Origin of the sequence: Labilibacter marinus (assembly GCF_001659685.2) — a bacterium.
GTDB classification, from domain to species: Bacteria; Bacteroidota; Bacteroidia; order Bacteroidales; family Marinilabiliaceae; genus Saccharicrinis; species Saccharicrinis marinus.
Map to the genome: position 1 here is coordinate 1 of NZ_LXYE02000009.1, position 57,671 is coordinate 57,671.

41 protein-coding genes (1 of these 41 running past the window's edge) are annotated in these 57,671 nt (G+C 35.5%); 28 read left to right on the forward strand and 13 right to left on the reverse strand.

The window, feature by feature from the left end; translation table 11 throughout:
• The first annotated feature begins 69 nt into the window (after positions 1-69).
• From A8L32_RS03585 to A8L32_RS03665, 17 genes are all read left to right on the forward strand, one after another.
• Positions 70-1,107 (forward strand): hypothetical protein, encoded by a 1,038-nt coding sequence (locus A8L32_RS03585; RefSeq protein WP_075590046.1) that lies wholly within the window; start codon positions 70-72, stop codon positions 1,105-1,107.
• Positions 1,108-1,293: 186 nt separating this feature from the next.
• The gene (locus tag A8L32_RS03590; RefSeq protein ID WP_075590047.1) at positions 1,294-1,836 is read left to right on the forward strand and encodes an NADPH-dependent FMN reductase; all 543 of its coding nucleotides are present in this window, start codon (positions 1,294-1,296) and stop codon (positions 1,834-1,836) included.
• A 2-nt stretch (positions 1,837-1,838) separates the two neighbouring features.
• Positions 1,839-2,363 carry a lipocalin family protein gene (locus A8L32_RS03595; RefSeq protein WP_083631163.1) on the forward strand — a complete coding sequence of 175 codons (525 nt, stop codon included), beginning with the start codon at positions 1,839-1,841 and terminating at the stop codon, positions 2,361-2,363.
• Between the two features lie 427 nt (positions 2,364-2,790).
• A complete protein-coding gene (locus A8L32_RS03600; RefSeq protein WP_075590048.1) occupies positions 2,791-5,304 on the forward strand; it encodes a glycoside hydrolase family 2 in 2,514 nt (837 codons plus the stop codon).
• Positions 5,305-5,446: 142 nt separating this feature from the next.
• Positions 5,447-6,862, forward strand: coding sequence for a T9SS type A sorting domain-containing protein (locus A8L32_RS23485; protein WP_075590049.1), 1,416 nt, complete (start codon positions 5,447-5,449; stop codon positions 6,860-6,862).
• Positions 6,863-6,960: 98 nt separating this feature from the next.
• A complete protein-coding gene (locus A8L32_RS03610) occupies positions 6,961-8,337 on the forward strand; it encodes an SGNH/GDSL hydrolase family protein (protein ID WP_083631164.1) in 1,377 nt (458 codons plus the stop codon).
• 103 nt (positions 8,338-8,440) lie between these two features.
• Complete coding sequence (locus A8L32_RS03615; protein WP_075590051.1) at positions 8,441-9,910, forward strand: sulfatase-like hydrolase/transferase; 1,470 nt, start codon at positions 8,441-8,443, stop codon at positions 9,908-9,910.
• 242 nt (positions 9,911-10,152) lie between these two features.
• Positions 10,153-14,307: a hybrid sensor histidine kinase/response regulator transcription factor gene (locus A8L32_RS03620; protein WP_075590052.1), complete on the forward strand. Its 4,155-nt coding sequence runs from the start codon at positions 10,153-10,155 to the stop codon at positions 14,305-14,307.
• 264 nt (positions 14,308-14,571) lie between these two features.
• Positions 14,572-17,661: a SusC/RagA family TonB-linked outer membrane protein gene (locus A8L32_RS03625; RefSeq protein WP_075590053.1), complete on the forward strand. Its 3,090-nt coding sequence runs from the start codon at positions 14,572-14,574 to the stop codon at positions 17,659-17,661.
• A 126-nt stretch (positions 17,662-17,787) separates the two neighbouring features.
• On the forward strand, positions 17,788-19,383 hold the full coding sequence (locus A8L32_RS03630; protein ID WP_075590054.1) for a RagB/SusD family nutrient uptake outer membrane protein: 1,596 nt from the start codon (positions 17,788-17,790) through the stop codon (positions 19,381-19,383).
• Positions 19,384-19,651: 268 nt separating this feature from the next.
• Positions 19,652-21,166, forward strand: a complete 1,515-nt coding sequence (locus A8L32_RS03635; protein WP_075590055.1) for an alpha-L-fucosidase — start codon at positions 19,652-19,654, stop codon at positions 21,164-21,166.
• A gap of 19 nt (positions 21,167-21,185) precedes the next feature.
• Complete coding sequence (locus A8L32_RS03640; RefSeq protein ID WP_083631165.1) at positions 21,186-22,205, forward strand: family 43 glycosylhydrolase; 1,020 nt, start codon at positions 21,186-21,188, stop codon at positions 22,203-22,205.
• Between the two features lie 248 nt (positions 22,206-22,453).
• Positions 22,454-24,253: an alkaline phosphatase D family protein gene (locus tag A8L32_RS03645; protein ID WP_075590057.1), complete on the forward strand. Its 1,800-nt coding sequence runs from the start codon at positions 22,454-22,456 to the stop codon at positions 24,251-24,253.
• A 34-nt stretch (positions 24,254-24,287) separates the two neighbouring features.
• On the forward strand, positions 24,288-25,529 hold the full coding sequence (locus tag A8L32_RS03650; RefSeq protein ID WP_083631166.1) for a LamG domain-containing protein: 1,242 nt from the start codon (positions 24,288-24,290) through the stop codon (positions 25,527-25,529).
• 137 nt (positions 25,530-25,666) lie between these two features.
• A complete protein-coding gene (locus tag A8L32_RS03655; protein WP_075590059.1) occupies positions 25,667-27,175 on the forward strand; it encodes a sulfatase family protein in 1,509 nt (502 codons plus the stop codon).
• A gap of 282 nt (positions 27,176-27,457) precedes the next feature.
• Positions 27,458-28,957, forward strand: a complete 1,500-nt coding sequence (locus tag A8L32_RS03660; protein WP_075590060.1) for a sulfatase family protein — start codon at positions 27,458-27,460, stop codon at positions 28,955-28,957.
• Between the two features lie 104 nt (positions 28,958-29,061).
• Positions 29,062-31,416 (forward strand): glycoside hydrolase family 3 N-terminal domain-containing protein, encoded by a 2,355-nt coding sequence (locus tag A8L32_RS03665; protein WP_075590061.1) that lies wholly within the window; start codon positions 29,062-29,064, stop codon positions 31,414-31,416.
• 254 nt (positions 31,417-31,670) lie between these two features.
• Here the strand turns inward: A8L32_RS03665 and A8L32_RS03670 are convergent, their stop codons facing one another.
• The 3 genes from A8L32_RS03670 to A8L32_RS03680 form a co-directional block, all read right to left on the reverse strand.
• On the reverse strand, positions 31,671-33,329 hold the full coding sequence (locus A8L32_RS03670; protein ID WP_075590062.1) for an ATP-binding protein: 1,659 nt from the start codon (positions 33,327-33,329) through the stop codon (positions 31,671-31,673).
• 86 nt (positions 33,330-33,415) lie between these two features.
• A complete protein-coding gene (locus A8L32_RS03675; protein ID WP_075590063.1) occupies positions 33,416-33,805 on the reverse strand; it encodes an FKBP-type peptidyl-prolyl cis-trans isomerase in 390 nt (129 codons plus the stop codon).
• Positions 33,806-33,901: 96 nt separating this feature from the next.
• Entirely contained in the window at positions 33,902-34,705 is an 804-nt protein-coding gene (locus A8L32_RS03680) for a metal-dependent hydrolase (protein ID WP_075590064.1), read from the reverse strand.
• Between the two features lie 271 nt (positions 34,706-34,976).
• Here A8L32_RS03680 and A8L32_RS03685 point away from each other — a divergent pair, with 271 nt between their 5' ends.
• The 9 genes from A8L32_RS03685 (at position 34,977) to uvrA (ending at position 45,700) form a co-directional block, all read left to right on the forward strand.
• The gene (locus A8L32_RS03685) at positions 34,977-35,492 is read left to right on the forward strand and encodes a tetratricopeptide repeat protein (RefSeq protein WP_075590065.1); all 516 of its coding nucleotides are present in this window, start codon (positions 34,977-34,979) and stop codon (positions 35,490-35,492) included.
• Positions 35,493-35,638: 146 nt separating this feature from the next.
• The gene (locus A8L32_RS03690; protein WP_083631168.1) at positions 35,639-36,232 is read left to right on the forward strand and encodes a DUF4202 domain-containing protein; all 594 of its coding nucleotides are present in this window, start codon (positions 35,639-35,641) and stop codon (positions 36,230-36,232) included.
• Positions 36,233-36,457: 225 nt separating this feature from the next.
• Positions 36,458-37,024, forward strand: a complete 567-nt coding sequence (locus A8L32_RS03695) for a pentapeptide repeat-containing protein (RefSeq protein ID WP_075590067.1) — start codon at positions 36,458-36,460, stop codon at positions 37,022-37,024.
• A gap of 187 nt (positions 37,025-37,211) precedes the next feature.
• Positions 37,212-38,855 (forward strand): ArnT family glycosyltransferase, encoded by a 1,644-nt coding sequence (locus A8L32_RS03700; protein ID WP_075590068.1) that lies wholly within the window; start codon positions 37,212-37,214, stop codon positions 38,853-38,855.
• Positions 38,856-38,876: 21 nt separating this feature from the next.
• Entirely contained in the window at positions 38,877-39,812 is a 936-nt protein-coding gene (locus A8L32_RS03705) for a glycosyltransferase family 2 protein (RefSeq protein ID WP_075590069.1), read from the forward strand.
• 346 nt (positions 39,813-40,158) lie between these two features.
• Positions 40,159-40,491, forward strand: a complete 333-nt coding sequence (locus A8L32_RS03710) for an ArsR/SmtB family transcription factor (RefSeq protein WP_075590070.1) — start codon at positions 40,159-40,161, stop codon at positions 40,489-40,491.
• A gap of 340 nt (positions 40,492-40,831) precedes the next feature.
• Positions 40,832-41,257, forward strand: coding sequence for an arsenate reductase ArsC (locus A8L32_RS03715; RefSeq protein WP_075590071.1), 426 nt, complete (start codon positions 40,832-40,834; stop codon positions 41,255-41,257).
• 469 nt (positions 41,258-41,726) lie between these two features.
• A complete protein-coding gene (gene arsB / locus A8L32_RS03720) occupies positions 41,727-42,758 on the forward strand; it encodes an ACR3 family arsenite efflux transporter (protein WP_075590072.1) in 1,032 nt (343 codons plus the stop codon).
• Positions 42,759-42,901: 143 nt separating this feature from the next.
• Entirely contained in the window at positions 42,902-45,700 is a 2,799-nt protein-coding gene (gene uvrA, locus A8L32_RS03725) for an excinuclease ABC subunit UvrA (RefSeq protein ID WP_075590073.1), read from the forward strand.
• A 73-nt stretch (positions 45,701-45,773) separates the two neighbouring features.
• Here the strand turns inward: uvrA and A8L32_RS03730 are convergent, their stop codons facing one another.
• From A8L32_RS03730 to gcvT, 8 genes are all read right to left on the reverse strand, one after another.
• Positions 45,774-46,244 (reverse strand): hypothetical protein, encoded by a 471-nt coding sequence (locus A8L32_RS03730; RefSeq protein WP_075590074.1) that lies wholly within the window; start codon positions 46,242-46,244, stop codon positions 45,774-45,776.
• A 19-nt stretch (positions 46,245-46,263) separates the two neighbouring features.
• Positions 46,264-47,196: a hypothetical protein gene (locus A8L32_RS03735; protein ID WP_075590075.1), complete on the reverse strand. Its 933-nt coding sequence runs from the start codon at positions 47,194-47,196 to the stop codon at positions 46,264-46,266.
• Positions 47,197-47,441: 245 nt separating this feature from the next.
• Positions 47,442-48,428: a dihydroorotate dehydrogenase-like protein gene (locus tag A8L32_RS03740; protein WP_075590076.1), complete on the reverse strand. Its 987-nt coding sequence runs from the start codon at positions 48,426-48,428 to the stop codon at positions 47,442-47,444.
• Positions 48,429-48,503: 75 nt separating this feature from the next.
• Positions 48,504-49,175: a YggS family pyridoxal phosphate-dependent enzyme gene (locus A8L32_RS03745; protein WP_075590077.1), complete on the reverse strand. Its 672-nt coding sequence runs from the start codon at positions 49,173-49,175 to the stop codon at positions 48,504-48,506.
• 117 nt (positions 49,176-49,292) lie between these two features.
• The gene (locus A8L32_RS03750) at positions 49,293-50,543 is read right to left on the reverse strand and encodes a DUF1015 domain-containing protein (RefSeq protein ID WP_075590078.1); all 1,251 of its coding nucleotides are present in this window, start codon (positions 50,541-50,543) and stop codon (positions 49,293-49,295) included.
• 161 nt (positions 50,544-50,704) lie between these two features.
• Positions 50,705-51,625, reverse strand: a complete 921-nt coding sequence (locus tag A8L32_RS03755) for a 3-phosphoglycerate dehydrogenase (RefSeq protein WP_075590079.1) — start codon at positions 51,623-51,625, stop codon at positions 50,705-50,707.
• A 90-nt stretch (positions 51,626-51,715) separates the two neighbouring features.
• On the reverse strand, positions 51,716-52,786 hold the full coding sequence (gene serC / locus A8L32_RS03760; RefSeq protein WP_075590080.1) for a 3-phosphoserine/phosphohydroxythreonine transaminase: 1,071 nt from the start codon (positions 52,784-52,786) through the stop codon (positions 51,716-51,718).
• Between the two features lie 471 nt (positions 52,787-53,257).
• Entirely contained in the window at positions 53,258-54,340 is a 1,083-nt protein-coding gene (gene gcvT, locus A8L32_RS03765) for a glycine cleavage system aminomethyltransferase GcvT (RefSeq protein WP_075590081.1), read from the reverse strand.
• Positions 54,341-54,654: 314 nt separating this feature from the next.
• Between gcvT and A8L32_RS03770 the strand changes: the two genes are divergently transcribed.
• On the forward strand, positions 54,655-55,146 hold the full coding sequence (locus tag A8L32_RS03770) for an Hpt domain-containing protein (protein WP_233145452.1): 492 nt from the start codon (positions 54,655-54,657) through the stop codon (positions 55,144-55,146).
• Between the two features lie 15 nt (positions 55,147-55,161).
• The gene (locus tag A8L32_RS03775; RefSeq protein ID WP_075590082.1) at positions 55,162-55,485 is read left to right on the forward strand and encodes an STAS domain-containing protein; all 324 of its coding nucleotides are present in this window, start codon (positions 55,162-55,164) and stop codon (positions 55,483-55,485) included.
• 226 nt (positions 55,486-55,711) lie between these two features.
• Here the strand turns inward: A8L32_RS03775 and A8L32_RS03780 are convergent, their stop codons facing one another.
• Positions 55,712-56,461 (reverse strand): tetratricopeptide repeat protein, encoded by a 750-nt coding sequence (locus A8L32_RS03780; RefSeq protein ID WP_075590083.1) that lies wholly within the window; start codon positions 56,459-56,461, stop codon positions 55,712-55,714.
• Positions 56,462-56,467: 6 nt separating this feature from the next.
• Positions 56,468-57,671 carry the 3' portion of a BatD family protein gene (locus A8L32_RS03785; RefSeq protein ID WP_143525008.1) on the reverse strand. Its footprint extends 659 nt past the window's final position, so only the last 1,204 of its 1,863 coding nucleotides appear in the window; the start codon falls outside the window, past its right edge; its stop codon occupies positions 56,468-56,470.

The window sequence follows — 57,671 nt, forward strand, 5'->3', positions numbered from 1 at the left end:
CATTGATTTGAAATCAATTACAAATTTACTTGAATTAATAAATAAACAACTTAAACAAAACAACTAACCATGAAATTGAGAATTACATTATTAATGATGGCTTTTTTTGTTTCGTTTTCTGCAATTTATGCAGGTAACGAAGAAGAAAGTGAATTGTTAAACTTACCAGGAGATAACTTAGATTTATATGCGGTATTGGATTTATTTCAAAAATCTAAAACCATTGAGGAGTTCGAAGCTGATTTAAACAAGGAAGAAACAGGGATTAACAACCTAGATTTAGACTTGGATGATGAAGTTGACTTTATAAAAGTAGAAACGCAACAAGATAAAGACGATTTTGCGTTTGTTTTACAGGTAGATATTTCGGAAAAAGAAACGCAAGATGTAGCTGTAATTTTGGTTTCAAAGGATAAGGAAGATAAGGTATCCATTCAAATGGTAGGAGATAAGGATTTGTATGGTAAAGATTACGTAATCGAGCCTAAAGCAGAAGCTCCTTCCGTTACTGCTAATCCTGCTTATTCTGGAGCTGATACTATTGTGGTTAAAAGTGAGCCAGCTACAGTAGTTATAGTAGAGCAAGAGCCTATTGTTCAATACGTATATTCACCGGTTTATGTGCCTTATTATCCGCCGTATTATTATGGGTATTATCCACCTTACTATCACCCGTACCCCGTTATTTCTATTAATATTTATTTTGGACGCAATCGTTACCATCATAATCGCTACCACGGAGGTCATCGTGGAGGAAATAATACTATTGTAATAAATAACAATAACACGTATAATAATTATAACAGAACAAGAAATACATCCAATACTTTTAATAATAATAAAAGTCAAGGTAAGTATAAGCAAAGTAATAAGGCAACGCGACCTGCTAATAAAGATGTTAAGCCTAGTGCCAAACCAGCTAGCAAACCAGCTAGCAAACCATCAACAAAACCGGCTAACAAACCAACTACCAGGCCTGCTACTAAACCATCAACACAGCCTGCCGCGAAACCAGCCACTAGGCCGGCAACTGCACCAGCAGCCAGACCAGCAACTATGCCAGCGGCTAAGCCTGCAGCTAAACCAGCAAAAAGGCGGAATAGATAATTCTGAATAAAACTGAATATAAAGACCGTATGAGAGAAATGTAAGTTTCTTGGCATACGGTCTTTTTTGCGTTATACTGTTTTGTTGGCTAATAAAAGTGTCGGTTTGTTTTATGATTAAGCTTATTTTCTTGAACAAAATCAGGGATATATGGTTTCATCATAAACACATTGAAAACATTATATCATGAAGAAAATATTAGCATTTGGAGCCAGTAATAGTAAACAATCCATCAATAAAATATTAACAGAATATACGGCGAAGCAAGTATCTGAAGCGTCTTACGAGCTACTTGATTTAAACGATTTTGAAATGCCCATTTTTAGCGTGGATCGTGAAGAAAAATCAGGTATACATAGTTTAGCAGTTAAGTTTAAAGCAGCCATTAAAGAAGCAGATGGTATCATCATTTCCTTTGCAGAACATAATGGTGCCTATTCGGCTGCTTTTAAAAATATTTACGATTGGGTTTCTCGTTTAGGACGTGATGTGTGGGAAAGTAAACCATTGTTTCTACTAGCTACATCGCCCGGAGAAAGAGGAGCACAAGGCGTGCTAGAATTAGCACACTCTCGTTATAAACATTCACATAAGAATACTATTGCTACCTTCTCTTTACCATCGTTTAATCAGAATTTTTCTGCAGATAAGGGTATTACGGATGAAGCTTTAAAGAGTGCCTTTAATGAGCAGCTAAGTGTTTTTGTTGAAGCATTGAAAAATAATTAGGTATGTATAGAATTGTAATAGCAATAAGCCTGATGTTTTTAGTTTTTAGTAGCTGTAAAGCCAAAGGTAAGCCCATCGATAATAGTGTTGTGGATACACTGGATTTAGATAGATACTTGGGCAAATGGTATGAAATTGCACGCTTTGATCATTCCTTTGAGAGAGGATTAGTTGGTGTAACGGCTACTTACTCCATGCGTGAGGATGGAAAAATAAAAGTAGTTAATGCAGGCTTTGAAGGTACCTTGCAAGGAAAAGAATCAGTTGCCATAGGCAAAGCCAAAATTCCGAACCCCGACTTTCCTTCTAAACTTAAGGTGAGTTTCTTTCTGTTTTTTTATGGAGATTATTTTGTGATGGAGCTAGATGATGATTACCAATGGGCAATTATTGGTAGTAGTTCCGATAAATATTTGTGGATATTATCTCGCACTCCACAAATTAAAGATGAAGTTTATAGCGAATTACTGCTGCGTTTAAAAAAGAGAGGCTATGATACCCAAAAGCTTATAAAAGTGGAGCAGTAGTGTGGAGGGCTGTGTTTTTTTTATGATGATAATCAATAAGGTAAATATTCTATTAGCTTTAGTCGTAGTAAATTATTCATTGATTTGGCAAGTGTAGTTTATAGGATTCTATGTGCACCTATCTTTTTCAAATATCAAAGTCTTAATTACTAAAAGTTAGAAAGACTTTTCATGTTAATTATTCATCATTGACATAATTCTTGTAAATACCCCCTTTAAAATATTTTTTTCTACCCTTTCTTCAAATTTTGTATCCTACAGTGTAGATAACAGGCACTATATTGTATACTAAATATGTAGCTTGTATAGTTTTTTAGTAGAAGAAAAAAAAGTGTCGCTATTTCTTTTAATTAATTTTAGATGATGGCATGGGTTAAGTGCCTTGCTACAATTAAAAATCTAAAAAAAATCACTTAAAAGTAATACAATGAAGAGGACACTGGTTTTAATAGCACTATCTGCTATCATGTTCAATACTTGGCATGCCAATGCGCAACAGCGTATAAAAGATTTTAATTTTAATTGGAAGTTTTCCTTGGTTGAAGGAACCGAAATCCCAAAGCAAATACCAGTTGATGATAAGGAATGGAGAGATGTTCGCTTGCCACATGATTGGAGTATAGAATTTTCTTTCGACGAAAAGATGGAAGGTTGTACAGGATATTTAGCTGGTGGTGTCGGTATCTATCAAAAACACTTTAAAACGCCAGCCAGCCCATCTGCTAAAAACACCTTTGTGCTGTTTGACGGGGTATACAACAATGCTACATTCTGGTTAAATGGTGAAAAGTTAGGAGAGAATCCTTACGGTTATTCTCCTGCGTATTTCGACCTAACACCACATTTAAAAACCAATGGAGAGGATAATATCATCACGGTTCATGTTGATCACTCGCGTTATGCCGATAGTCGTTGGTACACAGGAAGTGGAATTTATCGTCATGTAAAGTTGGTGACGGTAGATAAGTTGCATATTCCTATTTGGGGGACTTTTGTAACCACACCACAAGTTTCTGCCGAAGAAGCTGCGGTTAATGTGGAAACTAAAGTAGTAAATACCAATAAAAAGGGAGCCAAGTTTGTGCTTTCAACGCAAGTGATTGATGCTGCGGGTAGTGTTATCGCGACAGCTAAAGAAGAAATGAAGATTTCTGGAGGAAAAGAAATCGTTATTAATCAAGCCATACCAGTAGCAGATCCTCAATTATGGGATTGCGAAAATCCAAATATGTACAAGGCGGTTTCTACGGTTTTAGTTAACGGAAAAGCCATCGATACTTACACTACGCCATTTGGTATTCGAAGTCTTCGTTTCGATAAAGACCATGGTTTCTTTTTAAATGGAAAGTCAACTTACGTAAAAGGAGTGTGTTTGCACCATGATGGAGGTTTGGTTGGAGCCGCTGTTCCTAAAGGTGTTTGGCGTCGTCGTTTAGCTGAGTTAAAAGCAGCAGGTTGTAATGCCATTCGTACTTCGCACAATCCGTTTTCAGAGGAATTTCTGGATCTATGTGATGAGATGGGCTTATTGGTTCAAAACGAGATTTTTGATGAGATGGATAACCCAAAGGATAAGCAGTTTAATCTGAATGAACGTTCCGTAAAGTATATTACCCGCGGTTATACAGAGCATTTTCAGGAGTGGGGAGAGAGCGATTTAAAAAGAACCATACTTAGAGATAGAAATCACCCTTCGGTATTTCAGTGGAGTATTGGTAATGAGATAGAATGGACCTACGAGCATTACAAACATGTAAGTGGATTGTGGGATCCGGAATCAAAAGGTGGTTATTGGAATAAGATTCCACACCTAACGGCAGAGGAAATGCAGGAACGTTACAATAACCTACCTGATAGAAAGTACAAATTGGCAGAAACGGCTGAGCGCCTTGCTAAATGGGTAAAAGAGATGGATACAACCCGTGTAGTTACATCTAACTTGATTATTCCTGTGGCTAGCTGTGCATCTGGTTATGCAGGCGCCCTTGATGTGGTTGGCTTTAGTTACCAAATAGCGCAATACGATTGGTGTAAAAAGTATTATCCTGATATGTTGTTTACAGGTTCAGAAAACACTGGTTTGTTAGAAGAATGGTTATCAATCATTGAAAAGCCAATGGTGTTTAGTATGTATATGTGGACAGGTATAGATTATCTAGGTGAGTCGAACCAAAAATGGCCGCAGAAAGGTTGGGATGGTGATATGTTGGATTTTGCTGGGTTCAAAAAGCAAAAATGGAATTACTTCAAAGGTATTTGGGTTAACAAACCGCACATCTCTATGGGGACATTTCCTGTGGAAGGTTCTAACTTTAAGATAGACGAACTGAGTGGAAAGCCTGTGGCTAAAAGTGATAAAGCATATAAGTGGAGAAATTCTAATTTCCATTGGAATTATACAGAGGGTGAATTGATTATGGTGGAGGTTACTTCAAACCTACCTGTGGTAGAGCTTTTCTTAGACGGTGTTTCCTTGGGTTCAAGAAGTATATCGCAATGTCCCGATCGTATTTTTCGTTGGGCTGTGCCATACACTGCTGGTACACTAACGGCTAAAGCTGGTTTTGATGGAGCTAAGGTGAGTGCTGAAATAAAAACAGCTACAGCTCCGGCTAAACTATCATTTACTACCGATAAAACATCGCTTAATGCGGATGCTTACGATGTAGCGCATTTAGTGGTACAAATGGTAGATAAAGATGGAACACCGATCATCACTAAAGACAATGAAGTTGTTTTTGAGGTGGAAGGTGATGTTCGTTTACTAGGTGTGGATAACGGATCGAACAAGAGCACGCAAGATTATCAAAGTCACAAAGTAACTACAAGTCAAGGTAGATGTTTGGCTATCATACAAGCTAATCAATCTGCAGGAATGGTTAAAGTAACTGCAAAAGCAGAGGGACTTCAACCTCAATCGGTGATTTTATACCTTAAATAACTACTTATTTCTCCTCCTTTTTTAAGGGGGAGAAATTCTATATTACCAAAGCTAAATCAGCATTTAATTCATATTCGTGAAATGAGCATGTAGTTTCTTTTGGAAAATTGCATGCGAGGACAGAAAGATAAAACATAAGCATATGAAAAACATATTTACAATAATTCTCCTGTTAACAGGAATACATATTTTTGCCCAGCCAGCATTGCCCGAACTAGGGTATCGATGGGTATTAGAAAATAACTTATCTGACGAGTTTGATGGCTCTTCTATAAACACTTCGTTGTGGATGAATACCGATTCCAGATGGATTGGTCGTGAACCGGGTTTGTTTATGGCAGAGGCTGTTACCGTTGATGAAGGAAATCTTAGAATGACCACAGATATATTCGATGAGCCTAAAGTGGTCAATGGTAAAACATGGACACATCAAGGCTCTCATGTTCGATCAATTAACAAAGTAAAGCTAGGTAGTTTTATTGAGTGTAGAATGAAAGCCAACAAAACCTTTATGTCGTCTACATTTTGGCTAATTAATTATTCCAATGAAAGTGCCGATTGTCAACGACGAACTACCGAGTTAGATGTACAGGAATGTATTGGGTATCCTTCAACGCATGCTAAAACAACGCAGATGGGTTCTAACACGCACAGTCGAGGGATTCCAGAAAGCTGCACACATATTCCTGCGGGGTCTGTAGGTAACCATGCAGAAACAAACGGCAAAGTCTACGATAATTATTTTAATTATGGCGTGTGGTGGAAGAGTCCTACAGAAATACTTTTTTATTTAGATGGTGAGTATAAATATACCATTAAGCCAGCAGCCGATTTTGATATTGACATGTACATTAAATTGGTTTGCGAAACTTATAATTGGAGCCCGCCGCCAGCAGATGGAGGTATGACTGGTACATGGGAAGAGCGAACTACTTTTTACGAGTGGGTACGAACTTATTCTTATGTTCCTGTTGAGCAAAGCGATGATAACACCACTGATATTTTTACAGAAGAGATTTTATTTACAGAGAAGCCTGCTGAACTTGATTTAAGTGAGCTAAATTTTAAGTTTAACTACAAGGCTAATTCTGATAAAAAAATAGTGCTTGAATTAAAAGATGGTGCAGGAGCTGTAGTAGCCAGTGCTGAAAAGGATTCGTATGCGGGATATGCTCATACAGAGTTAGGTTTAACGGGCGTTACACAATGGGGCGATTATACCATAGAGGTTTCTATGTATAACAAAAACGATAACACCATAGTCGATAGCGAATCGTACAGTATTAAAGTAAAGGACAAGGATAGTGCTGTTGTGAATCAGGAAGCATTAAATAAAATTAGGCTAAGCCCAAACCCTTCAAGCAATGTAGTTGTATTAGATGGTTTAATTTCTCCATCTGATTATGAAATTTATACGATATCGGGTAGTCTGCTAAAATCAGGCAATGTGCTTGAGGCAGATTCTGTGATTGATATCTCTGACTTGTCCCCTGCAACTTATCTAGTAAAGGTGATTACTAACTATGGTATTAAATCGCTTAAATTTATAAAAGTATAATAAAGTCTATTCCTTATATTTCTGTCTGGATTGAGTATGAAATGAACTTTGTGCTCAGTCCGGATAGATACCTATCTCGTTAATTATTCCTGAATCTTATGAAGTCTATGAAAATCCTTGTTGCCCTATTTTTGCTTGTTACAACAATATCTAGTAACGCACAAAAGCCGCCTTACTTTAAGGATGGACAAACGGTTTGTTTTGTGGGTAACAGCATTACGCAGGACGGAAGATATCATATGTTATTACAATCTTATTACGCTACCCGTTTTCCAGGTAATAAGGTAAGGTTTATCAGTTGTGGTATTGGTGGTGATAATGCTTCTCATATGATTGGTCGTTTTGAAAAGGATGTTTTAATTCATCAGCCTGATTATGCTTTTTTAATGACAGGCATGAACGATATGTGGTCGCATTTATTTGCTCCAGGAATTAAGATTGACTCCACATTAGAGCTTAAGCGAGATGAAGCTTTAGAAACCTATATAAAGCAAACCAATAAGTTGGCCGATATGATTGTTTCAAATGGTATCAAACCCATTTTTATGACACCTACTATTTACGATCAAACGGCAAAGATTAATCAAGCTAATCAGTTTGGTAAAAACGATGCACTAGTTAAATGTGCTGCACATATTCGAGGGCTCGCTCAAAAACATAATGCCCCAGTAGTTGATTTCACCCCATTTATGTTAGCCATCAATAAAAGGGAACAAGCTAAAGATTCTGCATTTACAATTGTAGGGGCGGATAGAGTGCATCCTCAAGAAACAGGACATTACGCTATGGCCTACAAAATTATTAGTACGCTTTACCAAGCAAATGAGATTTATGAAGTTTCTATCAATGTAAAGAAAAAGAGTGTTTTAAAAGCAACGCAATGTAAGGTGAGCTTTTCTAATAATGATGAAAATATTCAGTTCAAAATCAAGGCTAATGCTTTACCTTTTGTTGTAAATCAAGATTATAAAGAAGGGAAATTAATGGTTCCTTTGGATAAAGAGTATAACCAAGAATTATTACGTATTAAGGGAATAAAGAAAGGTGGGTACACTTTACAGATTGATGACCAAGTGGTGGATACCTTAAGCAGTAAAACGCTAAAAAAGGGAATCAATTTAGCATTGATTTCAGAAACGCCACAGAATATACAAGCACTAAATATATTTGACTTGTGTTTGCAATATCACGATATTCAAGCTAAACTGAGAGCGATTGCTAATGTGGATCATAAAAAGCTAAAGGAATATAAAGGAGCAGATAATATGGTGGATAAGAAGATTTACTTAGATGCCTTAGTGGAGAAAAGTAAAGGAAAGCCATGGTATCAGAGTGGTGTTAATGTTTGTAATACTTACTATGAATTTAAACCACAAGAAAAAGAGTTGTGGAGCGATTTGGAAGACTTACGAACTAAAATTTATAGTGAGAATATTCCTATTCAACATACTTATCAGCTGAATAGAGTTAACTAATTAAACTTTATCTAAGATGAATAAAATAATATATTTTTTAATTGCTGTATTTCTATTGTCATTGAGTAAGGATTAAAATCAAGAATGTAAGTATCTATCTATTATGAAAAAAAACAAAATTGTTCTCTGTTTAGCGTTTGCCTTATGCTTAAGTGCCTTTTCGCAGCTAATGGCAAAAGGTAAGTCCAAGCAGCCCAATATTATCTTTGTCATGGTGGACGACTGTAGCGCTGTGGAATTTTCGAGTTATGCTACTAGTAAGCATCCTGCAGGAAATCGAACGCCAGTTATTGATGGTTTGGCCAAGGAGGGATTGCGTTTTACCACCTGCTGGGCTACACCTTTATGCATGCCAACACGGGCTTTGTTAATGTCGGGTAAGTATGGATGTAAAACAGGAGTGTTTGGAAATAAATTAAATAAGCACGATGATAACTTTGCCAAACAACATATTCCCATTTCAAAGAAGTTGCAGGAGAATGGTTACGAAACAGCTATTTCCGGTAAATGGCATATTCCTGGTTATGCCGAAGAAGAGCATTCTGGATGGGATGAATATTCCTTACTTGGTGGATATATGAAACCTTATAAAAAGGATGTGGTTTGGGATGGACGTTGGTTTTCGTGGAAAAAAGCCGCCGATACATTTTTAGATACGGCTGTTATTGGTAAAAACAAACAATTATATCCTGCACTATATTGGCATGGAGCAGTTTATCAGAATGGTCAATTATTACCAAGCAATAAAGATACCTATGCACCTGATTTAAACCAGCAGTTCGCACTTGAATTTATTAAAAAGGATAGAGACAAACCTTTCTTTTTATATTATCCAATGGTATTGCCGCACGATCCATGGTTACCTACTCCTGCTAATAATGATGCCAATAAAAAATCGAAACCAGGTTTCAATAGTTTGGTTGATCGTTTAGAGTTTTATATGGATGAATTAATCCATACTGTAAAGGAGCAAGGACTTTATGAAAATACCATTATCTTTTTTACCGCGGACAATGCTACGTTGGCGAACGGCAAAGGTAGTTGTTCTGAACTAGGTGTTCGCGTTCCTTTGGTAGTAGCAGGTGGTCCGCTTAAGAAACATGGTACATCAGATGTTCTGATAGATTTTTCTGATATGTATCCAACCATCTTAGATTTGGCAGGAATAAGTGAAGTAAAGGATAATGCATTGGATGGATTAAGTTTTGAACCACTTTTAAAAGGCAAGAAACACGTCGGAAAAGAATATATTTTCAGTTACCTGGATATGGAAAGAACAGTTCGTTCAAAAGAGTATATGATGGATGGTAGTGGTGGAATATGGAAATGTGCCAGTGATGGAAATATTCTGGATTATATAAAAATGCCAGAGGATAAAAAAACAAAAGAAATACGCGCTAACTTTCTAAAGCAAATAGAAGCATATACTATTCCAACCACTGAACTTTTTAGCAAAGAAAGAATAGAGAAAGCTTCTAGAAATTACCCATGGCCAAGTTATCATCCTTCCATGGTAAATGCCATTAAGCAACAAGATAATTGGATGAATAATAAACGAAGAATGAAAGAATAATGCTACTGGAGGCTGAAAAAGTCAGTCTTCTATGGGGGACATTTATTCACGAAACAAGGGGGCGGAAATTCAAGACTAGTATAAAGTATAAACTGAAATTTTTATAGGGTAATACAAATGATATATTTGTGTTACCCTTTTTTTATCATCAATAAAATATTAGCCTAAGCCAAGGTTATTCTGATTTTTGTAAGTGTTAACTGTGCAAAATTGGAATAAACCAGCAATGAAAAGTGAATCGAATGAAAAAAATAACCCTCCTCATATTTCTGTTCTTTGTATTAAAAATATCATTTTCTCAAGAATATATTTTTGAGAAAATAACATCCCAACAAGGACTCTCCCAAAATGATGTAAATTGTATTTATCAAGATAATAATGGCTTTTTATGGATAGGTACTAATGATGGGCTCAACCGATATGATGGTTATGTTTTTCGTACTTTCAGAATTGATGAAGCGAATAAAAAAGGAGAGGGACTTTCAAGTAACTTAATTTATAAAGTTAGTCAAGATACCAAAGGGCGAATTTGGGTAGCTACCTCTAATGAAGGAGTATGCGTTTTTAACCTCGAAACAGAACAATTTACTCAGATCAGGAACACCTCAGAAAATCCAATATTATTGGCTGATAATCGTGTGTTAGATTTAGAATGCATGAGCGATGGTAGTATTTGGGTGGCAACTGAAAAAGGAATTACCATTGTTAAAGAAGAAAATGGAGCTTTTGAAACCACCAATTTAATAAGTATTGCACGTACGCCTATAGTTTCTAAGGGATGTAATTTTGTAGGAGAAGATCAGCAAGGTAGAAAATGGTTAGGTTTTTACTCAGGCTTGGTTATTTGCGAATATGTAGGTAATAGAATCAAGAGCTCCATGATTAAAGGTTGCGAAAAGATGAATGTTCGTAGCGTTCAAGCTGTTCCTAATGGATTTATAATTGGATCTGGCGATGGATTATTTTTTTTGGGAGAGAAAGATATCTATGCAACAGAAAATAAGCTTGTTGAATTAAATGATTATCCCACCACCGATGTGTGTATAGATAGCCAGAATAACTTATATACTTCAGCTAAGCTTCAATTGATGATATATGAATATAATAAGTCCACCCAAAGCTTTAATCTCAAAACAAAGGTTTCTCAAGGCTCCTCTAAAACAGATTTAAATAGCAATTTGGTGATGAGTATATATGAGGATTCATCAGGTATTATATGGATAGGTACAAATGGTGGAGGCTTAAATAAATATAATCCTAACAGAAAAAAGATAAACCACTATAATAAAACAGAACGTAGCGGAAGTATTGCTAGTAATAAGATTAGGGCAGTATTTGAAGATAGTAATAGTAATATTTGGATAGGTACAGAAGGTGGAGGTGTTGATTTTTTGGATGTTTCGGAGAATAGGAATTTTACCAGTGGCTTTAAGAATTATGCCAGTACTGATCCTAAAACAGAAAATAGATTTTATACCATTTTAGAAACTAAAAACTCGAAAGGAGAGAGTGAGGTTTGGACAGGTGCTGGTTTTCCTCAGGTACTAGAACGTTTCACTACGGATGGCCAATTGGCAAGCCAAGATTTATCCGACTCTATAAAAAGTGTGCATGCCTCCATATTTAGCATGCTAAAGGATACTAAAGGAAATATATGGTTGGGTACCTACGGAACGCAAGGCTTGTTTAAGTTTGAATTAAATAAGAGTGAATACAGTATAGTTAACCACAAATATAAATTCGGAAAAGGACATTTATCTTCGAATATAATAAGGAGTTTATTAGAAGATAGCTACGGTAATATTTGGATTGGAACCGATGCAGGTCTTAATTTACTTACTGCGGAAGAAGTGCAAAAGAAACATCCTGTTTTTAAGGTTTTTAAAAATGTTGCTGATGACAAAACCTCACTAAGTAATGATTATATTCTTCCTTTATTTGAGTCCTCCGAAGGAGATGTTTGGGTTGGAACCATGGGAGGTGGATTAAATAAAGTGAATTATCACTCTAATCCTGACTCCATTACATTTACTCGATATACAACTCAGGAAGGTTTTCCTAACAATGTAATTAAAGGAATTTTAGAGGATAACAATGGTAGTTTATGGGTTTCGTCAAATATGGGTATAACTCAATTTAATCCAAAGACACATCATATTATGAATTTTGATATGAGTGATGGTTTGCAGGATAACGAATTTAGTGAGTTGGCATGTTGCAAGTTAAAAGATGGCATGATGATTTTTGGAGGTGTAAATGGTTTTAACTCTTTTTATCCTGAACAGATTATAATCGACAAAACACCTCCGCAAGTTGCATTTACCGAACTGCAAGTGCTCAATAGTGCTATTAAGGCTGGGCAAGAGGTAAATAAAAGAGTGATACTGGATAAAGTGATTAACGAAACGGAATCCATTGAATTAAAGTATTCTGAAAATAGCTTTGCCATTTACTTTTCTGCATTACATTTTTCTGCACCGCTTAAAAATAAGTATAAATATATGCTCGAAGGTTTTGATAAATCGTGGATTACAAAAGGTTCTAACGAACGCTTTGCCAAGTATACCAGTTTAAAACCAGGTAAGTATGTGTTTAAAATATTGGCATCTAATAATGATGGAGTTTGGTCTATACAACCACGAAAAATAGAAATAATTGTGGTTGCACCTTGGTGGCTTTCTAATATAACTTTGTTTTTATATTTAATTGTTATTGTGGCTTTATTATGGTTTTTTAGGCGCTTTTCTTTTATCCGTAGTGGTTATAAAAACCAACTATTGATGGAACATTTCGAAAAGGAAAAACTGGAGGAGCTTACACAAATGAAGTTCCGTTTTTTCACAAATATATCTCACGAGTTTAGAACCCCTTTAGCTTTAATAATAGGATCGGTTCAAAAATTAAATGTGAGTAAGTATAATTTACCAGAAGATGCCAAGGAAAAGTGTTTGAGTATCGAGCGAAATTCATCTATCATGCTGAGGTTGATCAATCAATTAATGGATTTTAGAAAAATGGAGCAGGATAAGATGGAACTGTTTGTTAGCAAGTGTAACATCGTTCCTTTTTTACAGGAGATATTTGCATCATTTAAAGCGAGTGCCATTAACAAAAATATTACTTTTCAATTAAACATACCCAATGATTCAATAGAGTTATGGATTGATGAAGATAAAATAGAAAAGATTATTTACAACCTTTTATCTAACGCCATTAAATTTACCAAAGAAAAAGGAAAGGTGGAGTTATTGGTAAAACTGAATGATGATGATATTGCCATTCAGGTAAAGGATAATGGTGTTGGAATTCCTAAAGCGATGCAGGCTAATATCTTTGAGCGTTTTTACCAAGGAGCTAAAGGAAGTCAATCTATATATGGAGGAACGGGTATTGGTTTATCTTATTCAAAAGGTTTAGCTGAATTACATAAAGGTAGAATTCAGTTTGAAAGTATTGAAGGCGTCGGATCTTGTTTTGAGTTAATTCTTAAAAAGGGAAAACGTCATTATCAATCATCTCAATTGCAAAAGAATGTAGTTTCTGATGTGAATAAAACAATGAACCATAATTCAGTTGAAGAAGTCCCATTTATAAAAGATGATGATGATGAAGTAAAAAAGGATAAGACCTCACGAGAATATTCGCTCTTGGTTGTAGAGGATAACCAGGAATTATTAAAGTTTTTATCTGACTCATTTATCGATTATTACCATGTATATCGCGCCGAGAATGGTGTGGAGGCAATGACAGTGCTAATGAATAAAGATGTTGATTTAGTTATTAGTGATGTGGCTATGCCCTTAAAAGACGGTTTTGAATTATGTGCAGATATAAAATCAAATGAACGTATTAGTCACATTCCTGTAATTTTACTAACCGCAAAAACAACCTTAGAAGATTCTGTAAAAGGGTATGAGTTAGGTGCCGATGCATACGTAACTAAGCCTTTTGATTGGCCTATATTAGAGGCTCAGGTGGCGGCGGTATTAAAAAATAAGGTAGGGTTAAAAGAAAAAGCTTCTCAGGCCATTGAAATTATTCCATCAGAAGTAACTACAACTGAGGCTGACCAGCGTTTTTTAGAAAAATTATTACAGATAATAGAAGAAAATATTTCAAATACTGCTTTTACGGTAGAAGAAATGGCAGAAGTATATGGTATGCCTCAAATCAATATCAATAAAAAATTAAAGTCATTAACAGGACAAACAGCCAACGGGTTTATCAGAAGTATTCGTTTAAAACGAGCCAGTCAATTACTTAAAACTGGAAGGTATACCGTGGCAGATGTAACGTATGAGGTTGGATTTTCTGATTTAAAATATTTTAGAAAATGCTTTAAAAATATGTTTCATGTAAATCCTTCTGAATATTCAAAATCATCACCTGTTCCTTAATGTAGGTAAGAATTATTAATAGAATTTAAGGGAGTTGTGTCATGGTGCATAACTCCTTTTTTAATTTAAATGACCCTGTAGTTACTAAAGTTTTAGCACCCATCAATAGCGCGCTTTTTACTGCTTAAGCTATGGGGGGTAAATTTTAACCTGCTAGTTATTACAAGTATATTTCTCAATTTCCGAACTTTCTTAAAAAATGCAACCCTTCATGAATTCATCGGGCCATTAATTTTAGCCTGACTTAATTAAAATTTAAATTTCATGAAAAGAAAAAGAGAAAATTTCTACAAAAAGTTACTCATTACAATGATGGCTTTTTTATCGTTTACGCTTGTTGCTACGGCACAAAATGTAACGATTAAAGGTACGGTTGTAGACAATTATGGAGAGCCTATACCAGGTGCCAATATTGTGGAAAAAGGAACCAGCAATGGCACTATAACTCAGATTAGCGGAGAGTATCAGATTGCTGTTCCTTCTGATGCAACACTTATTTTTACTTTTATTGGCTACGAATCGCAGGAAATTGCTTTAACTGGTCAAACTACATTAGATGTTAAATTAATGCCTAGTACCATTGGTCTCGACGAGGTGGTAGCTGTTGGTTATGGTTACAAAAAACGTAGTGTAGTTACCGGTTCTATTAGTAGCTTGAATTCCAAAGAGCTATTACAATCCAGACCTGCGGATATTAATCAGGCTTTTCAAGGTCGCGCTGCTGGGGTCGTGGTTTCACAAGCTTCAGGTCAACCGGGTTCAAGCCCTAAGGTTACCATTAGGGGAGTTGGAACCAACGGAAATTCAAATCCACTTTATGTGATTGATGGATTACCAATGAATGATATGAATTCTGTAAACCCAAATGATATTGAATCATTAGAGGTGCTTAAGGATGCAACATCTGCTGCTATTTATGGAGCAAGAGCCGCCAATGGAGTAATTTTAATTACTACCAAAAAAGGTAAAAAAGGAGAAACTACTTTAAGTTATGATGGATTCTATGGTGTTCAGTCTGCTTTTAATCAGCCAGATTTATTAAACACAGATGAATATCTTACTTTAATGAAAGAGTTTTACGCCAATGACGGAGCTGAATATCCAGGTTCAATGCCAACTGCCAATAATGGTATTGATACAAATTGGTTAGATGCTATTACCTCAAATGCACCCGTTCAGGAACATAATGTAACGGCTACAATGGGTAGCGAAAAAGGTAGTGTGCTTTTGTCCTTAGGTTATCGCGATCAAGAAGGTATTATCGGAAGCGAACAGGGTAAATCATTTTTTACGCGTTATAATGCCAGGATGAATGCATCAATGGATGTAAATGAGTTTATTACGGTAGGAGCCAACATGAACTTTACGCATATTGATAAAAGTGGTATCTCTACAGGTACTAATGGATACAATGCGGTGTATTACGGTTTATTGATGGATCCTACAACACCAGTATATGGTGATGGTTTAGCACCTGCCGATGAAATGGGATTTGGTGTTACTACAGTTCCTTTTGGTAGAATGTGGAACCCAATGTCGTTTATGGAAGTGAGTTCCAATGGTTTTAATCGTACCGAAAGATTTTATGGTAATACCTACGCTAAAATCAATTTCCTGAAGGATTTTGTTTTTAGAACTGATTTTGCTGTTAATTTTAATAACGGACGTAGCAGAAGTTTTACGCCAATATACTTCCATAATGCATCTAATTTCTCCGATGAAAATAGAGTTAATCAAAACTCCGATCGTGCTGCCATGTGGCAATGGGAGAATACTTTAACTTACACTAAAGATTTTGGAGATCATCATGTAACAGGTTTATTAGGTACTTCGGCTTCTCAAAATACTTACGAAAGGTTAGGTGGTTCCAGAGTAGGATATCCTGTTGAAGCGAATGGTAACGATAATTTTTGGTGGTTAAATTCGGGTAGTGTTGAAGGTGCTACAAATTATGGTGATGCCAATGCGGTACACACAATTGCTTCTGTTTTTGGTAGATTAAGTTATAACTATCAGGAAAAGTATATGGCAGAGGTAGTAGTACGTAGAGATGGAAGTTCAAATTTTGGTCCGTCTAACAAATATGGGGTTTTCCCAGGTATGAGTTTGGGTTGGAATATTTCTAATGAGGAATTCTGGAATGTAAACAACTTTGATTTATTAAAAATGCGTTTCAGTTGGGGACAAAATGGTAACGAAGCCATTGACCCATTTTCGTATACCTCAACCATTGCCAATGATAGGTTTTATACTTTAGGTAATGGATCTGTTATTGCAGGATCTTCTCCTACTAACCTGGTTAATCCTGATGTAAGATGGGAAACTAGTGAGCAGTTAAATATTGGTACGGATATGTCTTTTTACGGAGGTAAACTAAGAGTAAACATGGACTATTATACCAAAACAACCAAGGACCTGTTGTTTAAGCGAACGGTAGAAGCTGTTAGAGGTAATGAAGCTCCTTTTTATAATGCAGGAGAAATTAAAAACTCAGGTTTTGAATTCCAGCTTGGTTATAACTTTAACGTTGGCGAAGTTGATTTTGCCGTTAATGCCAATGCTTCATATCTTAAAAATGAAGTGGTTGAGGTAGGTAACGATAATGGTTATGAAGAAGGTGGAAGATGGAAAACTTCGACCAATGTAACTAGAATGGAAGAAGGTAAGCCAATTGGTTATTTCTATGGCTATAAAATTGATGGTATTTTCCAAACACAAACAGAAATCAACTCTTATACCAATACTGCAGGAGAGTTAACTTACCCGAATGCAAAGCCAGGTGATTTTATGTGGCATGACTCCAACTTAGATGGAAATATTACGCCTGAAGATAGAACCGATATCGGTAATCCTTGGCCTAAGTGGACTTATGGTATGAATATAAGTGCCAACTACAAAGGTGTTGATTTTAGTATGATGATGCATGGAAAAGCCGATGTTGATGTTTGGATGGCACAATATAGAGATGAAGCATATGGCCGTTCTAACTTGCCTACTTTTTGGTTGGATAGATGGCAAAAGCAAGGTGACAACAATGGTGTGCCGCGTTTAAGTTTAGCAGACTCTAATGATAATATTAGAAAAGCATCTGAATTTCATGTAGAGGACGCTTCATTCTTTAAAATAGGAACCATCGAGTTAGGATATACACTACCTAAAAAATGGGTAAATGCAGCTAAATTATCAAGGGTTAGAATTTATACTGCTGCCGACAATGTGGCTGTATTTACCAAGTACCCAATGTTCGATCCTGAAGTAGGAGCCATGGAAGGAAACATCCTAAACACAGGTTTAGATTATTCGATGTACCCACAGGCCAGAACAATCCGATTTGGTGTTAATGTAGGATTCTAAGAAACAAATCAGATAAGAATAATTTTTTATAGAAAATGAAACGAGTCATTTGTTAAGCTTTACTATTTAAAGGAAATGACAGAATGACTAAGTGGATTTTTACAAATAAAAGTAACATATAATCGAATGAAACAAATACAATATATATTCATTTTTGTGGTCTTGATTCTAGCGGCATCGTGTTCCGATTCTTTTCTAGAAACTGATCCTGTAAATCGTTCTACCGAAGATAAGTTTTATCAAACGGATGCGCAGATGTTTGCCGCTTTAATAGCTGCATATGATCCCTTACAATGGGGAGGTATGCCAGCTTCCTTTGTGCCATTTGGAGAAATACGATCAGATAATATGAAAACCGGTGGCGGTGGAGAAGGTGATCAGCCGGATATGCAAGCTATCGAGTCGTTCACCAATAACTCAGTAAACGAAGCTTCTGATAAAATTTGGTCTAAAAACTATACCGGTATTTACCGAACTAATTTGGTCATTAATTCGCCATACGAAAGCGAAGTTACTGCGGTTTATAAAGCTGAAGCGCAGTTTTTAAGAGCTTGGTATCATTTTGATTTATTAAGAACTTATGGTCCTTGTCCAGTTGTTACAGAAACCATTTTTGCTGAAGATCATAAATTTGTTCGTGAAGATAGAGCTACTGTAAATGCTTTAATCATTAGCGATTTAAAAGAGGCTATTGAAAAGTTAGAAGACAAACATGGTGATGCTAATGTGGGGCGTGCAACCATTGCTTCTGCGCAAGCTTTATTGGGTAAAGTATTAATTTATAAGGCAGACTGGGACAATGATAATGCACAAACCTTTGACGAGGCGGCTACTTATTTGCGAAAAGTAGTAGATAACGACAACTATAGCCTTGTAACGGATTATAGTGAATTATTTGCGCCTAAAGCAGAAAACAACTCAGAGTCTATTTTTGAGATTCAGCGTACAACTAAAGGTGGAAAAAGTAACTGGAGTAATGTTGATCAAACCACTGAAGGTAACTTTTGGGCTCAGTTTTCTGGTCCGCGTGGATATCCAGGCAACGAGTTTATTGATGGTGGATGGGGATTCTTACTTCCACAAAATGAGTTAATGGATGCTTTTTTACCTGATGATGTTGATCGTAAAGCAGCTGTTTCATGGACTTATGATGATTTGGTAACGGATTATAACGAAGGTAGACCGGAAGAAGAGCATGTAATATGGCAAATTGATCAGTATAATCAGGTTGATTTTGTTGGATATGCGCAAAGAAAATACTCTTTATGGAAGGAATATGATTATGTAGGAGGATTAGCCCTTAACCGTCCGGGTAGCGAGCGTGTTATTCGTTTGGCCGATGTTTACTTGATGCTAGCTGAGTGTAAACTAAGAGGAACGGCGGATGTTGGAACAGCGAAGGACTTGATTAATGAGGTTCGTAAGAATCATGTTTATAAAGGCGCTGATGTTTATGATGGAGTAGACGAGTTATTGACAAAATATCCTGAAAGATTTAACTCGGTTTTGGATGTGCTTTGGTACGAACGAAGAGTAGAGCTTGCAGGAGAAGGCGATAGATGGTACGATTTGGTGCGAAGTGGAAGAGCGCCAAGTGTAATGGGTGCCATCTATCCTGGAGTTGATTGGAGTAAGCATATTTATATTCCTATTGGTCTTACAGAGCAAGGTAATTCGGGTAATTCTTTAACCGAATACCCAAGCGAACCATTACCACATTAATATTTTGCATTAGTAATTTCGTTTTCTAAAACAATTATTAATTAAGTTGAAGCCAAACCAAAATATTGGTTTGGCTTCTTTTTAAGCATTGACTAGTGAATTATTAAACACTTCTACATATTGAGAAATTTAATTACTTAAATCCTCTTGAGTAAATATGTAAACCTATGAAACCTACATGTAATATAGGCGCTCAAATATGTGCCAAGTAGAATGAGTAGATTTTACCTGAGTGTTCCATCTGACCAAAAAAGTTAAATTTAATTAGATGAATAAAACAATATTATACTTTGCCTTATCGCTCTTGCTATTTGTGAGTTGCACACAAATAAAAAAAGAGGAAGCTAAAAAGAAATATGATGCCAATTGGGAATCGTTAAAGCAATACGAAATTCCAACATGGTTTCAAGATGCTAAATTTGGAATTTTTATTCATTGGGGGCCATATGCTGTACCGGCATTTGATAACGAATGGTATCCGCGTCATATGTACCAAGATTCTATATTATGGCACCAAACGGATTCTACATTATCAAAAGTGGGTAAGCACCCAGTCTTTACACATCACGAAAGTACTTACGGTCACCCATCCATATTCGGATATAAAGATTTTATCCCCATGTTTAAAGCCGAAAAGTTTGATGCTGATGCATGGTTAAATCTGTTTAAAAAGGCTGGAGCAAAATATGTTGTTCCTGTGGCCGAGCATCATGATGGTTTTGCCATGTATGCTTCTAAATATACACGTTGGAATGCAAAAGATATGGGGCCTAAAACAGATATTATTAAAGAAATTAAAGAAGCTTCTGAACGTGCTGGTTTAAGGTTTGGGGTTTCTTCTCACTTTGCTTTTAATTGGGATTATTATAATCATGAAGACCGCTTTGATACAGGGAATCCAGAGTTTTCTGATCTTTATGGGCCAGCACATTCAAGGTATGCAAAGGTCAATAATGAATTCTTACAACTATGGTGGAATCGTACCACAGACATTATTGATCAATACAATCCTGAAATCTTATGGTTCGATTTTTACTGGGATAGACCAGAGTTTAATGAATATCATAAAAAACTGGCAGCCTATTATTATAACATGGGCGAGGAAACAGGTAATGAGGTAGTATTACAGAGTAAGAATATGGGTATGGAATCTTTTCCTGAAGGAACCAATGTGTTGGATATAGAAAGGGGGAAATTATCTGATATTAGAAAAGATACTTGGCAAACCGATACTTCAGTAGGTAAAAATTCCTGGTGTCATATTAATAATTGGGACAGTAAAACAGCCAATGAGCTCATTGACGATTTAATTGATATTGTGAGTAAAAACGGAACCATGTTACTAAATGTGGGACCTAAAGCGGATGGTATCATTCCACAAGATCAAGCAGATGTTCTGCTTAATATGGGTAAATGGCTAAATATAAATGGTGAAGCCATATACAATACGCGTCCGTGGAAAATATATGGAGAAGGCCCAACAAAAAGTGAAGAAGGTCATCATTCCGAAGCCAATAATGAATCCTCTACATCTAAAGATATCAGGTATACTACAAAAGATGATATTCTTTATGCATCCGTGCTTGATTATCCTGAAAATGGGGTCTTTATCCTTAAATCTTTAGCTCAGGATAATGTTTATGAATCTAGAGTACCTCAGTCAATCGATTTTATAAGTGGTAATAATAAAATAGAATGGGAGCAAAATAGGGAAGGACTTAAAATAGAGGTGCTTGGAGATAAGCCGGGTGAAGCTGCTTTTGTTTTTAAAATTTATTTTTAATCAACCTTAAATATTTCTGATGAAAATCAATCAATTAATACTATTTGTGTTGTGTTTTATGTTGGTGCAATGCAAAACAAAACCAGAGAGTACAGTGCTAATTCCCAAACAGGCAAACGAATTTGTTTGGATATATAAACCTGCTGGAGACAGTTTTTTTGGTCCCGATACTAAATACCTAAAGGAAGGGGTGTGGTATGAGGAATGGGTGGCCAATGATCATACATTTATCCAGGATGAAGAAGGTAAATGGCATATGTTTGGTATCACTCATCCATTGGTGAAGTCAGAGCCTTTAAGCGCAGGAATTCATGATGGAGAATATGCTTCCTTTCACGCAGTATCATCGGTGAGTAATTTTAAAGAGTCCTTATCGAAACATCATTATAAAGACTTGGCCAAAGTGTTACCTCCTCACGAGAGACCTGGCGAAGTGCTGGCTAACCATGCACCTTATATTATTAAAAAAGATGGTTTGTACCAAATGGTTTATGGCCATAGTCCCATCCGTTTAGCGGTATCAAAAGACTTAATGCAATGGGAGGTCAAAGGAAATTTATTTTCAGAAGGCGATGGTGTTGGAGATGAAGAAAAACTGTTTGGCGATGCTCGCGATCCTAACTTATTATATCACAATGGTACTTATTACATTGTATATTGCTCTACCAGATGCGTAAATATGAGAGAATCTAAAGATATGATTCACTGGAGTGAGGAGAAAACCATTTTTAAAACCAAAACCTTCGACCCAGAATCTCCCACCTTATTATTTCATAACAATACTTTTTACCTTTTTGTGTGTTCGTGGGATGGCGTTTGGGATGAGAAGGACATAGTAGGTGCGTATCAGCACAAAACATACGTTTTGCAGTCAGATGATTTGTTAAACTTTGGAACCGATTTTGAAAAGCATATCTCTACCTTAAATGGCCATGCACCAGAAATATTTCAAGATGAAAACGGACAATGGTATATATCCAGTGTAGAATGGCCCAATAGAGGGGTGAGTGTGGATCAATTAAACTGGGTAAAGAAGTAAGTATCTATCACTTTACTTTTTTTAGATTAAATTATTGAACATTAGGCAATAAAGAATTTGAGATGAATCTAAGGAATATGTTCTGAGTCCACCTTGTGTATTTGCTAGTGTTGTTTTGATTTACAAGGATTTGATGTAAATTTATTAATACTATACAAGAACTGTACAAATCTTAAATGATTATTTACGCACTGTATGGTTTAATAGTTATAATATAAATTGGCATTTAAATTAAATCAAAAACTATCATGAAAATTCTACTCAAGCTATTTTTTATTGCCTTTTGCTTATTGTCGAGCTCGGTAATTGCTCAGCAAAAAGATGTACTGGCATTGCCTAAAAAACAGGATGTAAAAGATCGTATTTGTTTTGCCTTATATACGGTTCATGAAAACACCCTGAAACTAACGGCTCAGTTTTATCCAATTAAAAATTACGATCCCTTTACTGCAGAACTTCAAATTAAAAAAAGTGGGAAATGGGAGTCGGTTCAAGAATCGAGAATAAAATATCCTGGTTATACTGCACATTTTAGAATTGAAGATTGGGATGATTCCAAGAAATATGAATATCGTGTGGCTTATCACAATAAGGCTTTTTACGACGGAGTTATTCAGCAAAACCCTAAAAATAAAGATGTAGTTAGCATGGCTGCATTTTCGTGCTGGTCTATTTACGATCGTCACGGAGGGCAGGAGCCTGTAAAAGATATCATCGATAATCTAACTCAGCTAAAACCAGATGTGTTGTTTTTTGCTGGCGATCAGGTATATGATCATAGCGAGCATTATAAATACTGGATTAAGTTTGGAGAGGCTTTTGGCGAAATTATTAGAAATACGCCTACCATCTGTATTCCTGATGATCATGATATAGGACAAGGAAACCTGTGGGGAGATGGTGGACGAAAATCGGATACTCGTGACGGAAATAAAGGCGGTTATTATATGCCTGTTGAGTATATTCAAGAAGTGGAAAGAGCACAAACAAGTCATTTGCCCGATCCTTATGATCCAACACCTATAGAACAAGGTATTGGTGTTTATTATACAGGCTATACTTGGGGCGGAATCAGTTTTGCCATTATTGAAGATCGCAAGTTTAAGTCAGGTCCTAAACGTGTTTTGCCGAAAAAACGATTTAATAATACTTTAGAGATGGATGTTCCTGAAGCTACTCTGTTAGGGGAGCGACAATTGGATTTTTTGGAAGATTGGACTACTGATTGGAAGGATGCCGAGATGAAAGCTGTACTATCGCAAACCATCTTTGCTAACGTAGCTACACATTCACCAACTATTGATAAAAAACAACGTTATAGCGTAGATTCTAATGGATGGCCTCAAACAGGTAGAAATAGAGCCTTAAGTGTTATTCGAAAGAGTTATGCTTGTATGATTGCTGGTGATCAGCACCTAGGTTCTGTGGTACATCATGGAATTGAAGACTGGAATAATGCAGGTTATTCATTTGCAGTTCCTGCTGCAGCTAATTATTGGATGCGTTGGTGGAAACCCGATCACCCGGGTAAAAACCACGTAAAAGGTATGCCTGACTATACAGGCGAATATGAAGATGCTTTCCACAATAAAATGACAGTTCATGCTGTCATGAATCCTTCGCATGAAGATAATTCTCCAAAAGAAAACTTATTGCATGGAAGAGCGGCTGGATATGGAATTATTAAATTTAATAAATCCAAACGCGAAATTACTTACGAATGCTGGGAGCGTAATGTGGATATGTTTAACGGAGGGCAACCTTTTGAAGGCTGGCCTGTGACTTTTAAGCAGAGTGATAATTTTGCAATTAAAGATGGCTACCAACTGCCTACGCTTAAATTGACTAAAAAAGAGCAAGTGGTAACGGTGTACAATACATATACAAGTGAGGTGATTTCTTCCATACGTACTAATATGAACACTTATCAACCTAAAGTACAGTTGCCAGGCAAATACAAAATAGCGGTTGGCGAAGGAGAAAGTATCAAATACTATTATGCTAAAGAGGCTAAAAAGAAAAATAAAGAAATAATTACCGTTCAATAAATTAGCGAATACATATTACGTTTAATATAATATAATGATGAAAAAATATATTCTTGCAGCACTCTTAATCAGTTTTGTGAATGCTTTACAAGCAGACCCTCCCAAACCACCCATGGGTAAAAGATGGGTGATGAATACCGATTTTTCCGATGAATTTAATGGTACGTCTTTAGATACCGAAAAATGGCTTGATCATCATCCTAGTTGGAAGGGTAGAGTTCCTGGTTTGTTTTTGCCTTCCCAGGTTTCTGTAGCCGATGGTTATTTGCAGATTAGAGGCGAAAAGATGGATAAGGATACCGTGATTCATGCTTATGGTAAGGATTTAACATACAATATAAAAGGTGGAGCTGTAGTTTCTAAGAAGTCCGTATTTCTAGGTTATTACGAGTGCAGAGCAAAAGCTGCAGCAACTACTATGTCTACTACATTTTGGTTTTCTTCAGGAAAAGGATTCGATGGGCCAAATGATTGTGATAAGTATGGTTTAGAGTGGGATATACAGGAGTGTATTGGTAGAAATGGTGATTTCGACGGAAGTTATTTTGCCAACGGCATGCATTCAAACTCGCACTATTGGTATACCGATTGTGATAAAAAGAGGCATGACCATAGAGCTTCGCAAGTAAAGTTTAACGATAAAGAACTCGCTTCCGCAGATTTTCATGTGTATGGCGGTTGGTGGCACGATGAAACCAGGGCTAGTTATTACTACGATAATGGTGAGCCAAAATATCAGAAGTTCTACAATAAAGTCAGTGATAAGCCTTTTGATCAGCCTATGTTTATGCGTTTGGTTTGCGAAACATATCCATTTCCATGGATTTCGTTACCTACGGATGAGGAGTTGGCAGATACTACAAAAAATGTGGTTCGATACGATTGGGTAAGAGGATATGAGTTAGTGAATGCGGATAAAGAAATAAATCAACCAACAGCTCCAGAAGCTGATATTCACCTTTATTACGAAGATGTGATGTTCGAATCTACCGAGCTTCAGCTTACACAAGGAAAAACTATTTCTATTCCTATGAGCTATAAAGCCAACGATAAGCGAACAATTCAATTTACTTTAAAAGATGCGGAAGGTAAAAAAGTTATGAGTACTACATTTAATGCCTTTGCAGGATATGCCAATAAATCGTTTCAGCTACAATTAGATAAGAAACTTAATATTGGCTCAGAATATAAATTAACTGCAGCTATCAAACCTATTGGTGGAGATAATAAGAGTGTGATCAATGAAAGCACATTAATTGTTACTTTTAAAAAGTAATCTACAAACTATTTAATTTAACCCCATTATTTACTATTAGAATTTCCCCTTGCGATGGCTAGGGGATTGTATATTGCAAATGATAATCAAGTAACCATACCGAGTTGTTATTACGTATTTATATAATATCTATTCTCGTGAAAAATAAGTTTCTTTTTATACTGCTTTTTATTTCCTTAGCCGTTTTTGCTAAGGATAAACCTAATGTTATTGTTGTATTAGCAGATGATGTTGGTCTGGGAGATGTTTCTCATTATAGGCGATTACATTCGGATAATATTATTGTAGAAACACCCAATATTGATAAGTTAGCTAATGCTGGGGTGGTATTTACACAGGCGCATGCGCCAGCGGCTTTATGTGCTCCTTCCAGATATGGAATGATGACTGGAAATTCATGTTATCGTTCTCCTTCGCCACATGGTGTTTGGGGTTCGTATGAGCTTTCTCCAATAAAAGATAAGGACTTAACGCTAGGCAGACTAATGCAGTCGGTAGGTTATCAAACGGCATTTTTTGGCAAGTGGCACTTGGGTGGCGATTACAAGAGATTAAGTGATCCATCGAAAATTTATCGCGCTCCACGTACTAATCATGAAAGGGATGTGGATATCACCAAGATTATTGATGGACCGCAACAAAAAGGTTTTGATTATAGTTTTACCATGCCTGCTGGAATTCAGGATATGCCTTATGCGGTTTACGAAAATGGTGAGATGGTTCCTATAAAAGATGATTCTGAAGTTACCTTTATCACTCAGTTAATGATGGATAAGCTGGATGTGAAATTGGATAAGGAAGAAGGATTAGGCGATAGTAATTGGGATCCGCATATCATGGGACCAATGTTGGTTCATAAAGCAGTGGATTATATCAAAGCTCAATCCAATAAGAAAAAACCTTTCTTTATGTATTACTGCTCTCAAGCAGTGCATCTTCCGCATACACCATCCGATTCATTAGATGGGATAAAAATAAAAGGAACAACGCCTTCTGCTCATTTAGATATGGTAAAAGAGTTGGATGTGCAGATGGGTATGATGATTAAAGAGCTTAAAGCACAAGGTGTTTACGACAATACTATTTTTGTTTTCACCTCGGATAATGGAGGTTTGCAAAGACGTGAAACTATAAAAAGTGGACATAAATCAAGTTCTATATATAGAGGTGGTAAAAATACTCGTTTCGAAGGGGGACATCGTGTTCCTTTTATCGTGAGTTGGCCTAAAGAAATCAAACATCATCAGACTAATGCTCCTATATTGGCGCTTGATGTAATGGCTACTTTAGCTGCTGTAACTAAAGGTGAAATTAATGCAGGACAAGCAATGGATTCATATAATCTATTACCTATCCTTAAGGAAAAAAAGAATGCCAAGAGTCATGCTTTTTTAATGGTGCAAAGTGGTACAGGTAAAGAGTTAATCATTATTGAAGAAGGGTGGAAGTTAATCCTAAAATCCAATAAAGAAGGAACGTTAAGAGAGCCTATGGCATTGTATGATTTAAACACCAATCCAGAAGAGAAGGAAGATTTGAATTACATCGATAGCCCTGAGCATAAAAGCAAAATTGATGCCTTATTAAAAAAGTATAATCAAACTCGAGATAGCAAAATAAAAACAAGCAATATGGCTTCTAAGTAGGTATCGCTAGAAAATAGTCTGAAAGGGGATATTTTTACTGTAGTTTTCATATTCCCCTTTTATTGTAACATTTTCACCCCTATGTAAATCTGAATAAATCCATATCTACCAATGTTTATAGAATAAGTGATGTGGTTTTAAAGGTGTGAATAGTGTTTGAATAGTGAATGGGTAATGATGCTTAGTAGGCTTATTGTACTTTTATTTCGCAGTATTCTATAAGGAAAAAAATATTATTAAATACTAAATATAAATACCAAGATGAGATTAAGAAGTGTCTTTATGCTCCTATTAGTAGGGAGTTTTATGATGATTAACTTAAATGCAGCAAAGCCTGTAAAACCAAATATTATTGTGGTTTATTTGGATGATTTAGGTTATGGAGATTTAAGTGCTTACGGAGCAACAGAGTTAAAAACGCCAAACATGGATGTGTTGGCAAATGATGGTATTAAGTTTACCCAAGGTTATGCTACATCTGCAACTTGTACACCTAGTAGATATGGTATGTTAACAGGAGTTTATCCATGGAGAAACGAAAAAGCTAGAATTCTTCCAGGTTCTGCACCCTTAATTATTTCTACTGAGCAAGAGACATTGCCGAAAATGTTAAAACGAGCAGGGTATCAAACAGCCGTTATTGGTAAATGGCATTTAGGTTTAGGTGATGGAAACTTAGATTGGAACAAACATGTGGCTCCAGGTCCTAACGAAGTAGGTTTTGATGAAGCTTATATTTTGGCTGCTACACAAGATCGTGTACCAACGGTATATATCGATAATGGAAAAATTGATGGTTTAGATCCGAAGGACCCTATTTTTGTGGATTATAAAAAGAACTTTGAAGGACAACCAACAGGAAAGGATAACCCTGAACTAACTACTATGAAGTGGCATCACGGACACAATTGTAGTATCGTAAATGGAATTCCTCGTATGGGTTATATGAAAGGTGGAGAGGCCGCTATTTGGACAGATATTGATATGGCTGACCACTTTTTAGCTAAAGTAAAAGACTACGTTGGTTCGCACAAAGAGAAGCCTTTCTTTTTGTATTATGCACTTCAACAACCTCACGTACCGCGTACTCCACACCCTCGATTTGTAGGAAAGTCTGGAATGGGACCACGTGGAGATGTAATTTTAGAGGCCGATTGGTGTATTGGTGAATTTATGAAAACGCTAGAGAAAGAAGGTATTTTAGAGAATACTTTAATTGTTTTTTCAAGTGATAACGGACCTGTATTAAATGATGGCTATTATGATGATGCAATAGAAAAATTAGGAGATCATACTCCTGCAGGAGCTTTAAGAGGTGGAAAGTACAGTATGTTTGAAGCTGGTCCACGTGTGCCATTTATGACTTATTGGAAAGGAACTATTAAACCAGGTGTTTCTGATGCTATGGTTTGTCAGGTAGATCTTTTAGCTTCTTTAGCAAAAATGGTTGGTGCTGAAGCTGAAAATAATGACAGTGAGGATGTTTTATCCGCTCTTTTAGGAAAGAGTAAAAAAGGTAGAACAAACCTAATTATTGAAGCGAACGGTAAAACGGCTTATCGAAAAGGAGATTGGGCAATGATTCCTCCATATAAAGGAAGTCCAATGAGTTGGAAATCGGGTAACGAAACGGCTATTGCTCCTGAATTTCAACTGTATAATTTAAAAGAAGATATTGGACAGAAGGATAATTTAGCGGAAAGCAACCCTAAGAAATTGAAAGAAATGACTGAGGAGTTTGAAGCGATTCGTGGTAAAGGATATTCAACTTTAGTGAAGTAAGACTAATTTTTAAGAAGTCTAGTTGAAATAAAATTAGATAGTATAAAAGCAGCCCCAGTAGTTTATTGCTGGGGTTGCTTGTTTTATAATCAATTGTTTAAATAATGAAAAATCATTTACTAATATTAATGGTGGTTTTTGCGTGTAACTTAGTGATACATGCGCAAAAAACTGTGAATAAACCCTATTCGAGTCCAGAGATAGACGCAAAGGTAGAAGCCTTAATGGCTGATATGACTTTGGATGAAAAGCTTGCTCAGATAATGGGCACGCGTATCCGCGATATTATGGAGGATGGCAAAATATCCATCGAAAAATGTCGTGAGCATATCCCTCATGGAATCGGTCATTTTTGTCAGTTTTCATCAGGACAAGAACTAGAGCCAGAAGATTTAAGAGATTTGGTGAGAGAGATTCAGCATTATTTAATGACGGATACAAGGTTAAAGATACCCGCTATTTTTCATGAAGAAGCGATTACTGGATTTGCGACCTTAGGCGCCACTACTTTTCCGCAACAAATTGGTGTAGGTTGTACCTGGAATCCTGAATTAGTAGAGAAAAACACCAACTCGTCGGCTCAAAATATGAGAGCTGCAGGAGCTACATTTGCACTTTCACCTATGTTAGATTTAAGCCGTACCGCCCACTTTAACCGTCATCAAGAAAGTTATGGAGAAGATGCTTATTTAACTTCTCGTATGGGAGTGGCTTTTGTTAAAGGATTACAAGGTGATGATTTTAGAACAGGTGTGGCTGCTACCGTAAAACACTTTGCGGGTTATGGTACCAAAAACAACAATTCAAAAATGTTGTACGAGGAATACTTGATGCCTCACGAGGCTTGTTTTAAAATAGCAGGTGCTAAAAGTGTTATGCCGTCCTATGGTGTTTACAAAGCATTACCTGTGGCAGCTAGTCCAACTATGCTCGACCAAGTGTTGCGCAGAGATGCAGGTTTCGATGGCTTAGTAGTGAGCGATTATGGTGCCATTAGTATGATTTATAAAAAATACAAAGTTGCTAAAGATAGTACCATGGCAGCAGCATTGGCTTTAAATGCAGGAATGGATGTTGAGCTATCTTCGCCAACTATGTTTCCTAAATTAAAAGAGGCTTTAAAACAAGGTGTGGTAACTGAAGAGCTTATAGATGGAGCTGTCAAACGTTCGTTAATAATGAAAGCTAAATTAGGTTTGCTAGATGAAACTCCAGTTATTGGAAAAGATGGAGATTTAGATTTTGACCCTCCTGCTTTTAGAAAACTAGCTTATGAAACCGCCTGTCAGTCTATTGTTTTGTTAGAAAACGATGGAATCCTTCCGCTTAAGGATGATGTGAAGAGAATTGCCATAGTCGGACCTAATGCCGCAACTGTTCATGGTTTACTGGGAGATTACACTTACCAAGGGATGCGTGCCTTTTGGAAACAAACGGAATTTGATAAAAATAACCCTAAGTTGGTTACAGTATTAGAAGGCTTAAAAAACAGGGTGAGCAAAGATGTAGAGATATTACACGAAAGAGGATGTGACTGGAGTGCTCCATTGGAAGCGCAAATAGATAAAAGCGGATTTGGTGATAGTCGTATAGAAAAGCTTAAGCTGATGACTATTCAAGGTCTTCCTCAGCCAAATTTAGAAACCGCCTTGAAAATATCTAAAGAAAGTGATGTGATTATTGCGGTAATGGGAGAAAACCTATCGCTAAACGGAGAAGGAAGGTGGCGAAAAGGAATACGTTTGCCAGGAGAACAAGAGGCTTTTGTTGAAAAATTAATTGAAACGGGCAAACCTGTTGTTTTGATAATGTTAAGTGGCCGCCAGCAAGTAATTAGTGATTTTTCGGATAAGTGTGCAGCTGTTGTTCAGGCATGGTTTCCAGGTGAGGAAGGAGGAAATGCAGTGGCTGATGTGCTATTAGGAAATGTAAATCCATCAGGTAAGCTTTGTGTTTCTTATCCGCGTACAGAAGAAAAAGTGGAGATTAACTATCAGGATGGTTCAAATGAGGAGCTGGTTCAATATCCTTTTGGTTATGGAATGTCGTATACCAATTATATTTATAGTGATATAAAAATGCCTGCTAAAGTTAAGATTGGTGCGGATAGGTTTACGATTTCTTGCAAAATAAGCAATTCGGGTACAATGGATGGTACTGAGGTAGTTCAATTATATGTATCTCCCAAAAATGCTAACACAAGCATGAAACCGATTTTATTAAAAGGTTTTCAACGTGTTCAGTTAAAGGCAGGAGAATCAAAAAATATCAAATTTAACGTTTCGCCTCAGCAATTAGTTGAATATAAAAATGGACAATGGCTGATTGAAGCAGGAGATTATGCTTTTAAAATTGGAGCATCGTGTACCGATATCAGATTAACTGGTGATGTTATTTTGAAAGGAGATAATTTAATATTAGAAAATGGGCGAGAGGTATTCTTCTCCCAAAATGAATAAGCGATAGCTTAATATACTAGAATGATGCCCGATGTTACTTGATGTGATATCGGGCATTTTGTTTATTATGCGATTTAAAAGGTTGATTGAAGATATATATCAAATGGAACCTCATTATGGTCATGAGTTTCTTTTCGTTGTTTCTTTTTTCAAGAATAGAAAGTCAGGATTTTAGGGATGAAATCCCTGATGATTAGAAATGTGTAAAATGATACTTTTATCCCTCGATTGGAATTTATAACAAGTAGCCTCCCTTAAAATGGAATAGTAAAATAAAACTTAGCACCTTGATTAATTTCTGATTCAACCCATATTTCTCCGCCCATAAGTTCTACGTGAGCTTTAGATATGGCTAAACCTAAACCAGTACCTCCTTCGTTGGCTCCGCTTTTAACTTTCCAAAAACGATTGAATATATTTTTATGATTCTCAGGTTTTATACCCAATCCGCTATCTTCTACTGTAAACTTTAGTTTTTTATCCGCTAGCTCACAAACTCCAAATCTCACATACCCATTTTCGGTGTTCTTAATAGCATTACTTATTAAGTTAGTTAATACCTGTTTTAGCTTTACTTCATCTAAAAATATTTCCTTGTTGGCATCTAAACCGTTAGCGTATGAAAGCTCAATGTTAGTACCTTTTACCCTTAAGTTAAACACCGATTGTAAACCCTCAAACATCTTAGATATATCTATTTTAGACTTAACTACCTCCACAAGCTTTGCTTCGAGTTTTGATATGTTGACTAAATCATTAATGATAGAAAGTAGCTGCTTCGAATTATTTAAAACCAGTTCATGATATTTGTTTTGCTCTTCAAGGGTAAAACTACCCACCAGTAGTAATTCCGAAAAGCCTACAATACCATTCATGGGTGTTCTAATTTCGTGACTAATATTGGCTAGAAAAGCTGATTTTAAACGATCGCTTTCCTCGGCTTTCTCTTTGGCTTCAATAAGTAGTTTTTCGGTTTCTTTGCGTCTTTGTAATTCTTTTTTAAGTTCATTGGTACGTTTGTTTACCATTGTTTTTAATGCCCAAGTCCATAAACTAATTAGTAATACAAAGGATATTAGAATTGCAATGGCCAAGTAAAATACTTTATAGTCGCGCTCGGGTGTGAAACTAAGCCATTTATTTTGAATGAGTATACGCTCTTCTGAAGTGATACTCTCAATGGCTTTGTTTAAAATGGACAGTAAAATTGGAGCATTATTTCTAATAGCAATGCGCGCACCATTCTCACTCGGTTCAATAAAGGCAATTTTAAGATGACTGTAGCCCTCTGAAGAAAGAATATGATACAGTGGTGCTAAATCATCATAAATACCATCAATCTGTTTGGAAGATAATAGTTGAATACCTTCGTTGAGTGTTTTAATGGGGATAGTAAGGTGCTTAGGTATCTTGCTTTCAAGAACTTTAAGGTGTTGACTTCCTTGTTTGGCAGCTATCCTTTGAAATTGTACATTTTCAAAATCTTGAATGTCATTATCCTTGTACGTTACAAGTGCCAGGGGATCTTTAAAAAAAGAATTACTGAAGTTGAGCTTGGCTTTTCTTTCGGCAAGAGGAGAAGCATTTATTAAACCATCTACTTCATGGTTCATAGCTTTTTGTAGAGCCTCATTCCAATTTGAACCTTCTAAACGTATTTTTACGCCAATACGTTTTTCAATTAAGCGGACTAATTCAATATTTAAGCCTGTAAGTTTTCCTTCTTTATCCAGATAGTTTAAGGGAGCATATGAATTATCTACAGCCAATACTATTTGTTGGTGTTCATTAATCCATAATTGCTCTTCTTCTGTAAATGAAATTTGTTTGTCAGATAAGCCGCAGGAATAAGTGAATCCTACAAGAATAAAGCACCATAAAACATACTTGTATTTCATTAACCCATCTCTCATAAAGTTGCATTCCTATTATTTAAGTATACAACATACCAATAAAAAAGCAATTATAAAAGGCTAATGAGTAATGCTTTACTTTTATTTTATGAATGAACCTTTATTAATTGTATATCAAAAATAAGGACAGAACCTCCCGGTATAGAACCGTAATCGGTATCTCCATAGGCCAAATGAGCAGGAACAAATAGTATGCCTTCGCTTCCTTCATTAAAATGTTGAATGCCTTCTGTCCATCCAGGAATTACATCTTGCAAATTAATTTCAAGCTTTGTGTTTTGGTCAAAAATATCACCATTACACAGGTAGCCAATATAAGCTATCGATATATTTGATTTTTCGTTGGGTTGTTTTCCTTCTCCAATTGCACTGAGGTGGTAATATAAACCAGTATCAGTACATTCGGCGGATAAGTTGTGTTGGGCTAAATATGCTTTTATTTCCTCTTCGTTTTGATGTTTAAATTTTGGTTTCATTGATTACGCTGGTTTTTAGTCTTGAGTCAATAGCTTTATTGCTAGGTTTTTAAATTGAATTTTTTGAAAGATGTATTTTGTTGGATGTCTGCAAAGTTAAAACGCTACTGGAATCTTTTTATCCAACCAACGCATGGCTTTGTATAATTTGTCACCTAAAATTTCCTGTTGAATTTCCTTTGATTTCTCTTCGCATAAAGGATATGGGGTTCCGTTTTTATAATATGAAAAATCAAAACCTCGCTTATTAAATTGTGATATACTGATGCTAATGGCAAACACAAAAATTAGTATGCTGCTTATACGAGCAATATTTCTATGTTTAGATTTAAGAAAAAGAAGAGCTATGTTGATACAAACTGTTGAGAAAATAATTAAAAATACATCATAATTATTCCACCACCAGGTACTTCCAGTTCCTCCAGAATAATTGGCCGAAGGCCACCAAAAAGCCACACCTCCCCAACTACCTCCTGGAGTGGGCATATCTTGAAATATATGAATAAGAAAACCTCCCATAAAAACGAGCATATACGGTAGTGTATAATATATCTTTTCTCTAGTAGTTGTTGCAGTTATTTTTAAATAATTTTTAAAATAGATGCCAAGACCTATGAGCGTAGAAAATAATAGAGCTGCCAATAGAGAATGAAAGAAAGCATGATGCGAATACCATAACTGGGCACTGAATATTTCTCGGCCAGGTATAACTAAGTTAAACCATTTACCAAACGTACCATCGAAACCCGACCACATAGAAATGGCATCAACATCAGGGAATGCTCCAGCTATACCTCCCAATGCTATTAGACCGGCTTTTTTGGAAAAGGAACCATTAACTTGATTTGCTATAAGTGCACCTACTGCTACTCCTGATAGCGTATGAGAGAGAATATCCATGTTAAAACCTGATCTTATTATCGTAAATTAAATTGTAAAAATAAGCTGCTATGATTAAAAACAACAATTTGCTAAAAAGAGTTTAGGTTTTAACGGCATATAGTTGGAATGAATTATTGTATTCAAGTGTTTGTAAAAGCGAGAGTTAGGTCCATTGTAAATAAAGACCAATTTTTTTGTTGGTAAGTAAATGGCAAAACAGGACTATTTAATGCTCGAATTCTACTAAAAAATGCTTTTTTTGTGCTTCAGAATATTTAATAATATAATTATGATTGGAAAATATATACGATTGATTATTGCCGTTGTTATATGTGCAGGATCCGTATTTCTTTTTATGGAAGGCTTTATTGGATGGGGCGTGACTGCTTCTATTATTTCAGCCTTATTTGTTTTATTTCATTTTAAAAATGAAGCCAACCTTATGGCCTTCTTTTTTGTACGAAAAAATAAGTTTGCAAAAGCAGAGGCTATTTTGGCAACAGTAAAAAAGCCTGAGAATTTGATTAAAAGTCAGGAAGCATACTATTATTTCTTAACTGGATTGATAGAAGGGCAAAAGCACCAAAATTCTAAAGCAGAAAAAAGTTTAAAGAAAGCCTTAAAAACTGGTTTAAGAACAAATAGTGATCAAGCAATGGCTAAACTAAATTTGTCGGGTATATATTTATCTCAGCGAAATAAAAAGTTAGCCACGTATTATCTAAAAGAAACCAAGAAGTTAGATAAACGAAAAATGATGACTGCTCAAATCAAGGAAATAGAAGGTATGATGAAACGTATATAAGCACGTTTCAAATATTATAAAACATAACAAGCCTCTTTGATTTAATCATGGAGGCTTTTTTGTTTCAGGTTGTTGCATGTTTTGAAAAGTTTAATTTCATATTAAACAAATAATGGCATCAAGCTGTATCATTAATAAAAGACAAAATGATGTTTACGAAACAATACGAACAAGCTATAGCGTTAATAGATAAGGCATATCAAGAAAATACTGAGTTAGTCTCGGTTGATGGAGTAGAATATCCTAAGGAGTTTCTATATGCTAAACGAATGATTGCAGCACTCGAAGCATTTCAAAAAGATGCATCCGAAGAGGTTTATTTAGCAGCAAGGTGTCAGCATTTATTCAGGTGGGAAATTCCTAGAAACACTTACCCAATGGATAGAAAAGGATACCATCAATGGCGAACTTACCTATATACTTATCAAGCCAATAAAACGGAAGATATTTTAAACGAAGTAGCTTACAACGCAGATTCAATAGGTATCATTAAGGATATGATTGAAAAGAAGAATCTTAAAAGTAGTACAGATAGTCAATTGTTGGAAGATGTGGTATGCGTGGTGTTTTTAGAGTTTTATTTAGATGATTTTATAGCGAAGCATAAAGAGGATAAGGAGAAGTTAAAAAGAATTATTAAAAATACTTGGCTTAAAATGTCGGATCAGGGGCACCAAGCTGCATTGAAAATAAGCTTTAAGGAAGATGTTAAAAGCTTGGTTTTAGAAGCGGTTAGTTAGTTGATATCTTAGTAGCTATAAGAACCATCTAGAAATTAATTGGCAAGGTAATTTAGAGCTAGCTAATGAAGCTAACCCTATTGGAGCATTGTCATGGATAATGGGGCATTGGGGTTTTGTAGCAATGTTACTTTGTATTATCTAATGCCACTTTATATTTTGTGTTTGAGCAGTGCATTTTAACACCAATAACTAAAACCTAATTACAAATAATCAATTTTATATATGTCCAATAATTATCAAGTCAGTCAATCATTTCAAGATATCACTATAGAAGATCTGCCTAAAGGCGAATATGAAGATTGCAGCTTTAAAAACTGCAATTTTTCAGAAGGAAATTTATCTTCCTATACATTTGTAGAGTGCGAATTTATAGATTGCGACCTGAGTAATGTAAAACTGAATGATTGCGCTTTTAGAGAAGTCGCCTTTAAAAACTGCAAGATGATGGGCTTACAATTTGATGAATGTAATTCCTTTTCTTTAGATTTTAACTTTCAGGATTGTGTGTTGGATTATGCTACATTTTATAAGCTCAATATCAAAAAAACAAGATTTATTAATTGCCGTATGATTGAGGTTGATTTTACAGAAACACAATTGACCGAGTCCGTATTTTCCGACTGTGATTTAAGCGGTTCGGTATTCGATAGAACCCATCTTGAAAAAGCCGATTTTAGAACAGCCTTCAACTTCAATATTAATCCTGAAAGTAATTCAATCCGAAAAGCTAAGTTTTCCACCAACGGATTAGCTGGTTTATTACATAAATACAATATCATTATTGATTAAATATTATTCTTTCCAGAACAATACAAAAGCATGAAGAACTATGGCAGGTTTTGATTCTAGTTAACTAACATGCTTATCGTATTGTGTTTAAATCTTAATGCTTTTGTCTTTTTACTTTATACTCAATAGTAACGATTAAAGTAATATATTTGCGCTTAGTTATAACGCAAAAAAGTTAACATCACGTATGGACAATAAAAAGCTAGGGTTGGGCTTAATAATAGCTGCCCTTATTGTTTATGTAATAGGTTTATTTCCAGAGGTTGGAATTGATTCAGCCAAGTATGCAGCAGTTAGTCGTGCCATGTTCGAAAGTGGCGATTGGATGACTCCTACCATTCATGGCGATCCATATCTACACAAACCACATCTTATATTTTGGTTGAGCAGTATTTCTTTCCATATTTTTGGGATGTCGCTTTTTGCCTTTAAGCTGCCCACCTTGTTATTTAGCATTGCCAGTGTTTATGCACTGTTTAAAACAACCAAGTTGTTCTATGGCTGTCAGGTAGGCAAATTGGCAGCTCTCATGTATGCTACTTCCGAAATGATGTTTTTGTATCACGATGATTTACATACTGATGCCTTGCTAACGGCCAATGTGGTTATTGGAGTTTCGTTTATAGTTCACTTCTTGCAAAATAAAAAAGTCATCAATTTTATTTTAGGTTTTGTATTTATTGGTTTAGCCATGATTACTAAAGGACCTATTGGATTGGCAGTAGCTGTATTTGCAGTGGGGGGGCATTTAGTGCTGAAAAAAGATTGGAAAAATGTATTTAACCCTGTTTGGTTATTGGCCTTTCCAATACTTGGCTTGGTGTTATTTCCAACTTTGTTAAGCAACTATAATAATTTTGGATGGCAAGGAATAGAGTTTTTCTTTTGGTCGAATAATGTAGGGCGTATTAATGGAGCCTACAATGGTGGAGGCGGTGTAGATGGTGATATGAGTTTTTATCTGCACACCTTAATCTATATTTATCTGCCTTGGTCTTTGTTTGCTTTCATCACATTCGGAAATCATATCAAAGGTTTCTTTACAAAAAAAGGTGCTGATCGCTTTATTCGTCCAGAGTATTTTACCTATTCAGTTACGATAGTATATACTTTAATACTTTCTATAGCTGGCCAAAAAGCACCACATTATCTATATCCTGTTATACCATTTTTATCTATTATAGTGGCTCAGTTTGTGTATAAGGGCGTGGTAGAAAATAACCATGCCAAACTAGGAAAATGGTTGATGGGAGCGCGAAACCTGATGTTATTTATTGCTTGGTTTGTACTGGCTTTTATATTAGGATTTGTTTTTAAAACAGCTAATCTACTGGTTTGGATTCCTGTAATAATTGGTTTAGGGTTTACTATTTACTTTGCATTGCCCAAGGGGAGTTTACTGAATAAGTTAATTATTCCCTTAGTGGTTTCATCTATAAGTCTTAATTTTGTGCTTAATGCGCATTTTATTCCTGAGGCCTTTAAGTATCATGGTGGAATAGCTGCCAGTAGAGCATATTCAGCATTGGCAGCGGATAATGAAGATTTATATACCTATAAATATAAGGACTTTGAGACTTACTATTATCCATCTAAAATTTCGTTGTGGAGTAAAGATAAAGAAGAATTAACCGCAGCGATGGATAATAAGAACTTTTGGTTGATAACCGACCAAAAAGGAATTGAAGATGTGCGTAGTTTGGCTGGCGATAGAATAGCTGTGGAGAAAGTTTTTTTGCATAAAAAAATATCTCAAATGTCAGGTGAGTTTTTAAATCCTGCAACGCGCGAAAAAAGCCTTAAGAAGGTGTATTTAATCAAGGTTAAGTAAGAAATTAAAAGACATAATATAATGAAGATATCTGTAGTTATTCCTGTGTATAACGAGCAGGGTAACATTGGCCCCTTAGTAGACCAGGTTTATGATGCCCTAAATCCATCGGAATACGATTTTGAAACCATATTGATTAATGATGGTTCGCGAGATAAAACGGTAGAGGAGATTAAGGAGCAGAAGAATAAAAATGTAGTGTTAATCGACCTAAGAAAGAACTACGGTCAGTGTCCTGCTTTAAAGGCGGGTATTGATTATGCTACAGGTGATGTAATTGCTACTTTAGATGGTGATTTGCAAAATGATCCTGCCGATTTAGTTGAGATGATGCGTGTGATGAAAGAGAAGGATTGTGATGTGGTAACAGGTATCAGAGCACAACGTAAGGACGGCATGTTATTGCGTAAGATTCCTTCAAAAATTGCCAACTCTCTGGTTCGTAAAGTATCCGATACTGAGATTATAGATAACGGTTGTGCCATCAAAGTTTTTAAAAGCGAGATAGCTAAAGATATTCCGCTTTATGGCGAGATGCACCGTTTTATTGCTATTTTGGCCATTAACGAAGGTGCAAAAGTAGAGCAAATTCCTGTAAACCATAGAGCACGTGTAGTAGGAGAATCTAAATATGGTTTATCCAGAACATTTAAGGTAATCAGCGATTTAATATTAATGCGCTTTACCAACAAGTATGCGCAAAAACCAATGCACTTTCTAGGCCCTATTGGTGCTGGAAGTTTTGCCATAGGTAGTTTATTAATGGTGTACCTACTCATCCTAAAAATATTGGGAGAAGACATTTGGGGACGACCATTAATTTTTGCTGCAATCATTTTCCTTTTAGGAGGTTTCCAACTCATCATGACAGGTATTACACTTGACCTATTAATGCGTACCAACCACGAATCGCAGCAAAAGAAAATATATCAGGTAAGGAAGAGTGAAAGTATTTAAGTCGAAAGAAGTTATATTATAATTGTCCTCCGGCTGGTTTTCTTAACCTGCCGGATTTTTTTTGCCTCCTCCGTCTATTTTAGTTGATCCTCCCTATTCTTGAGCTGTCCTCCGCGTATTTTAGCTCGTCCTCCCTAGCTTATCTCCCGTCCTCCCTAGGAGGACAGTGAACTATAAGCGGAGGATAAGGCCCTATCTTGGGAGGACAATGTAAATATAGGGAGTTTCACTATTCTTAAAGGGAGCACACCATAAAGTCGTATTTTTTTATTTTTAACATTAACTTAATGACGTATTTATACGTCGCATTAAATTATGACGTATATTTGCGTCGTAATAATAAGATATGGTACAATCAAAGTCAGAATTATTTGAAAAGAGTTTAAGTGAGCAAGCTAATTTATTTAAGGCGCTTTCTCATCCTGCCCGTTTACAAATACTCAAATTTATAGCAGAAGCAAAGTCTTGCATAACAGGAGATATTTCAGATGAATTGCCCTTAAGCAGAACAACAGTAAATCAGCATATCAAAGAACTAAAAGCAGTAGGTTTAATTCAAGGCGAAATTGAGGGAGTTAAAACAAAGTACTGTTTAAATGTATCGAAAATAGAAGAGCTTAAACGTAGCTCTCTCGATTTTTTTGATGCTTTAAATACAGAAACATACACATGTAAATAATGGGGTTCGGTAGACTTTTTAGGTATGATGTAAGGATGCAGTATTAAATGTGTTTCTCTCGAAGGAGGGTTGTTTTTCCACCTTTGATAAAATGCGTTAAGAAAATCAAAGAGTGTAACGTAAAAAATCAAAGCTGTTTGAGCGAAGCGAGTTCTTTTATTTTAGTGAAACGATTTGATTTTTAGCAATTTTATCAGTAGTGGCGGCATTTTTTGTTTCCGTTTTTGCTGCTGTAGGTAAAAATGAAAAGCCCGTCGGCTTGAGACAAAAGGAAATATTTCAAATGAAAATAGTTTTACTGGACAATAGTGAAATGTAAATAACAATAAATTATAAAAATATGAAGGTATTAATTTTATGTACAGGTAATAGTTGCCGTAGCCAAATGGCGCACGGTTTTTTACAATCTTTCGACAAAAACATCACTGTTGAATCAGCAGGGACAGAAGCCTCTGGTAAATTAAACCCAGGAGCTGTAAAAGCAATGGCCGAAATAGGTTTAGATATCAGCGGACATTCATCAGATTCCGTTAGCAAATTTTTAAATGACGAGTGGGATTATGTAATTACCGTTTGCGGAGGAGCCAACGAAGCATGTCCTGCATTTACAGGGAAAGTAAAAAAACGTTTACACATTGGTTTCGATGATCCTTCACATGCCGAGGGAACAGAAGAATTTATCCGGAGCGAATTTATTAGAGTAAGAGATGAAATTAAAGAAGGATTCTACAAGTTATACACCGAGGATATTAAACCTCAGTTATAATTCAGGGAATTTGCCTTTAAACAAAATAAAGTTCTAGGTCGAGCTTTCGACATCAGCAACGCAGCTTGGGACCCACATTTCTTGATGTTGAGAAGACAGAAAGCTGTTTGAGCGTTAGCGAGTTCTTTCTGTCTCAAAAGCAAGAAAATAGTGGGTAAGCGAGTGTTGCAGTCGGCGGACTTTTTGTCCACTTTTTTGACTGAAGAAAAAAGTGGAAGCCTTGCGGCTTGAGCAAAAGAAAAGTATTGTTTTATAGATATGATGTTTTTATTGTTTTTGAAAGCAATTTTCCTGAGTTGAAGGAAGAAAGTAAAAGCCCGCCGGCTAAAGGTAAATAGCTTGTTGAAAATGAGATATTTGTTTTAATCTAACTGGGGTTCGATCGGATAATCGTCATTTATTATAACAGCGTAGTTGCAAAAGGTATATTAACTACTGCAACTATGTTTCATTAATTATTTAAAATATCATGGCAGAAAGTAAAGCAGAGATAGGTTTCTTTGAAAAGTATTTATCGCTTTGGGTAGCTCTATGTATTGGAGTAGGTATATTAATTGGAAATTTTGCAGGCGAAAGTGTGCAGGTTTTAAGTTCCTTGGAAGTATTTAAAGTAAATATTCCAGTGGCCATTTTAGTTTGGCTGATGATATACCCAATGATGCTTCAAATTGATTTTTCGAGCATTAAAAATGTAGGTAAGAACCCGAAAGGACTCATGCTAACATTGGTAGTTAACTGGTTAATTAAGCCCTTTACAATGGCATTTTTTGCGTGGATTTTCTTCACTAAAATATATGCCGCTTATATTTCTCCTGAATTAGCAGGAGAGTACATTGCCGGAGCTATTTTGCTGGGCGCAGCACCTTGTACAGCTATGGTTTTTGTATGGAGTTACTTAACCAAAGGCGATCCTAATTATACCTTGGTTCAGGTAGCTGTTAACGATTTAATTATTTTGGTGGCATTTGTTCCTATTGTAGGCCTTTTGTTAGGCGTAACTGATGTGCAAGTGCCATACGATACCTTAGTAGCCAGTGTATTTATCTTTGTGGTAATACCTTTATTGGCAGGATATATAACCAATAAAGCACTCGTTAAAAACAAAGGGAAGGAATGGTTCACGAATAGTTTTTTACCCAAGTTTAAACCCGTTTCTATTATAGCACTTCTTTTAACTTTAGTGCTGTTATTTGCTTTTCAGGGTAACATCATTACCGAAAATCCACTCATTATAGTATTGGTTGCAGTGCCTTTAATTATTCAAACCTATTTTATCTTTTTTATCGCTTGGTTTGGTGGTAAAAAGTTGAAGTTACCACATGCGGTATGTTCTCCTGCAGCCATGATTGGAGCTAGTAACTTTTTCGAGTTAGCTGTTGCTGTAGCAATTGCTTTATTTGGCTTACAATCGCCCGCTGCATTAGTAACCGTAGTAGGTGTTTTGGTAGAAGTTCCAGTCATGCTTTCTTTAGTGGCTATTGCCAATAAAAATAAGTTTTAGGCAAGCACAAAATATGATATTACGCCTGCAGAAATACGATTTTTGCAGGCTTTTTTTATGCCTAATTTTTAAGAATTGGCTGGCTCAATCATATATTCGTCTGTGGTATTTTAATATCTTTGTCGTCCTAATAAAATTACTTCATGGCAAATTCTGTTTCAAAAAGTATTCAAATAAAAGGAGCAAGGGTTCACAACTTAAAAGGTGTCGACCTGGATATTCCTCGCAATAAATTTATTGTCATTACTGGCGTTTCTGGTTCGGGTAAGTCATCCTTGGCATTTGATACTTTATATGCAGAAGGGCAGAGGCGGTATGTGGAGAGTTTAAGTTCTTATGCGCGCCAGTTTTTAGGCAGAATAGATAAGCCAGAAGTGGATTTTATTAAAGGAATTCCACCTGCCATTGCCATTGAGCAAAAGGTAAATACCCGAAATCCGCGCTCAACAGTCGGTACTTCAACAGAGGTTTACGATTACATGAAACTGCTTTTTGCAAGAATTGGTAAAACTATTTCACCTGAGTCGGGGAAGGAAGTAAAACGTCATTATGTATCTGATGTGGTCAATCATATAGTTAACCATGATGATAAAACCCGTTTGGTAATTTTATCAAATATTCATATTCCAGAAGGAAGAACTTGTGGCGAGCACCTAGAGGTGTTGATGAAACAAGGTTTTGTTCGTGTGGAAGTGGAGAACGATTTTTATAAAATTGAAGATATACTGAACGATGATAAGTTCCTAGAAGGTTGTAATAAGCTTAATCTGGTTATTGATAGGGCAACAGCGTCTAAAGATGAGGATAATTTATCGCGTTTAGCGGATTCTATACAGACGGCTTTTTTCGAAGGAAAAGGAGAATGCCTCGTTAAAGTCTTTGAAAAGGATAATATCCAAACATATACTTTCTCCAATCGGTTTGAGTTAGATGGAATTGAATTTGAGGAACCCAGCGAGCATATGTTTACCTTCAACAACCCTGTTGGAGCCTGTAAAAAGTGCGAAGGCTTTGGTAGCGTTATTGGTATCGATGCTGATTTGGTGATTCCTAATAAATCACTTTCTATTTTTGAAGATGCAGTAGCTTGTTGGAAGGGTGATAAAATGGGCGAGTACAAAAAGATGCTCATCTCAGCAGCTCACCATGTTGATTTTCCAGTGCACAAACCGTACTATGAATTATCAGATGCAGAGCGCAAGATGTTATGGAAAGGGAATAAGTATTTTCATGGCATTGATACATTCTTTAAACACGTCGAGGAACAACAATATAAGATTCAGTATCGTGTTATGCTTTCGCGATATAGAGGAAAAACGAAATGTCCGGAGTGTAATGGAACGAGATTAAAGAAAGAAGCCTCGTATGTAAAAGTAGGCGGCAAGAGTATTTCTGAATTAGTATTGATGCCATTGACGGAGTTAATGGATTTCTTTCAGAATTTAGAGCTGAACGAGCACGAGCAAAAAGTAGGTTTACGCTTGTTTAGAGAGATAAACACCAGGCTTAAGTTTTTATATGAGGTTGGTTTGGGCTACTTGACGTTAAATCGCTTGTCATCTACGCTATCTGGAGGTGAAAGCCAGCGTATTAATTTAGCAACCTCTTTAGGAAGCACTCTAGTAGGCTCCTTATATATATTAGATGAACCAAGTATTGGACTACATTCTAGAGATACTGCTTTACTGATTAAAGTATTAAAAGAGCTACAGCGAATGGGTAACACCGTTATTGTGGTGGAGCACGATGAAGATATTATGCGTGCTGCAGATGAAATTGTGGATATAGGTCCAGGTGCAGGTCGTTTAGGTGGTGAGGTGGTGTTTAAAGGTAAACTTGAAGAAAATGCCGATGCACAGTTGAGTTTAACGCACCAATATTTGTTTGGAGCTAAAAAGATAGAGCTACCAAGTTCCAGAAGAAGTTGGAATAACTATATAGAGATACTTGGAGCCAGAGAAAATAACTTAAAGGGTATTGATGTAAAAATACCTTTGAATGTATTAAATGTAATTACTGGTGTTTCAGGGTCTGGAAAATCGTCATTAATTAGCACCATATTATATCCTTCAATTAAAAAACGTTTAGGTGGATATGCGGATAAAACAGGAGCCTTTGATTTATTACAAGGAAGCATAGATCAGATAACGGAGGTGGAGTATGTGGATCAAAATCCTATCGGTAAATCTTCCCGTTCTAACCCAGCTACCTACCTAAAGGCTTATGACGAAATTCGTAAGTTAATGGCCGACCAACAAGCTTCAAAGATTAATGGATATAAAGCTTCTCATTTCTCCTTTAATATTGATGGTGGTAGATGTGAAGAGTGCCAGGGAGAAGGTACCATAAAGGTAGAAATGCAGTTTATGGCCGATATTATATTGACTTGTGAAAACTGCCATGGTAAAAGATTTAAGAGTGATGTTTTAGAGGTGAAATATCGAGGCAATGGGATTCATGATATATTAGAGATGACCATTGAGCAAGCCATTGAATTTTTTGCAGAAGGAGAGGGGAATACAGAAAAACGCATTGTCAATAAATTAAAACCATTAGCTGATGTAGGACTGGGCTATGTAAAGATGGGACAGTCATCGAGTACTTTGTCAGGAGGAGAAAGTCAACGTGTTAAGCTGGCTTCGTTTTTGGCTAAGGAAAAAAATGAACCAACCTTGTTTATATTTGATGAGCCCACAACAGGACTGCATTTTAACGATATTCAGAAACTATTAAAGGCTTTTGATGCATTGATAGCTAAAGGCCATTCTTTGGTCATCATCGAGCATAATATGGAAATTATAAAATCGGCTGACTGGATTATTGATTTAGGTCCAGAAGGGGGTGATAAAGGAGGACACTTGGTTTACGAAGGAACCCCAGAAAAACTGATTGAAGTAGAAGAATCTTATACAGGTAGATTCTTAAAACCTTATTTAGAATAAGCATTTAGAAGGAAAATATTGGAAACAAAAAAAGCTGCACATGGCAGCTTTTTTTGTTTCTATAAAATTAGTTTTACTTTTTCTTCTTTTTCTTCTTTTCCTTTTCAATTCCAAAAAGAACGGCCACACAACCTTGTGTTATTTCCGTTTCCATATCGTAATCATCAAGCACTTTTAACTTAAGAATTAGCATTTGGGTAGACTCAACCGTAAAATCCCATACATCTGTAAAGTCATGTTCTTGATTATCGAAAAGGATGTTATTCTCTTTATCAACTAACCTAAAGTGAATATTTGGTAGGTTCTCAATTTTACTGATGGCTACTCTATACTTTTGGTTGGCAAAAAAGGTTTTATAAAGTTCGGCAGTGTCACCTGCACCAAGAACCGTGGCATTGTAGTTTCCGTCATGTACAAATTCTCCAAGCTTAATTTTGCCAACGTTTTTTGCAAAACTTGCACATTGAGCAAAGCCAGTGTGAGCAATGAAGCACATGAGTAGTGTTAGTAAGCCAACAGTAAGGGCTTTTTTGTTGTTTTTCATTCTAAAATATACTGTTGGTTTATGATACAAATTCAGTTCTAATCTCGGTAACTTTATTAATTAAAGCTTCAAATACTTCTTTCGATATTTGTGTTTCAGAGTCAGCTTTAATAGTAGTTACTCTATTTTCTTTATCTGTTTCCGACTGTACTTTAGAAGTATTAACGATTTTTACTTGCTCAAAAATCGCTTTTAATTCGTTCATCTTTCCATGTAAGTACTGAATGTCTTCATTCTCAGGATGAGAGTCTAATAAATTCATTACAGTAATTAAAGATAACTTCTGGTAAACAATTCTGTCTAATAACCTTTTGTTATTATCCATAGAGCCGTTGGTTAGAGCAGAAGCTAAGTATAATCCTTCAACCCATCCACCTACAAGAACCATCACTGAAATAGCAGCTCTATCGTTTTCTTTTAGATAGGCATTTGAGGTCATAAACGTTTCGGAGATTATTTCCAGAACAGCATCTCTGTTATTCATGTTATCTTCCAATTGTTTCATGGTGTTTTCGTCAATGGCATCTATAATACTTAGTCCTTCAGCTAATTTTTTAGCACATCCCATATATTGAATAGCGCTTTGTGTTTGATCGAAAAGACTGGTGTAACTTAAGTCAGCACTATAAACACCTAGGTTTAAGGCCATTTTAAGATTTGTGTTGTAGTTGGTTACGTTACCAATCGGATTTAATATTTCCTCGTCGTAGCGAGCACCCGATCTTTTAATTAACATAGCCGTTTCAAGTGGAGAGGGTAATGAATAAAAAATCAGTTTTGACTTATTGAAATCCTCCATCATTTTTGGATCAACATCTTTTTTTGTTGATTCAATTAGTTCAGTTTGCTCATTGTTTTTTTTCTTATCGCTAGACTGACAAGAAGATAATATACTTATGGCAATAATGAATGTGAAAATGAATTTAGAAACTAAAAGAAAAGTTTTTCTCATTTTGTTAAATTTTTGTGTCGATATTCAAATTTTATAACCAAGAATAAAGACCGTAATTGCTAGGATTTTATTACTATGGCAGGTTTACAAGCCCATGATTTTTGCGTGCAAACCAATAGTGTCAATATTTATAAGCTAAAATATCAAATAAAATTTAAATGTAATGTCTTTTATCTGCTTTTGTTGATGAAATGATAAAAAAAAGCTTCTGACATGTATTATTCAGAAGCTTTTTTAAATTTTATTTATTCCATATTCGAAAAGTATCTCATAAATTGAGCTCTTTCGTACATGGCTGGATCTTTAATTTTTCGATAGCTCATCATTCCTCTAAAGGCATTAATATCACTAAAATTCTTTTCATCCATCCAATAAGATAACTCGTTTAAGATATCAGAAATTACCTTTGGACCTTTTTGATACACAGCAGAACAAACCTGAACAGTAGTTGCTCCAGCTAGTAATTGTTTAATAACCGCTTCGCCATCGTGATTACCCGTGGAAGCAGAAATGTTAACTTGTTCTACTTTATCAGCAACAATAGCTACCCATCTTAACGACTTGCGAATATCAGCAGGAGTACTAAATACAGATGCCGAAACTAAACTTAATTGATTAATATCGATATCTGGTTGGTAAAAGCGGTTGAATAATACTACTCCTTTTGCTCCGATAGCATATAGCTTATTTACTACAGCAACAATATTGGCAAAGTTATCACCAAGTTTCATAGCAAATGGAATATTTAAGGCACTATTCACATTTTCGGCGATTGAATAGTATAACCCCTCGATAACAGATGCCTCAACATTTTTATCTGTATTTACTACATGCACATTTAATTCAATAGCATCTGCTCCAGCTTCTTCAATTTGCTTAGCAAAAGAAATCCATTCGTTAGAAGAAAAACAGTTGATGCTTGCTATAATTGGAATATCGAACTTGGCTTTTGCTTCTGAAATTAATTTTAAATATTCGCCAACAGAATTATCTTTAGTATACCCTGCAATGTAATCCATTGCTTCGGGGTAATCATATCCTTCTCCACCTTGTATTTGCTTGTTGATATCGTGGTTTATTTGCTCTTCGAAAAGAGATTTTAAAACAACAGCACCAGCACCAGCATCTACCAGTTTCTGAATTTTATCAACGCTATTGGTTAATCCTGAACTACTAACAACTATAGGATTTTTAAGTTTTAGCCCCAGGTAGGTAGTATTTAAATTTGACATAGAATTGTTTTTTTTATCTCGAACAAATATAATTTTTTTTGGAGATTATCAGCGTAAAATCTATACTTAATCCTTTTAATGATAGTTTCGAGCACCAAAAATGGAGCTTCCTACTCTTACCATGGTGCTGCCATTATTTATAGCAATGGGATAATCGCCTGACATGCCCATTGATATCTCTTTAAAAGAAGACTGACCATTAAAGTGGGATTTTTTTAACTGTTTAAAGATGGTTTTAAGACTGCTAAACTCTTTGGCTACCTGATCTTCATCATCTGTGTAGGTGGCCATTCCCATAACTCCACAAACTTCAATGTTTTCAAATCCATGGATAGGGTAACTTTGAAGGAGTTCTTCAATTTCTTGTAAGTTGAAACCAAACTTTGTGCTCTCTTCAGCTATATGAAATTGTAACAAACATTTAATAACTCGATTGTTTTTTTTGCCTTCTTTATCGATAGTCTTTAATAGTTTTAATGAATCAACACCGTGTAATAAACTAACAAATGGAGCAATGTACTTTACCTTATTAGATTGCAAATGACCAATAAAGTGCCATTCAATATCTTTGGGGAGTTCTTCATATTTCTTACCCAAATCCTGTACCTTATTCTCACCAAATACCCTTTGTCCAGCATTGTAGGCTTCCAGAATATCTGAATTAGGTTTTGTTTTAGATACCGCTACTAGAGTAACCTGCTCTGGAAGAATTGTTTTTATTTTATTTAAATTATCTGCAATTGACATTGTACTATGTTTTTCTGATGCAAAAATACCATAATTAGTGGTTGAACCATCTTTATTAAAGCAAAAAGAGACTGCCGAATAATGACAATCTCTTTTAGATTATGGTGGGACAAAGAACTAATCCAATTTATGAATAACCAAGCCTGACCTTAATTTTGGTTCAAACCAAGTTGTTTTTGGAGGCATTATATTACCTGTATCAGCAATGTCAATAAGTTGTTGCATAGATACTGGATACATGGCAAAGGCCACTTTCATTTCGCCACTATCTACTCTTTTAGATAATTCACCTAAACCTCTGATTCCTCCTACAAAGTCTATTCTTTTATCTGTTCTTAAATCTTTAATGCCTAAAATGTCATCTAAAACCAAGTCAGACAAAATTGTTACATCAAGCACACCAATAGGATCATTATCGTTAAATGTACCTGCTTTTGCTTTTAAGCGATACCATTTATTATCAATATACATAGAAAATTCGTGAAGTTCATTAGGCTTTATAATTTCCTCTGATATTTCACTTATTTCGAAACTTACTTTAAGTCTGGATAAAAAATCGCCTTTAGTAAGTCCGTTTAAGTCCTTTACTACTCTATTGTAATCAATAATTTTTAATTGAGTATCTGGAAAATGCACGGCCAAAAAGAAATTGTATTCTTCATTGCCTGTATGATTTGGATTTTTTTCACGCTTTTCTTTTCCTACCAAAGCCGCAGCCGCTGTGCGATGATGTCCGTCGGCCACGTAAGTAGCAGGTACCTTAGTGGCAAAAAGTTCTTCAATTTGCTGATTGATATTTTCCCCTCTAACAACCCAAAAGTGGTGACCAAAACCATCTTCCGCAGTAAAATCGTACTCGGGATCATTATTTTTTACATAGTCCTCAACTATATCATCAATTTCTTTTACGTTGGGATAAGTGAAAAACACAGGCTCAATATTTGCATTGTTCATGCTAACATGAATCATACGATCTTTTTCTTTTTCACTTCGCGTAAGCTCATGCTTTTTAATAACACCATTTAAATAATCATCTACCGAAGCTGCAGCCACAATACCATATTGCGTTCTACCTTCCATTGTTTGAGCATATATATAAAATCGTGCTTCCCTTTCTTGAAACAGCCATCCCTTTTCCTGAAACATTTGAAAATTGTGGATGGATTTATCGTAAACTTCCTGTGAATGTATATCGGTATCAGCTGTACAATCAATTTCGCTTCGCGTGATATGTAATAAAGATTCAGGTTTGCCTTCAGCCATCTTGGCTGCTTCTTCGCGGTTCATTACATCGTAAGGCAAACAAGCCAGTGTGTTGGCAATATCTTGCGGTGGGCGTAGGCCTTTAAAAGGTTTTACTATAGCCATATCAATTAAATTTTAGTCACTGTTTTTACTGAATACAATATAATTACTAAAATTTATAAAGAATAGTGATATTTATCAAGGAGAGAGGACTATAAACCCTGATTTTTGGCATAAAAAAAGGGTGCCTTTACAGACACCCTTTGGTATTTTGATAAAATGGATTACTTATTTACTTTAAAAGTCTCGTTTCCATTTTTAATAAAATCAGCAATTTGATTTGCAGCAGCAACACCAGCGTTGATGTTAGCTTCAGCTGTTTGAGCACCCATTTTTTTAGGTGTGAAGAAAAATCTTCCGCCAAATGGAGCAAAATCTTCTTTGTTATCGGGAGCAATGTCCGAGATATAACAGAAATCTTCTCTTTCCATCATTAATTTAATCATCTCAGCTTCGTGAATCACCTCTTTACGAGCAGTATTAACTAATACACCACCTTTAGGCATTTTAGATAATAAATCGAAGTTGATAGATTCTTTAGTAGTTGGAGTAGCTGGAATATGTAAAGATACATACTGACAAGTTGAATATAATTCCTCAACAGAAGCAACTGGTGTTACACCGTCAGCTTTAATTTTAGCATCATCAACAAATGGGTCAAATGCATAAACATCCATACCAATTCCTTGTGCAATTTTAGCTACGTATAAACCTACGTTTCCGTATGCGTGAATACCAATCTTTTTTCCTTTTAACTCAGTTCCTGCAGTACCGTTATAAGCGTTACGAGCCATGGCAATCATCATACCAAAAGCTAACTCAGCTACTGCGTTAGAGTTTTGTCCTGGGGTGTTCATTGCTACTACATTATTAGCAGTACAAGCCTCTAGGTCTAAATTATCGTATCCAGCACCTGCTCTAACAACAATTTTTAATTCTTTAGCTGCTTCAATTACTTCAGATGTAACTTTATCAGAACGAACGATTAATGCAGATGCATCTTTAACAGCTTCTAAAAGCTCTGCTTTATCAGCATATTTTTCAAGTAAAGCAAAGTCGAAACCAGCTTCTTTAACAACAGCTTCAATTTGATCTACAGCTGCTTTAGCAAAAGGCTTTTCTGTAGCTACAAGTACTTTTGTCATAATATAATGATTTGTGTTTATCAGTTTATAAAAATGGAAAAACCGAAACCTAAATAAGATTTCGGAATCCCTATTTAGTTGTATTTTATTCTAGTGCTTAGAAGCGAATTCTTTCATGGCAGCTACAAGTACTTCAACGCTTTCTTTTGGTAATGCGTTATAAGTAGAAGCTCTAAATCCACCTACTGAACGGTGACCTTTGATACCAACACATCCTTTAGATGTAGCTAATTCCATAAAGTCTTTTTCTAACTCAGTATACTCATCGTTCATTACAAAACAAATGTTCATTAACGATTTGTCCTCGTCAGCTTCAACAGTTGCTTTAAAGAATTTATTGCTTTCAATTTCATCGTAAAGAAGACCTGCTTTTTCGATGTTCCTTTTCTCCATTGAAGCAATACCACCGTTGTCTTTTAACCAAGTTAAGGTTTGTAAAGCAGCGTATACAGGTAGTACAGGAGGAGTGTTAAACATAGACTCTTTATCAATGTGAGTTCTATAGTCTAACATGGTAGGAATCTGACGATCTACTTTTCCTAGTGCACCTTCTTTTACAATGGCAAAAGCAACTCCTGAAGGAGCAAGGTTCTTTTGAGCACCACCATAAATAATATCGTATTTAGAAACGTCAATAGGACGAGAGAATATATCAGAAGACATATCAGCTACAATTGGTACACCAAGGTCTAAATCAGTTTTGATTTCAGTACCGTAGATGGTGTTGTTTGTTGTAATATGTAAATAATCTAAATCCGAAGGAACGTCAAATCCTTTAGGAATATAATTATAGTTGGCATCTTTAGAAGAAGCTACTTCAATAACATCACCAAATAATTTAGCCTCTTTTTGTGCTTTAGCAGCCCAAGCTCCAGTGTTTAAGTAACCAGCTTTCGATTTCATTAGGTTAAAAGGAACCATACAAAATTGTGTGCTCGCTCCACCACCAATGAAAACAACTTGGTAACCTGCAGGTACGTTTAATAATTCTTTTACAAGAGCAATAGCTTGATCCATTACCGCTACAAATTCTTTTGAACGGTGCGATACTTCCATTACTGATAAACCTGTTCCAGCAAAATTTAAAACAGCTTCAGCTGTATTTTTAATGGTGAATTCCGGTAAAATAGATGGTCCGGCGTAAAAATTGTGCTTTTTCATGCGATAATTAATTTTTTCTTACACTTGATAGCCAAAAGTCAGGCTATAGTATCGATAATGGTTAATACTTATTTTTATAATTCTGTTTGTTAATCTCTACAAACTTCAAGAATCTTTACGTAAAAAGATGAATTTTTATGTGATATGATTCTTATTTCTTTGTTTACTTGCGCAAAATTAGAAAAATCTGTCACTAAAACCCATTTTTTACCATAAAACATAGTTATATAATATAACTAATTGTTATGGTATTTAAGGTCTAAAGCATGTGTGGTGGTCTTTAACTTGTTGTTATATAAGGTTGTGTGTGCTTAAGAAATGAACTTGTAAAAACTGACTTTAATCACGAAAAATTTCTTTAATTAATAATGTTTGTCATTTATTGCTACTCATTTCATATCCAATATATGAAATATTTTTGCATAAAAATACAGAAATATATACCCCTATTCACTAAACTTTAATTTTATCTTAAATAAATGGTGCTTTAACAATTTCAGCCTTTAGCTTTCTGTTTCTTACTTTAATAAAAATCTCAGTACCAAACTTAGCCTGATCGGTTTTTACATAACCCATACCTATACCGCTTTTTAAAACTGGCGATTGTGTTCCTGAGGTAACATGACCAATAACATTATCCTCATTATCTACTATTTCGTAGTCCTTACGTGGTATACCTCTATTTATCATTTTAAAAGCTCTTAATCTACGCGTAACACCATTCTCTTTTTGAGATAGAAGAGCTTCTCTATCTATGAAATCATTGCTGTCGGTAAATTTTGTAATCCAGCCTAAACCAGCTTCAATAGGAGAGGTGGTATCATTAATGTCGTTGCCATACAAGCAAAATCCCATTTCTAATCTTAGGGTGTCTCTGGCTGCTAAGCCAATGGGTTTAATGTCATATTCGGCACCTGCTTTAAAAATACTTTCCCATAATGTTGTAGCATCTTTATTATATATGTAAAGCTCAAAGCCTCCAGCGCCAGTGTATCCTGTATTAGATATTATTACATCATTTACACCTCCAATTTTTCCGGTTACAAAACTATAATATGGAATTTCAGATAAGTTAATATCGGTAAGCTTTTGTAAAGTTTCAATGGCCTTAGGTCCTTGAATAGCCAATTGCGAAATTTCATCTGAGGCGTTTTCTAATTCCGCATGCATGGTGTTGTTTTCAATACACCAGTTCCAATCTTTTTCAATATTAGAAGCATTGACCACTAAAAGGTATTTTTCTTCCTCGTATTTATATACCAATAAGTCATCTACAATTCCGCCTTGTCCATTAGGGAAACATGAGTATTGTGCTTTACCAATACTTAATTTACCCACATCGTTTGAAGTCACTCTTTGAATAAACTCAAAGGCGTTAGGGCCTTTTACCCAAAACTCACCCATATGCGAAACATCAAAAACGCCAACATTATTTCTAACTTGCATGTGTTCGTCGTTTATTCCTGTATATTCGATGGGCATTTCGTAGCCAGCAAAAGGTACCATTTTAGCATTTAAGCTATGGTGAATAGAGTTGAATGCTGTTTTCTTCATATGATAAATTTCTATTACAAATTTCTAGTTGTTGCTTACAAATGTATATAATTGCATTTTGCTCAAATATGATAATTACTTTGCTTTTAAGCTTACTTTTATCATTACTTGGTGTAAAAATATGCTTTTAGTATGATATAGCTTGGCTAAAACATAGGTAGGAGTGGTTTTGCTTGTGTTTTAATATGTGTTGTTATACCCTATTTAAAGTATAAAAACAATACAATTTTACATGATGCTAAGAATTTAACAAGCTAAAATCATGCTTGTTTCATAAAAAAAACTAGTTTTGTAATAAATAACAAACAAAATTAATGCTAGACCGTATGGCCGAGGATTATACACAAATTGACTTATCGTACCTAGAAGGTATTGCCGAAGGGGATAAGGATATAATAAAAGAATTAGTAGAGATCTTTTTGGATCAGATGCCAGAGTTTACAGATGGTTTTGCAGAAAGTATGAGGGATAAAGATTGGGTTAAAGTAGCCGCAATTGCTCATAAAGCAAAGTCATCAGTAATGTCGATGGGAATGGAAGAATTAGGTAATGTTGACCTTAAAAATATGGAATTGTTAGCTAAACAATTACGTATCAATGAATTGTCAGATAAGGAAAGTATTACGGATGCACAAAAAGATGAAGTAAATACTTTGCAGCGTAGCCTGGATAGTTATCCTGAAAATAGGATAACTTGGGTGGTAGATAATGCGAGCAAGGATAAATTAGAAGAATTGATTAACAAATTTACAGCAGTTTGTAATGTTGCTGTAGAAGAATTAAATAAAGAGATTAGCACATATTAAACCTTTCATACTCTCATGATTGAAACTAAAATAAACGAAGGATATATAGTTGCCGGTATTAAAGAATCGGACAGACTAACTGCCGCAGTGGCGGATGAAGTGAAAAGTGAATTAAGCTCTATTGTTGGTGGAGACAATGGGAAAGTAGTACTTAATTTATCTAATATACAATTTATAGATAGTACTGGTATTGGGGTATTAATTTCCGCCTTAAAAACAGCCAGACAGAATGAGACTTTGTTTCTCTTGTGTTCTATCCAGAAGGATGTAATGAGTTTACTTTCTTTAATGAAATTAGATAAAGTATTCGAAATTCGTGAAGATGAAAGTTCATTATAAACTTATTCTATCATAATATTATAAAATGAAACCTGTGAAGTTAGCTTCTCAGGTTTTTTTTGTTCGAATAAATCGGGATTAATGGTGCAAAAGATTTACCATTTTGCAAGGGTGTTTAATATTAATTCGCATGGGCTCAATAAATGAGTAGGAAATATAGATGCCATCCGGTGAGTTGTACATTGTTTACCCACAAAAAAGGCCACTTTAAAAGCGGCCTTTGATATTATATTGTTTCGATAGTTGAGCTTGGGAGCCAGCCATCGTTACCATCGCTTATCTCTATTCTGTTCCAGCCTTGTACTTCTTCCAGTATTTCAACTTTGGTTCCTTCGTGAAGGATAAATAAATCTGTACCACCTGCAGAAGGAGAACTTTTAATACTCACTGAAGGTTCAAAAATAATAGCCGTATTTCTGTTGGTTAATCTGTCTTTTTGTGCTCCTGCAAAATTGAATGCAGCTACGGACACAATTACTAATAAAATAGACATGCCAAATGAAAATTGCTTAATGGCACGACTTCTAGATAAAAAGAAGAATCCAATCATTAGTGCGGCTAATACAAATGCAATGATGGAGATAATTGCCCAAGAATCGGATTTGTTTGTATTTTTAAAATCTTCGAACCAAGAAATTAAAATGAATTCACCAACCGTTTCTAACTTATCAGTTACCTGCATATTGGCCATCTCCAAGTTATATTTTACATCCTTATCGTTAGGAGATAGGAGTAAAGCTCTTTCGTAACTTAAAATAGCCTCAGGTAGTTTGCCCGTTTTGTAATAAGCATTACCTAAATTAAAATATACCTCCGTGCTCTCAACACCAGAATCTAATATTTCACTATAAGCTTCAATGGCTTCTTCGTATTTCTCTTCCGAGAAAAAAGTGTTTCCGTTTTCAAACCTGTTGTCTTGCGCATGGATATTAATAAAAGCCACAAAACAAATAATATATGTGATTAATTTTTTCATTTTGCTCTACTTTTTAATTTGACTATCTAATTTGCCAATGTTATCTAAGGCACGTTTATACAATTTATCCATTTCTTCAGTAGCTCCTGATTCTTGAGAATAACGAGCAAATTCGCAGGTATCCAATATCGAGATTAGCTCATCTTTAACACTGCTTTCTACGCCTCTTTCTTCAATTAAATTACTTACTTTTTCTTTGTTTAATTCGCTTACAGGTAAGTATAGCTTATCACTTAAGTAAGTATAAAGAGCTTTTAATACTTCATCATAAAATGCCTCATGATCTCTTTCTTTTAATAATGTAGAGGACTTCTTCAAGCGTTTTTGAGCCATTTTACTGGCTTTTTTATTCTTCACTAAATGCATATTAGCATTTTCGTGCATACGCTTGCGGTAAAGTATAAATACCAACAATAAAACTAATAATGGTATGATATATCCAAAGTAGAAACCGATTGAACCAAAGAAGAAAGTTCCAATAGGTTTAAGGTGAGCTTTACCTGTTTTAATAAAGCGAATATCCTTACCTACAAATTTAACTTGCTCTCTATTTACACTTGATGGACTATAAGTTCCTCCTGTGTATTCTTCGCCACCTTCTCCTTTCTCTACCTCAATATTTATAGGTCTTGACTTAATAGATTTGAACCTCTTTGCTTTATAATCAAAGTAAGAAAACACTAAAGGATCGATAGTGTATTTTCCAGGAAAACGAGGAATAATAAGATACTCATAAGTCTTCGTACCTTGCATCCCTGAAACAGTATTCTTAAAGTTGTTTTTAGCTGTAGGTTCAAATAAATCAAAATCAGTAGGAAAATCGAATTTTGGTGTTGACATTAATTTATGATTTCCTGTTCCAGAAACAGTCACTTTAATGGTGATACCATCATTCACTTTTACCTTGTTGGTTGAAGTGTTTACCTTCATGTTTAACTGCCCAACAGCACCTGAAAAACCACTTGGTTTGCCACTTGGGTACGGTTTAACTGTAATTTTTATAGGTTTTGACTTAACGCGTTTTTTAACAATGCGATAGTTGTTGTCGAAGAAGTCGTCAAAAATACTTTGAGACCGTCTTCGCACCCTTTGTTTGATAAGAAATTCAATTTCTGTAGCTGCAATATTTTCGGTTCCTGTTTTTTGTGCGTAAAGTACCTTTTGCTCAAAAGTACCAACTCTATATTGTTTGTTATTGACTACCTCGTAC

Bases quoted from the DNA above. Each gene is read 5' to 3' on its own strand.
- serC (WP_075590080.1), bottom strand. From the start codon at position 52,786: ATGAAAAAGCACAATTTTTACGCCGGACCATCTATTTTACCGGAATTC.
- A8L32_RS03630 (WP_075590054.1), top strand. From the start codon at position 17,788: ATGAAACAAATACAATATATATTCATTTTTGTGGTCTTGATTCTAGCG.
- A8L32_RS03645 (WP_075590057.1), top strand. From the start codon at position 22,454: ATGAAAATTCTACTCAAGCTATTTTTTATTGCCTTTTGCTTATTGTCG.
- A8L32_RS03660 (WP_075590060.1), top strand. From the start codon at position 27,458: ATGCTCCTATTAGTAGGGAGTTTTATGATGATTAACTTAAATGCAGCA.
- uvrA (WP_075590073.1), top strand. From the start codon at position 42,902: ATGGCAAATTCTGTTTCAAAAAGTATTCAAATAAAAGGAGCAAGGGTT.
- A8L32_RS03710 (WP_075590070.1), top strand. From the start codon at position 40,159: ATGGTACAATCAAAGTCAGAATTATTTGAAAAGAGTTTAAGTGAGCAA.
- A8L32_RS03705 (WP_075590069.1), top strand. From the start codon at position 38,877: ATGAAGATATCTGTAGTTATTCCTGTGTATAACGAGCAGGGTAACATT.
- A8L32_RS03590 (WP_075590047.1), top strand. From the start codon at position 1,294: ATGAAGAAAATATTAGCATTTGGAGCCAGTAATAGTAAACAATCCATC.
- A8L32_RS03695 (WP_075590067.1), top strand. From the start codon at position 36,458: ATGTCCAATAATTATCAAGTCAGTCAATCATTTCAAGATATCACTATA.
- A8L32_RS03700 (WP_075590068.1), top strand. From the start codon at position 37,212: ATGGACAATAAAAAGCTAGGGTTGGGCTTAATAATAGCTGCCCTTATT.
- A8L32_RS03735 (WP_075590075.1), bottom strand. From the start codon at position 47,196: ATGAGAAAAACTTTTCTTTTAGTTTCTAAATTCATTTTCACATTCATT.
- A8L32_RS03665 (WP_075590061.1), top strand. From the start codon at position 29,062: ATGAAAAATCATTTACTAATATTAATGGTGGTTTTTGCGTGTAACTTA.
- A8L32_RS03730 (WP_075590074.1), bottom strand. From the start codon at position 46,244: ATGAAAAACAACAAAAAAGCCCTTACTGTTGGCTTACTAACACTACTC.
- A8L32_RS03635 (WP_075590055.1), top strand. From the start codon at position 19,652: ATGAATAAAACAATATTATACTTTGCCTTATCGCTCTTGCTATTTGTG.
- A8L32_RS03750 (WP_075590078.1), bottom strand. From the start codon at position 50,543: ATGGCTATAGTAAAACCTTTTAAAGGCCTACGCCCACCGCAAGATATT.
- A8L32_RS03640 (WP_083631165.1), top strand. From the start codon at position 21,186: ATGAAAATCAATCAATTAATACTATTTGTGTTGTGTTTTATGTTGGTG.
- A8L32_RS03620 (WP_075590052.1), top strand. From the start codon at position 10,153: ATGAAAAAAATAACCCTCCTCATATTTCTGTTCTTTGTATTAAAAATA.
- A8L32_RS03610 (WP_083631164.1), top strand. From the start codon at position 6,961: ATGAAGTCTATGAAAATCCTTGTTGCCCTATTTTTGCTTGTTACAACA.
- arsB (WP_075590072.1), top strand. From the start codon at position 41,727: ATGGCAGAAAGTAAAGCAGAGATAGGTTTCTTTGAAAAGTATTTATCG.
- A8L32_RS03625 (WP_075590053.1), top strand. From the start codon at position 14,572: ATGAAAAGAAAAAGAGAAAATTTCTACAAAAAGTTACTCATTACAATG.
- A8L32_RS03775 (WP_075590082.1), top strand. From the start codon at position 55,162: ATGATTGAAACTAAAATAAACGAAGGATATATAGTTGCCGGTATTAAA.
- A8L32_RS03715 (WP_075590071.1), top strand. From the start codon at position 40,832: ATGAAGGTATTAATTTTATGTACAGGTAATAGTTGCCGTAGCCAAATG.
- gcvT (WP_075590081.1), bottom strand. From the start codon at position 54,340: ATGAAGAAAACAGCATTCAACTCTATTCACCATAGCTTAAATGCTAAA.
- A8L32_RS23485 (WP_075590049.1), top strand. From the start codon at position 5,447: ATGAAAAACATATTTACAATAATTCTCCTGTTAACAGGAATACATATT.
- A8L32_RS03615 (WP_075590051.1), top strand. From the start codon at position 8,441: ATGAAAAAAAACAAAATTGTTCTCTGTTTAGCGTTTGCCTTATGCTTA.
- A8L32_RS03745 (WP_075590077.1), bottom strand. From the start codon at position 49,175: ATGTCAATTGCAGATAATTTAAATAAAATAAAAACAATTCTTCCAGAG.
- A8L32_RS03650 (WP_083631166.1), top strand. From the start codon at position 24,288: ATGATGAAAAAATATATTCTTGCAGCACTCTTAATCAGTTTTGTGAAT.
- A8L32_RS03585 (WP_075590046.1), top strand. From the start codon at position 70: ATGAAATTGAGAATTACATTATTAATGATGGCTTTTTTTGTTTCGTTT.
- A8L32_RS03690 (WP_083631168.1), top strand. From the start codon at position 35,639: ATGATGTTTACGAAACAATACGAACAAGCTATAGCGTTAATAGATAAG.
- A8L32_RS03595 (WP_083631163.1), top strand. From the start codon at position 1,839: ATGTATAGAATTGTAATAGCAATAAGCCTGATGTTTTTAGTTTTTAGT.
- A8L32_RS03780 (WP_075590083.1), bottom strand. From the start codon at position 56,461: ATGAAAAAATTAATCACATATATTATTTGTTTTGTGGCTTTTATTAAT.
- A8L32_RS03755 (WP_075590079.1), bottom strand. From the start codon at position 51,625: ATGACAAAAGTACTTGTAGCTACAGAAAAGCCTTTTGCTAAAGCAGCT.
- A8L32_RS03675 (WP_075590063.1), bottom strand. From the start codon at position 33,805: ATGAAACCAAAATTTAAACATCAAAACGAAGAGGAAATAAAAGCATAT.
- A8L32_RS03740 (WP_075590076.1), bottom strand. From the start codon at position 48,428: ATGTCAAATTTAAATACTACCTACCTGGGGCTAAAACTTAAAAATCCT.
- A8L32_RS03680 (WP_075590064.1), bottom strand. From the start codon at position 34,705: ATGGATATTCTCTCTCATACGCTATCAGGAGTAGCAGTAGGTGCACTT.
- A8L32_RS03770 (WP_233145452.1), top strand. From the start codon at position 54,655: ATGCTAGACCGTATGGCCGAGGATTATACACAAATTGACTTATCGTAC.
- A8L32_RS03685 (WP_075590065.1), top strand. From the start codon at position 34,977: ATGATTGGAAAATATATACGATTGATTATTGCCGTTGTTATATGTGCA.
- A8L32_RS03600 (WP_075590048.1), top strand. From the start codon at position 2,791: ATGAAGAGGACACTGGTTTTAATAGCACTATCTGCTATCATGTTCAAT.
- A8L32_RS03670 (WP_075590062.1), bottom strand. From the start codon at position 33,329: ATGAGAGATGGGTTAATGAAATACAAGTATGTTTTATGGTGCTTTATT.